The organism is Anaplasma platys (genome assembly GCF_012790675.1).
GTDB classification, from domain to species: Bacteria; Pseudomonadota; Alphaproteobacteria; order Rickettsiales; family Anaplasmataceae; genus Anaplasma; species Anaplasma platys.
The window spans coordinates 329579-387249 of the sequence record NZ_CP046391.1 but is presented as its reverse complement, the minus strand read 5'-3'; the positions used below and the strand labels follow the sequence as shown (position 1 = coordinate 387249).

The 57671-nt window shown below is 45.7% G+C and carries 42 protein-coding genes, 2 tRNA genes and 1 other RNA gene (1 of these 45 cut by a window edge); 8 read left to right on the top strand and 37 right to left on the bottom strand.

Translation table 11 applies throughout. The features are described 5' to 3' along the window. From ANPL_RS01650 to ANPL_RS01625, 6 genes are all read right to left on the bottom strand, one after another. On the bottom strand, positions 1 to 2995 hold the 5' portion of the coding sequence (locus tag ANPL_RS01650) for a type IV secretion system protein (RefSeq protein WP_169193067.1). 1448 nt of this gene lie to the left of the window's left edge; 2995 of the gene's 4443 nt are visible here — the first part of the coding sequence; it begins with the start codon at positions 2993 to 2995; its stop codon lies beyond the left edge, outside the window. A gap of 12 nt (positions 2996 to 3007) precedes the next feature. Continuing rightward, positions 3008 to 5821, bottom strand: coding sequence for a TrbL/VirB6 family protein (locus tag ANPL_RS01645; protein ID WP_236822871.1), 2814 nt, complete (start codon positions 5819 to 5821; stop codon positions 3008 to 3010). A 149-nt stretch (positions 5822 to 5970) separates the two neighbouring features. Next, the gene (locus tag ANPL_RS01640; protein ID WP_169193066.1) at positions 5971 to 8571 is read right to left on the bottom strand and encodes a TrbL/VirB6 family protein; all 2601 of its coding nucleotides are present in this window, start codon (positions 8569 to 8571) and stop codon (positions 5971 to 5973) included. Next, on the bottom strand, positions 8564 to 10969 hold the full coding sequence (locus ANPL_RS01635) for a VirB4 family type IV secretion/conjugal transfer ATPase (protein WP_169193065.1): 2406 nt from the start codon (positions 10967 to 10969) through the stop codon (positions 8564 to 8566). Before ANPL_RS01635 ends, ANPL_RS01640 begins: the two co-directional genes overlap by 8 nt. Continuing rightward, entirely contained in the window at positions 10970 to 11266 is a 297-nt protein-coding gene (locus ANPL_RS01630) for a type IV secretion system protein VirB3 (RefSeq protein ID WP_169193607.1), read from the bottom strand. A 91-nt stretch (positions 11267 to 11357) separates the two neighbouring features. Next, entirely contained in the window at positions 11358 to 11978 is a 621-nt protein-coding gene (locus tag ANPL_RS01625) for a superoxide dismutase (RefSeq protein ID WP_169193064.1), read from the bottom strand. Positions 11979 to 12345: 367 nt separating this feature from the next. On the opposite strand from ANPL_RS01625, the gene pstA reads away from it, so the two are divergent. After that, the gene (gene pstA, locus ANPL_RS01620; protein ID WP_169193063.1) at positions 12346 to 13593 is read left to right on the top strand and encodes a phosphate ABC transporter permease PstA; all 1248 of its coding nucleotides are present in this window, start codon (positions 12346 to 12348) and stop codon (positions 13591 to 13593) included. A 679-nt stretch (positions 13594 to 14272) separates the two neighbouring features. Here pstA and ANPL_RS04745 read toward each other — a convergent pair. From ANPL_RS04745 to ANPL_RS01595, 5 genes are all read right to left on the bottom strand, one after another. Then, positions 14273 to 14410: a hypothetical protein gene (locus ANPL_RS04745; RefSeq protein ID WP_236822870.1), complete on the bottom strand. Its 138-nt coding sequence runs from the start codon at positions 14408 to 14410 to the stop codon at positions 14273 to 14275. Between the two features lie 212 nt (positions 14411 to 14622). Then, positions 14623 to 14695 (bottom strand) — tRNA-Arg (locus tag ANPL_RS01610). Between the two features lie 10 nt (positions 14696 to 14705). After that, positions 14706 to 15614, bottom strand: coding sequence for a lipoyl synthase (gene lipA / locus ANPL_RS01605; RefSeq protein WP_169193061.1), 909 nt, complete (start codon positions 15612 to 15614; stop codon positions 14706 to 14708). Between the two features lie 348 nt (positions 15615 to 15962). After that, positions 15963 to 16163 carry a hypothetical protein gene (locus ANPL_RS01600; RefSeq protein ID WP_169193060.1) on the bottom strand — a complete coding sequence of 67 codons (201 nt, stop codon included), beginning with the start codon at positions 16161 to 16163 and terminating at the stop codon, positions 15963 to 15965. A 218-nt stretch (positions 16164 to 16381) separates the two neighbouring features. Next, positions 16382 to 17842, bottom strand: a complete 1461-nt coding sequence (locus tag ANPL_RS01595) for a hypothetical protein (protein ID WP_169193059.1) — start codon at positions 17840 to 17842, stop codon at positions 16382 to 16384. A gap of 279 nt (positions 17843 to 18121) precedes the next feature. Here ANPL_RS01595 and ANPL_RS04740 point away from each other — a divergent pair, with 279 nt between their 5' ends. Next, on the top strand, positions 18122 to 18520 hold the full coding sequence (locus ANPL_RS04740) for a hypothetical protein (RefSeq protein WP_236822869.1): 399 nt from the start codon (positions 18122 to 18124) through the stop codon (positions 18518 to 18520). Positions 18521 to 18646: 126 nt separating this feature from the next. Here the strand turns inward: ANPL_RS04740 and ANPL_RS01590 are convergent, their stop codons facing one another. Continuing rightward, positions 18647 to 20632, bottom strand: a complete 1986-nt coding sequence (locus tag ANPL_RS01590; protein WP_169193058.1) for an acetyl-CoA carboxylase biotin carboxylase subunit — start codon at positions 20630 to 20632, stop codon at positions 18647 to 18649. Between the two features lie 411 nt (positions 20633 to 21043). Between ANPL_RS01590 and ANPL_RS01585 the strand changes: the two genes are divergently transcribed. Beyond that, the gene (locus ANPL_RS01585; RefSeq protein WP_169193057.1) at positions 21044 to 22024 is read left to right on the top strand and encodes an RluA family pseudouridine synthase; all 981 of its coding nucleotides are present in this window, start codon (positions 21044 to 21046) and stop codon (positions 22022 to 22024) included. A gap of 29 nt (positions 22025 to 22053) precedes the next feature. Here ANPL_RS01585 and rpmB read toward each other — a convergent pair whose 3' ends face one another. The 21 genes from rpmB to ANPL_RS01480 form a co-directional block, all read right to left on the bottom strand. Continuing rightward, entirely contained in the window at positions 22054 to 22365 is a 312-nt protein-coding gene (rpmB, locus tag ANPL_RS01580) for a 50S ribosomal protein L28 (protein WP_169193606.1), read from the bottom strand. Positions 22366 to 22698: 333 nt separating this feature from the next. After that, positions 22699 to 24666, bottom strand: coding sequence for a replication restart helicase PriA (gene priA / locus ANPL_RS01575; RefSeq protein WP_169193056.1), 1968 nt, complete (start codon positions 24664 to 24666; stop codon positions 22699 to 22701). A 256-nt stretch (positions 24667 to 24922) separates the two neighbouring features. After that, positions 24923 to 25870 carry a gamma-glutamyl-gamma-aminobutyrate hydrolase family protein gene (locus tag ANPL_RS01570; protein WP_169193055.1) on the bottom strand — a complete coding sequence of 316 codons (948 nt, stop codon included), beginning with the start codon at positions 25868 to 25870 and terminating at the stop codon, positions 24923 to 24925. 141 nt (positions 25871 to 26011) lie between these two features. Continuing rightward, entirely contained in the window at positions 26012 to 26716 is a 705-nt protein-coding gene (locus ANPL_RS01565; RefSeq protein WP_169193054.1) for a uroporphyrinogen-III synthase, read from the bottom strand. Positions 26717 to 26863: 147 nt separating this feature from the next. Continuing rightward, positions 26864 to 28588 (bottom strand): aminopeptidase P family protein, encoded by a 1725-nt coding sequence (locus ANPL_RS01560; protein WP_236822868.1) that lies wholly within the window; start codon positions 28586 to 28588, stop codon positions 26864 to 26866. 269 nt (positions 28589 to 28857) lie between these two features. Beyond that, on the bottom strand, positions 28858 to 29355 hold the full coding sequence (locus ANPL_RS01555; protein WP_169193053.1) for a retropepsin-like aspartic protease family protein: 498 nt from the start codon (positions 29353 to 29355) through the stop codon (positions 28858 to 28860). Between the two features lie 839 nt (positions 29356 to 30194). Next, entirely contained in the window at positions 30195 to 31031 is an 837-nt protein-coding gene (locus tag ANPL_RS01550) for a 3'-5' exonuclease (RefSeq protein ID WP_169193052.1), read from the bottom strand. A gap of 75 nt (positions 31032 to 31106) precedes the next feature. Further along, the gene (era, locus tag ANPL_RS01545; protein ID WP_169193051.1) at positions 31107 to 31991 is read right to left on the bottom strand and encodes a GTPase Era; all 885 of its coding nucleotides are present in this window, start codon (positions 31989 to 31991) and stop codon (positions 31107 to 31109) included. Between the two features lie 111 nt (positions 31992 to 32102). Further along, a complete protein-coding gene (ffh, locus tag ANPL_RS01540; protein ID WP_169193050.1) occupies positions 32103 to 33452 on the bottom strand; it encodes a signal recognition particle protein in 1350 nt (449 codons plus the stop codon). Further along, the gene (locus ANPL_RS01535; RefSeq protein WP_169193049.1) at positions 33437 to 34975 is read right to left on the bottom strand and encodes a proton-conducting transporter transmembrane domain-containing protein; all 1539 of its coding nucleotides are present in this window, start codon (positions 34973 to 34975) and stop codon (positions 33437 to 33439) included. The genes ffh and ANPL_RS01535 overlap by 16 nt, the downstream gene beginning before the upstream one ends. A 794-nt stretch (positions 34976 to 35769) precedes the next feature. Next, complete coding sequence (locus tag ANPL_RS01530; RefSeq protein WP_169193048.1) at positions 35770 to 36228, bottom strand: type II toxin-antitoxin system RatA family toxin; 459 nt, start codon at positions 36226 to 36228, stop codon at positions 35770 to 35772. A 20-nt stretch (positions 36229 to 36248) separates the two neighbouring features. Beyond that, a non-coding RNA gene (ssrS, locus tag ANPL_RS01525) (6S RNA) lies at positions 36249 to 36407 on the bottom strand. A 37-nt stretch (positions 36408 to 36444) separates the two neighbouring features. Next, positions 36445 to 38373, bottom strand: coding sequence for a molecular chaperone DnaK (dnaK, locus tag ANPL_RS01520; RefSeq protein ID WP_169193047.1), 1929 nt, complete (start codon positions 38371 to 38373; stop codon positions 36445 to 36447). A gap of 169 nt (positions 38374 to 38542) precedes the next feature. Continuing rightward, positions 38543 to 40432: an Rne/Rng family ribonuclease gene (locus tag ANPL_RS01515; RefSeq protein WP_169193046.1), complete on the bottom strand. Its 1890-nt coding sequence runs from the start codon at positions 40430 to 40432 to the stop codon at positions 38543 to 38545. A gap of 106 nt (positions 40433 to 40538) precedes the next feature. Beyond that, positions 40539 to 40856, bottom strand: coding sequence for a cation:proton antiporter subunit C (locus ANPL_RS01510; protein ID WP_169193045.1), 318 nt, complete (start codon positions 40854 to 40856; stop codon positions 40539 to 40541). 67 nt (positions 40857 to 40923) lie between these two features. Then, positions 40924 to 41364, bottom strand: a complete 441-nt coding sequence (locus ANPL_RS01505) for a Na(+)/H(+) antiporter subunit B (RefSeq protein ID WP_169193044.1) — start codon at positions 41362 to 41364, stop codon at positions 40924 to 40926. Then, positions 41361 to 41921, bottom strand: coding sequence for a DUF4040 domain-containing protein (locus tag ANPL_RS01500; RefSeq protein ID WP_169193043.1), 561 nt, complete (start codon positions 41919 to 41921; stop codon positions 41361 to 41363). The genes ANPL_RS01505 and ANPL_RS01500 overlap by 4 nt, the downstream gene beginning before the upstream one ends. Then, complete coding sequence (locus ANPL_RS01495) at positions 41921 to 42217, bottom strand: monovalent cation/H(+) antiporter subunit G (protein ID WP_169193042.1); 297 nt, start codon at positions 42215 to 42217, stop codon at positions 41921 to 41923. Before ANPL_RS01495 ends, ANPL_RS01500 begins: the two co-directional genes overlap by 1 nt. 1 nt (position 42218) lies before the next feature. Further along, complete coding sequence (locus tag ANPL_RS01490) at positions 42219 to 42476, bottom strand: monovalent cation/H+ antiporter complex subunit F (protein WP_169193041.1); 258 nt, start codon at positions 42474 to 42476, stop codon at positions 42219 to 42221. 29 nt (positions 42477 to 42505) lie between these two features. After that, entirely contained in the window at positions 42506 to 44506 is a 2001-nt protein-coding gene (gene tkt / locus ANPL_RS01485; RefSeq protein ID WP_169193040.1) for a transketolase, read from the bottom strand. 8 nt (positions 44507 to 44514) lie between these two features. Then, the gene (locus ANPL_RS01480; protein ID WP_236822866.1) at positions 44515 to 46014 is read right to left on the bottom strand and encodes a gluzincin family metallopeptidase; all 1500 of its coding nucleotides are present in this window, start codon (positions 46012 to 46014) and stop codon (positions 44515 to 44517) included. Between the two features lie 300 nt (positions 46015 to 46314). On the opposite strand from ANPL_RS01480, the gene ANPL_RS01475 reads away from it, so the two are divergent. Beyond that, the gene (locus ANPL_RS01475; RefSeq protein ID WP_236822865.1) at positions 46315 to 46851 is read left to right on the top strand and encodes an OmpA family protein; all 537 of its coding nucleotides are present in this window, start codon (positions 46315 to 46317) and stop codon (positions 46849 to 46851) included. A 1383-nt stretch (positions 46852 to 48234) separates the two neighbouring features. Next, positions 48235 to 49542 carry an adenylosuccinate synthase gene (locus ANPL_RS01470; protein ID WP_169193038.1) on the top strand — a complete coding sequence of 436 codons (1308 nt, stop codon included), beginning with the start codon at positions 48235 to 48237 and terminating at the stop codon, positions 49540 to 49542. A gap of 1154 nt (positions 49543 to 50696) precedes the next feature. Here ANPL_RS01470 and ruvX read toward each other — a convergent pair. The 3 genes from ruvX to ANPL_RS01455 all read right to left on the bottom strand — a co-directional run bounded on the left by ruvX (position 50697) and on the right by ANPL_RS01455 (position 53301). After that, positions 50697 to 51113: a Holliday junction resolvase RuvX gene (gene ruvX, locus ANPL_RS01465; protein ID WP_169193603.1), complete on the bottom strand. Its 417-nt coding sequence runs from the start codon at positions 51111 to 51113 to the stop codon at positions 50697 to 50699. Between the two features lie 110 nt (positions 51114 to 51223). Continuing rightward, the gene (locus ANPL_RS01460; protein WP_169193037.1) at positions 51224 to 53014 is read right to left on the bottom strand and encodes a ribonucleoside-diphosphate reductase subunit alpha; all 1791 of its coding nucleotides are present in this window, start codon (positions 53012 to 53014) and stop codon (positions 51224 to 51226) included. 214 nt (positions 53015 to 53228) lie between these two features. Then, positions 53229 to 53301: transfer RNA gene (locus ANPL_RS01455), tRNA-Glu, on the bottom strand. A gap of 300 nt (positions 53302 to 53601) precedes the next feature. Here ANPL_RS01455 and ANPL_RS01450 point away from each other — a divergent pair. The 3 genes from ANPL_RS01450 (at position 53602) to ANPL_RS01440 (ending at position 57185) form a co-directional block, all read left to right on the top strand. Beyond that, a complete protein-coding gene (locus tag ANPL_RS01450) occupies positions 53602 to 54447 on the top strand; it encodes a polyprenyl synthetase family protein (protein WP_169193036.1) in 846 nt (281 codons plus the stop codon). Next, a complete protein-coding gene (locus tag ANPL_RS01445) occupies positions 54444 to 55385 on the top strand; it encodes a hypothetical protein (protein WP_169193035.1) in 942 nt (313 codons plus the stop codon). The genes ANPL_RS01450 and ANPL_RS01445 overlap by 4 nt, the downstream gene beginning before the upstream one ends. Before the next feature lie 1470 nt (positions 55386 to 56855). Further along, positions 56856 to 57185: a DUF721 domain-containing protein gene (locus tag ANPL_RS01440; RefSeq protein WP_169193034.1), complete on the top strand. Its 330-nt coding sequence runs from the start codon at positions 56856 to 56858 to the stop codon at positions 57183 to 57185. A gap of 177 nt (positions 57186 to 57362) precedes the next feature. Here the strand turns inward: ANPL_RS01440 and ANPL_RS01435 are convergent. Further along, on the bottom strand, positions 57363 to 57671 hold a 309-nt coding region (locus ANPL_RS01435), incomplete at its 5' end, for an rRNA adenine N-6-methyltransferase family protein (protein WP_272899047.1).

Below are 57671 nucleotides of genomic sequence, written 5' to 3'. Positions count from 1 at the left end.
AATGTGCCAATACCTCAGAAATGTGGCCAAATTCCTCCGTTGCCTTACAAGCCAAAACTAAGACAAAAACCATGGCAAGGCTAAATGGAAGCCCCATGAAACCCTTATCAGTCCCACGTGCCATGTCTTCCCTTATTCTGTCCTCAATAGTGAGATCATTTGAAAATCCTATAGGTAGCAGCGCTGGCACAACACATATGTCCTTCTTTTCTATAGACTTGTTCTCTTCTGTAACAATATCAAACCCGATGATACATGTTTCGCACGCCGTAAAATCTGTAACCGCATGGATGCTCGTGAGAATGAGCTGGTTCAAAAATGCTAGCGATGCAAATAAAATTATGGGTTGCAGAGAAAAGTTCACTATCATCTTTATCCAAGCATCGAACAAGCCCTTGGTAAGCTGGAACAGGACAAAGGTTATAAAGATCGGCGCTAGCGTTACCAAGAATGCTAACGCTACGATGACGAACAGGTACAAAATGATCGCACGCAACATCGCCTTGAAAAAGGCCCACAACGCCCAAATAATTGCAACAAACAACAACCAGCCAACTGGCCCTGCCGGAATCAGGGAGAGCATTCTTAACCAGAAATCTGACTCCAAGAAAAGGCCTAAAGTGGAATCCAAAAACTTAAACGATGTATCGCCCCCAACATACCCATTGAACGCAGATATTATGCTGGGAATACCCTCAATAAACAGGCTAAAGCAGTGCCTATAGAAGAAGTCCCAGCTTCCTGGAGAAACTAGGGTAAGGATCATGGTGATCTTCGCAATTCTTACCACTAGGTCATATTTTGTTACTTGCAAGACCCCAATAATGTAACCAAGCACTGAAAACACCAGGTATAGCGTCAACAGTGCTCTTACCGCCGACCATAAAGGCTTGGAAACTACCTGATTATTGTATATCTGCTGTACTGCCCCCATTTTTTGTTCTTGCCCGGCAGGTTTTCCCCTACTAAGAGCCTCGCCAACTTTCTTTGAAACATCAACAATCTCCGTCTCATGAGTCATTGCCGTGCCATATAGCACCTGCAATACTGTCCCCTGAAGATAAGAAAAGAACCTTGAAAATGTAGCAGGCCATTTGGGAACGAACATCCGAACCGTATAGTTGTTCTCTATGTCCCCCGCCTTTTTCAGCTGCTCTTCATACCCCGGATCTACCTTGATACCAAAATATATATAGCCCTTTTTCCCTATACTCTTATCACCTATGGTGTACTTGCCATTTTGCAGACCCTTACCTATGTTAACAAAATCTTCACCTTCGCCTGGAATTTTTTCTGGAGGAGTATCCCCGATGTACATGTACAGATTCTTCCCTTCAGATGCATAGCATGTCCTGTGCACTTCTATGTCATAAAATCCGAGAAGCTTAGTCTTGCTATCGCCATTACCGCGACCGCTAGATGCACCGCCGTTATTTTCCCCTAACAGCACGTTATAAAAGAGGAACAGCCGGCCAGTTTTCTCGACATCATATTTGTAATTCAACTTAAGACTACCTTTTGAAAAATGCACTGTTGAATCGCTGCTTAAACTTTTAATTTCATTTGGAATGTACTTGCAGGAAGAATTATTTCTTCTACAAACTTCTTCAGCTTTTTCACCTTTATTATTTTGCGGATCAAGATCAACAATTGCTGCAGAAGCACCTTGGGCCATCTCATATATGGATGGCTCAGCGTTTTGCACATGAATCTGAGATGCGAAGTTGGGCAGGACAGGTACCTTAAAATCTAGACCCAGAACTTCCTTCAGGTCACCATTTTGAAACTTCTCCAAATCTTTAGGATTCTTGCTAACTGAAATCGATTTGAGCTCCGCTGCGACCTTACTATTAGTATTACTTTGTTGTGCATTTTGCGGTTCTACTTTCATAGTAGGACACACTAATTTGTCATCAACAACTCGCACAATGGACATTACACACGTGTTCTCTTGACCCCCATTATCTGGGGCACATATAAAGCCACAATGGCAGTTGATATCGTATTCAGTGTACTCAGAGAGAACCCGTTCTATTTTCCTCTTCTCTTCTTCAGTAGGCTTTGCTTTCGACTCCTTAGTATCGCCGTTTCCGATTTCATACCTCCTCCTATAGTCACTCCCCCTTCCTCCTGCAGCAAGCTGCTTAACACTTACCAAGTTGGATAGCGTGGTTTTTAAGTACCCATCTCTGAAAAGCTTACAGGTGACGCTATCGAGCTGCGACTCAGGTAAATCCACCCCCACAGTTCTCGCGTCGTGAACACGCCCAGTTACCACAACATCTCTGGAGCTTACCGAAATTTCATTGGGAGGTTTTGTAGACAGCTTCCCAATATACCCCAGAGGAAACTGTAGTCTAGGCGTCTGGACAAGAGTCCCCCCCACCCTGGGAAAGCTGGCACCTTCCGGGAGCGGTGTACATTTTCCATTTTTGTCTTTCATATGAAGCTTGTACTGCTTGTCAGCATTGTCGTCCTCAATAGAAGCAGCCCCCGCAGAACATACGCTGGCCGTTGGCACAACTTTACTACAATTGTCATCGCTGTAAATTACACCATGCCCATAGTAAATAATTGACCCATTACTAGCCAAAAGCTCATCACAGGCAGGTATGGTGAGATTATATGAATGTGCAAAAAACTTTAGCTGGTCTCCTTCTACCACTTTTACGTGAGTGTCGGTAAACTCGTATCCCTCTCTCTCAGAAAATAAATCTTCAGGATACATCCTGACTTTCACAGGCTTTGCAGCGGTGTCTAAGGGACAAAAATTTATTGTGCCTTCAACTGTTATTTCTATCTTCTTTTTTTCATCATCAATTTTGTGACCTGAATTCACCCAATACATAGCAGGCCTGGTACTATCGGCACCCTTTGGCATTACCGGCACAACAATCTCTTGCTGGGAAAGAGTGCCAGTGCTAGGTCCAATACACTTGCCCCCGCTGCAGCTAGAAAGCAGCACTATAGATATTGCAAGCAATAACCTAAACATCTATCACTCCACTTAAAAACTCGCTGGCGGTTCGCCTGGAGGAATAATAACAGGACGACGCCCTCGACCATCACCACCAGACTCGCGGAAAGATCCTCGCATTGAACCCATGAGCGAGCCTTCGTCACGTCCGGCGCCTGGACCCCTACTAAAGAGCTCAGACTGTCTTCTATGATGCTCAAGCATCTGTCCCGTAGACTTATCCATACCAACAACACTCAACAATGATTGCGCCGCTGTGCTGCCCACTTCGGAGAGGTTAGTGAACGCTCCAAACATTATGCTACACATTTCCCCACTATTGAGAACAAAGTCCCTAGCCGCATGAACTAACGCGAGGAATATTAAGATATTCGCCATCGGTCCAGGCAGACCCAAAACCACATTCTCCCCGGTGTTATACAATTCTCTTATAGTGTCACTTATCGGTACAGTTGGTATTACCCCTATAGGTAACGGAAAGCTTAACAAGCATACAGTAGTGACCTTCAGATCCGCCTTAAAAACGCAAGCATCACAAACCTCAAAATTCAGCATTGCGTATATCACGTCATTAATCGCAGTTACTAGCAGCGCAATACATGTAAAAATCACCACGGGCTGCATTGCAGTCTGCAGTAAGATTTTAATCCACATGTCAAAGATGTTCTTGGTACGCCTGAACAAAATGCATACCAAGAAGTACGGCGCAATACACAATAACAACGCAATCGTCATAATTGATATGAGATAAATGACAATCGCTTGGAAGAGAAACTGCACCAAAACCACCAGACCCCAAAAAATAAGTACCACCGACAACCATCCTATAGGACCCGCAAATATGAGTGCCAACAACTGTATCCACGTTTGTGAAATGCTAAACCTGTAAAGGATGTTGTCCATAAATTCAAAGTTTGCCCCTTTTCCCCCGGTCATAGCGTCTATTAAGAACTTTGGAGCATTTATAAAGAGATTTAGCAGGTGGTCATTAAAGAATGTCCAACTATCAGGACGCAACACAAACATTACGACAATAACCTTAAAGACTATTATCACGAGTTGGTAGATAGAAGCCTTGGAAAAGCCCAGAATGAAGTACAGCGCGCTAACTATAACGTATAAAACCAGCAGGGCGTTGACCATCCTCATAAAGGCCCCGCTTTTGCTTATGCTCTGATAAAGTTTCTTCACCACGCTGTCGTCATTATTGCTTCCGTATAGCGCCTTTCGTACCTTGCCTTCCGTCCAATCTGTTATGTGACTAAACACCTTTGGTGGAATTTTTGAAATTCTGAATCGTATTTCATAAAACCCCACATTATTGTCATAGCCATCACCATTGTCTTTCACCCCTATGTACAAATGTCCCTTCTGATGCTTGTCGTCTATATCTGTTACACCTCTCTCCAAAAATTTTATCTCCTCAGCACCTTCAAAGCCCTCAACACCCCTCAGTGGAACTTCAGAAAACTTGTAGTACAAACTAGACCCAACATGGGCACTACAATCCTTTTTTATGCTAATGCTATAGCGCCCCACTATAGGGCGTCCTCCAGTCAAATGAAAAATCTTATCCTCTCCTTCAAGATTCAGAATGAGATTTATATCACTGACACTATCTGCCCCTACGTACTCGTAAGGAGTGTCCAGCCGCAGATATTTCGGCGGCCTATCAGAAGGGATGCTGATATCATACTCTCTCTTCTCATCCCGAATCTTTTGGTACTGCAAGCCCATCTTGGAGGAAATATCATTAGGCACTTCTGCTGTGTCAACCAAACTGGGACCATCTAATCTAACATGCGGCTTTTCCTTAAAATTCTCTTTTTGCAGGGTTACAAACGGGATTTCGTTGCTTTCTTCTTTTCTAGTAACCAGGTGCACCCCTTGACATTTTGCACCTTCATAGATTGTTGTCACCGCTTTTGTACCATCAGCAGGACATAACTTATCACAGAGAATGTTGAGTGACTGCTCATCCAGTATATTCTTTAAACCCTCTCTAAGTTTGCGAGTTTTGGAACGTAAACTGGCTAACGTCTCCTCTCTCTTTTTTTGCGCGTCATCAACTTGACTTTCATTAGACACTTGTGAGCCTGCTTTCTCTTGCAGCTCCTCCCGAGTCCAGCACAAACCTTCATCAAGGGCCCTGCCATCCTGCTGAATTAAATTACTATACAACCTTTCGGGAACTCTTATCTTACCATTTTCTCCCACATCATCTGCCCCTGTACGCAATAACACTGGCACAACGTCATCTACGATAAACGGAATACCACCTCCTTTTGTCTTAACATACCAACTGTTTGTAAAGCCGCCCTTGGCTGCAGCTAGCTTATGGCTATAGTAGACAGAGTGGGTCTGCCCTATATGGTTGGACAGACAATTATCCACATCCGTCACCCTTATATCTTCATGCTGATTTCTGCATATTGTTTCATCGATGACAAACTGCTTGATGGGATCTAAGGTAAATGTAAGTGTCTCTCCCTTGGATATCTTGTCTGGATAAGAAATCTTCACATCATACTTACTCTTGTATGTTCTGCCGTCACTTCCTGATTTAAGAGGGGCACTATCGGGCACATCAAGTATTTTTCCATTAACCTCAGATTTATCACAGAAATTTAGGCCATGGTGTTCTACACTAAGCTTGATCCCCTTTCCTTCTACAGGAAAATCAATCTTGGTCCACGCTTGAACACCGCCATCGGAGTCTTTTGATGGATTCGCATGTACTACACTTCGAACTTCATCGCTGTACATATCTGCTTGGGACATGCATCCGTGGTAGCCGCACCCCGCCAGGAACATTAAAAATACTATTGGAACTATCCTTGGCACCGCCCAAGCTCCCCCATCAAAAAGAATCTCGCCTCAAACAGGCTTACCCCGGTAGACAACACGAACTAGGCCAATCCCTGAAAAAATGGACCAAGCGTCTAGCCACCTAATCCACAACCCGCAATGGAGAGAGCCCAGCACTCATCCCCCTATTCGCCACCCGAACCTGGAGACCTCCTGCCGGAACTTCCGCCAGAAACCTTATCCCCCCCTTCGGAGCCACCACCCTTCATGGCATCTCCCATCCTGCCACCAAGATCAGAAACTTTAGCAGTAGCTTGCGACCTCAGAGAAGATGCCAATCCAGCAGCTCTATGCGCCATAGCCCGCGGATTCATACCTCCACTTCCTATACCTCCGGCCCTTGGATCACCCGCAAGCTCCCCAGCTATGTAAGAAATGGAACTCAGAAAGTGGTAGAACAAAAAGCCTACCAAAACAAACACCCCTAGCCTTGTCCATATCTGAGCAGTGGCTTGCATCTTAAACTCTGGCTCCCCAACAGAAATACCCAAAAATAGCGGACGACTGTGAAACTGTACTGAGTCAAACATACACGCCAGGTTGTCTCTCCTCTTGTCACAATCGCAATCCTCTTTGAGCTCAAACCATATCTTGGGTTTTACCATTTGATTAACAGCTGCAACACTGGCACCTTGCCGTACCACCTGGTCAGTTACTCGCACCGTTCCAGGCGTGCCTCTCTTGAATTTTAAATCCCCAAAATATATCTGATCGAAAACCGTAAACATTAACGAGAGAAACGCAAACAAGATCACCGGGTAGAGCGCATATGTCATCAGCTGCCTAGTCCACCCATCAAAAAACCCTTTTGTTGCCTGAAATAGACACATGGGAATCATCAGCGGCGATATGATAGTGAGCACGGTTAGAGCTATAAATGACAGCAGGAACACATACACCGTCCATATGACAGTCAACACCAACATCAAAACAGCGAAAAGCGCCACCAAACATATTATTACTTTCGCATTGATGAGCACCGCAGCTATCAACAGGCCGGCACTGAGCAGGACGTTGAGAACAACACCCGTGCCCGTACCTCCAGTTAGCTGGCTTCCCAGATAAAACATTACGCGACAATCCAGCCTATCCCAGGGCATCAGGTACAGAAACTCTTTTTCATAGTCGCCTGATTGAAAGTCGCAGATGCCGTTATCACCTCCTGCCTGCAGCACTATGTTTGAAAGACCAATCGATAGTTTGGTCAGATACTCATAAGCATTTGACATCGCGGAGCCTTGGGTGAAGTATACGACCAGAGCAAACTTTATAGCTGTCATGTACAGCTCTGAAGCATTCTGCACACCTCCCAAAACTGCCTTTATGGAGAACAAGATCAGTGCAAGAATCAAAGCAGCCATAACAGTGCTCTTAAGCTTGTTTTGCGCAACCTTCAGAAAACCAATGTTTGTGCCAGTGGTCCTTTGCTGACGACACGCCTCAGGAGGATCCAGTAAGTTCTTCAACGAATCTACTACACACCCAACTATCACGGAGGTTACTGGAAAAACTGACCGCGAGTGCAACCCCGCAACACCTTTACACACTTCAGAGACATAACAGCTGTAACAAGCGCTGTTGTCATACTTATCAATCTCACTAGGATTCAAGCCATGGCTCGTAGACTCCATTCTCCTCCCACCCTTCATGGGCTTAGAATCAGCACACATAGGTACCGGAGGCGAGTTTGGCCGCAACTGGCATCCTATTTCTGGCTGCAACAACAGCGGCACACCAGAAAGCTTAACTGCATCCACGCATAGTCTTGCCCCCCTTTCAACAGCTCTGTACGTTGCATCAAAGAGTGTTATCTCCTGGCCAGCAACCATTGCACCGCATTTTACGTATTTATCCGCCTTACTTGAATAGAAAGCGCCAGAAACCGACAGCTTCGTTCTGTGCATTTCAGGGCTGCCAAAGGTGGATTCACGGGGATATCCACTATAATCCTTTAACAGCTCAGTGTACGATCTCTGATAAAAAGACAGTGCGAATAAAGTGAAGGGGGCAACCGCCAGGTCACTTAACGGATAGCGATAGCAAACTTCTATAACTTCTGAGCTTGAAACCCTATTCTTCGGCCAAGCATACTTGCTCTCGCTTTTAAACTTTTGGTTTGAACAAAGCGGCTCAGAACGTCTAGCATCCTCTAAACTCAGTTTTCCTACAGCAGAAGAACCTTGCACCAAACAATTATAATAGTCCTCCATGTTAGCAAATTCCTTGTTACAATTCTCTGAGAGGTACTGTGTTTTCACTGCATCATTGCCTCCTCTGGGACTAACAGGATTTTCACACGTACTGTATTCCAAATCACTACTCCCTGAGCCCTGCTTCTCTTTCTTGCGCAAAACCGGGTGGCGAACAAAACTCCAGTTGCACAGATAATAGGGAGCCGCTGCTGTGATACCCGCAGACACCGCAGTCATGCCGCCAAAGATTAATGCCCGAGATACCCAGATCGTTACCGCATTGGGAAATTGCTGCATTATCATCCCTGCCAGCGTCATGCCCAATCCGGCACCTATGCTTCCGCCGCCAAAATCATTTGCCATTCCCACCGCTGCACAACGGGGATTGGTGGCTTCCGAATGTCTATAATGTACCAAATGCTCATCATCAGCACCCGTAGGACCGGTCTTCTGCGCAACCTCTGCTAGAGACGCTAGTGGAATTGATATTACGAACAGAATTAAGAGCGGAATTGCTTTGAGCACTCTATGCATTTTTTATCCTTTGATGGAAAATAGGCAACCACTTATTGGGGTCATGGCCTACCTCTTCAATAATTTCCCGAAGGATGACAACCGTCTCTGCCCTTCCAGAAAGAACATTAATGGTATCATCTAACCCTCTTAGGTCTATTCGCGCTACTACAGCGCTAATACCCTGCTTAACCAAAAAGAACCTGGTTCCGGGATCCGTATACTTGATAAGAGAATACTCACGCTCTGTAAGCATGAACACATCCCTGTACGCACTAGTAGCCTTTAAGTTTGGCAAGAAAATCTGCGTCGCCGTTTGCTGAACCAACGTATCACTAATCTGGCTCTTACTCGCATCCTCAACGCTTTGCGTCGCAAAAATAACGAAAGTGTTTAGCTTCCTCAAAACCTTCAGCCAATCCTTAATCCTGGGAGCAAAAACTGGATTATCTATCAACGCCCAGGCCTCGTCTAATACGATTATTGACGGCGTGCCGTCAAGAGAAATACTTATCTTGTGAAACAAATAGAGCAGTGTTGGGGCAAGAGCCACCGGATCTTTTAGCAAAGCCCCCATTTCAAACCCGAACACCCTGGATTTTGTGAAATCCAATACGTCCTCTTCATTGTCAAAGAGCGAAGCATGAGACCCCTCAGAGTGCCACATCATCATGCGGCTAGCCAGCGTATCCTCTCCACCTATGCCCAAAAAGGGCACCAGGTTCCGCAACATCCTATCTTCTCTCTTAAGCTTGAAATTTCCCTCTATCGCGTCGTCAATACGCAAAATGTCATCAGCAGTTAGCTTACTGGAAAGAGTAGTAGCCAAAACCTTGATCCACTCCATGAGAAACGTGCGATTGTCAGGAGTATCATCAAGGTGCAGCGGATTTAGCCCAGTAGCACCCCTAGGTTCTATCACCGAGTAGACCCCATTTAGCGCCCTGATAAATATCTCCGCACCGTTATCTTTGTCAAAAAAGAACATGCGAGGCGAGAACTTCATTGCCTGAACACACAAAAAGTTCATTAAAACAGTTTTTCCCGCACCCGTAGGTCCGATAATCGCAGTGTGCCCAACATCACGAATATGAAAACTAAAGAAGAACGGCGTCCCGGACGTGGTATCAAATACTGTTACCGCCTCTCCCCAATGATTGCCGAATTTTTTACCGCTAGGATAGTTATGCTGCGACGCAAATCCAGCCATATTAAGGGTGCTGATTACCGCTTTACGCACAACGTAGGAGAAATTTCCCGGCAACTGCGCCCAAAACGCTGGCTCTAAATTGACCTTTTCCCTAACTGGGTAGACTCCGCAGTTAGCCAATTCCGCTTCAACCAACGAAAGTGCATTCTCCAGATTCTTAGGAGTCTTTTCAATGCACACAACCGTTAAGTGATGCAAACCAAACGCTATCTTGCCACTGGTAGCATCATCCAACGCCTTAGATATCTCATAAATTTGTGATACAGCTTTATCGGAAGACTGTATCATTCTGTTTTGCTGGATCTGCATCTTGGTGATCGCAGCCTGCCTGTTGGTAAACTTAAACGACTGCGTTATTATAAACTCATATGGTAGCTGCAAAAACGCATCCAGCATCCCCGCTGAAGTGGTCTGCCCATACTCCTTAAGGCTTATCAACCCAGCATATTTCGATTCGTCATGCCCCACAACCTGCACAACCTTGTTCCCGAAGTAAAGCCGATGCATTGGAAGATGCTCTGATATGTCGCCAAGAGTAACGGCAACATTATGCACAGTGCCGCAGTTTACTATCTGCAACAGAAATTCCATTATCTCTGAAAAGTTCCCAGTAGGCGTTTGCCGAATCCCAAGCTCTCGAGGCGCATAATTACGCAAACTGGTTACGACCCTGTTCGTAACCTCTTCTAGATCCTCATAAGCAGCCCTCATATCATTCTTCCACCCTTCAGTGGCTGCTTTTTTATTTATCTTTTTCAGGATGTTCACGAACAGCTCAGTACTTTTCTTACTGCCCTCTCTGACTATAGTAATGTACAGCTCGTTGACAAACGACTGCTTGGTCATATGGCGCTCGCGCCATTGCATATTTACTGCGTTAGCAAAAGGATTTGAAAACTGCTTGCTAGCAAAGCCCTCGGTGAAGGCATTCCTTCTGCGTCTTATTATATGAAAATATAGACCAAAGCTCGACGAAGACATACTCCTAAGAGTCTGATTCCTTATAGAGTTCTGAATGGTCAAATCCTCATCATCAGCAGTCTCAAACGCAAAGCCTGAGAGTTTGATTACCTTGAGGAGGGCGCCGTCCTTAGTGATGAGGGTTGTGCTGTTCCAGTGTCCTTTATAGGGGAGGAAGTGCGACTCATGGCACTCCCGATCAACAATCTTACGCTTCTTTGTCGTGGCAGCGTCCCCTAGTTTCAGCATCTACATCACGTAATATGAATTAGCATTATGGTAAAAGCGATTTAGGCACCTATTGCATTTCTGCATTTTTATCACAAATAAATCCAGGAATAACGGGTCCTTGGACGAAGCTGCGAAACCTATCCCATGAATAGCGGGAGCAAGAATAAAGAGAACCCTGAAGTCATTGCTGTACATGAAAATCATGACCGAAACCATGAAATTCATTATGGCAAAAGTGTAGCTCACCCCAAAAAGCATCGTGGGACGCGTAAGACCTTTGAACAACTGATCTGCTTTTACGCTACCAGACATGATTACTGACTCAATACAGGCACATGCAATATGCGAGAGAATCTAACAACAAAAGGTTATCAAACTTTTAATTCGCTAAAAAATATAGACCTGACTACAAAACACCTTCATCTTCTAATCCTTGAAGAACAAAATCCCAGTTCAGCAGGTATTCAAGAAAGACATCTATATACCTCTTTCTTACATTAAGGTAATCCAAATAGTACGCGTGCTCCCAAACATCAACCACAGCCAACGCCCGCTGACCTGCCGTAAGCAATGGAGAATCGGCGTTCGCGGTGCTGACTACTTTTAATTTCTTATCCTCTAGATCGTAAACAAGCCAAGCCCATCCACTACCAAATTGACCAAGCCCCGTTGCAGAAAACGCGCTCTTAAACTCCTCTACTCCCCCAAAGCTACTTTCTATAATCCCAAGTAACTTCTTTGGCGGATTGCCCCCACCACCACACTTCATAGACTTCCAGTAAAAATCGTGGTTCCATATCTGGGCGGCATTGTTGAATATGGCTTTGCCAGCATTTCCTGTGCTGTGAGACTTGACCACTATATCCGGAAGACTATCATTGCTGAGACCCTCAAACTCCGTCCCTGCAACCAACTTATTTAGCACATCTACGTAAGTCTTATGATGCCCGTTGTAGTGACGGTCCAACAAACGAGCCGAAATATGTGGTTCCAATCCGTCATATGGAAGACGAGATAATTCAAACATGTCTACTCTCTCATAATGCAAACTCTAGTCTATACCAATTTAAATGTCCCAGTTCAATAACTAGGCCTAAAAAGTTAACCTATTTTTACTGGGGCATACTGATCACACAACCCCGCCACACTACACGCAGTAGTAACCTTACACCTATTGGTCAAAAAATATATTCACATGAACACCAATGCAATCGATGCTTGAAAAGCCGTATGCAATATTGGACCAACGACTTGATTTCTCTCCATTTTCTGTGCACAATTGCACAAATTTCTTCCTAACACCCTGCAAAAAATGTAGCATGTAGTTCGCGTTTCTGCCGCCGTCGGTATGGAAGGGTCTGCAATACTGTTCGTTGTGTTTTTTTCGTAACATTATGGGAAAGGACTTATCTAGGTTGCTTAAGCAGCACAGAAAGAGTGTACGTGTGTTCCTCAGAAGCAAAAAAGATCGTTTTTTATCCCTGGTCTCCCTATCAGCACTGGGTGTCTCAGTTGGTATGCTACTGTTGGTACTGTGTAGCATCGTGAACAATGGGTATAAAGCCCTCACCGTGGCAAAAGTACTCCTACACTTTGAAGACATTGGAAGCATAAGAGCAGACGTCGAACATATAAGAGAAGACTGCATCAGGAGCATAAATAACGCACTGCATAAGGTCTTGGAAAATCACATAGACTTGAGTAACCCAGCGACCAAGCGTCTGGTATACAGTGTAGTGAGCGAGACGGCACATTATGATTTGGCATCCTATGTGCAAAGAGGAAATAGGGCACCATCTGCGGAGCTATGGCTCAACATTTCAACGGACTTTTTGAACAGCACAAACAAAGATCTATTGTACGGAACTGTATTGGAAACTCTACGCAAACAAAACCGTTTGAAGAAGTCTTTCTTCAATAGCGCCCTGTTTTCTCACTCTCACTCCAAAGTGCCAGAAAATGCTGGAATACTTGGTTCACTTATAGGATCACTTTTGACTATAGCAGTATGTTTGGCTATAGCCATCCCCATTGGTGTAATGACCGGCATTTATATGCAAGAACTTCTGAAAAGCAGCAAAATAGCGTCAATAGTGGAGATTAGCATAAACAATCTATCCTCGGTTCCCTCGATAATATTTGGAGTCTTAGGACTGGTAGTATATCTCAACATCTTCGGAGTACCCCGGTCTTCTTCTCTTGCCGGAGGAATGACGCTGTCGATAATGATGCTGCCATACCTCATTATAACAACCCGTCAGGCACTGGCAGCCGTTCCTGCCTCGGTAAAACATGCTGCATTTTCGCTAGGTGCAACACAGATGCAGACTATTATGCACCACTCATTACCAATAGCTCTACCATCTTTGATCCAAGGCATCATGGTGAGCATTGCACGGATTATTGGTGAATCATCGCCCCTAATAATGGTGGGAATGGTCGCATTTGTTATCGATCTTCCGAAAACCTTTATGGATCCCGCCAGTGTTCTTCCTGTCCAGATTTACATATGGGCTAACAACTCAAGTGCAGAGTTTACTAAAATATCTGCAATAGCAATCCTAGCGTTACTTCTCATACTTTTTGTGCTCAACATAATAGCTCACCTTATTAAGAAGCGGCTCGACAACTTTTCCTTCTAGCTCCTACGCAAAGTCATCTCAATCTTCCCAGCAACTTCACAAATTTACGGAACACAACCATAGCACTCAGCTCATGCCTCTCACTGCTGAAGCCAGAACACAAAACAGAACAATGTTCCAGGAAAATAACACACCCTAGAACCGGAACAGTTTACGCTGTCATTCATGATTTTGCCCCAAACCAAAACACTTCACTACTTCATCGCACATAGATCCCAGGCTATAATGTATGGACTACAAGAAAAACGCAGAAAGAACCTACCCACATACAAGAAACTCGAAAGATGCACGTTAACACGTTGGCGCCGCAAAAAGGGCCCTTGTCTCTGGAACAACAACTTTCCTGGTAATGTGCCAAAAAATGGTTCAACGCGAAAAGGTGCGATGCATATGGGTAATCTTTCCCCATACTTCGACCATAGTTGCTGCACTGAATCCGACGAAATAAGTAAACATTATAGTGCTTTTGACACGGTTGAATAGGTTAAAGCCTTTCATAGGTAATTCACTAGTCATAAGCGTTGACACAAGACCAGGACCATGCAGTACAGCACAATCGCTCAGACAACTATAGTTCCGTGCTGTCCGCAAGCTATTATTAGATTAAATCCACATCCAATTGCTAAGAGCAACCTTCCCGGCATCTAGAGAAACAAGCATCAACAGAAAGCGCAACCACCTACCGGTAACTATCAGCCATACCACAATGACACTTGCAAGCTTTATTCCACGTGAATCCATCCTTCAGCGAAGACCCCAGCACGCACTGCTTAGCATCCGGATGACCTTGAGAAATTTTATAACCACCAACAGTCACATCCTTGCTCCGCTATGATTTATGATGCCTTGTGTGGCAAACCGGTAACATGCATCTGCTCTGTGACAACAAAACCTACATGTACGCCACAAACTCACGGAACTGCCTGCACATTACCAAATAGCGAAGAATGCATAGACCAATGCGTGTCGTCTCTATCTCCGCATCTTACGATATAAAAAACCTAAATGCCTAACGCCACCACAAGAGAACGCACTCAGCAGGATTCGAACCTGCGACCTCTACCTCCGGAGGGTAGCGCTCTATCCACTGAGCTATGAGTGCACAAACTTCTCTACACGCCGGCATTGACAGCCTGAGCATGACTTACATGCTGCGCTGCTCTCATAGCCTTGAGCTTCAAAAAGTCATCTTCAGCATGATAAGATGACCTAGCAAGCGGGCTTGCTGCCACCATGGTAAACCCCTTAGCATACGCCATACGCTTGTATTGCTCAAACTCCTCGGGAGTAACATAACGGTGCACGTCTATGTTATCCTTTGTGGGCTGCAGATATTGCCCAACAACTATAAAGTCCACACCCGCACACCTGAGGTCATCCATCACTTGATAGACCTCCTCCTTCTGCTCTCCCAGACCCACCATGAGACCCGACTTAGTGAATACACCCGGCGTCTTATCTTTAACTTGCCTGAGTAAATGGAGCGAGTTAAAGTACTTGGCCCTGGGCCTTACCTTAGCATACAACCTAGGCACCGTCTCCAGATTATGGTTATACACATCGGGACACGCCGAGGCTATAATGTCTACTGCCCCTGGCTTACCCTGAAAATCCGGGGTAAGTATCTCTATTGTAACTGCAGGATCACGCTTCCTTATCTCACGTACGCACTTCGCAAAGTGGCTCGCCCCTCCATCAGGAAGATCATCCCTATCCACCGAAGTGATCACCACGTGCTTCAAGCCCAATTTACCGACCGCAGCCCCCACCCTTTCAGGCTCACCAAGATCAAGCGCTTTAGGTACTCCAAGCTTAACATTGCAGAACGCACAGGCCCTGGTACACACGGCCCCCATAACCATTATCGTGGCATGCCGCTTGTTCCAGCACTCACCTATATTAGGACACGCGGCCTCCTCGCACACAGTATTGAGCTCGTGACGCTTGACTAGCCCTTTGACTTCATCAAACACCTGACCGCCTGGCATTCTCACCCTTAGCCAATCGGGCTTATTGTTCATAGCTACCAGTGATAAACTGAGAGAAGCGTAGTGAAAATTAAAATATCTGTCAACAACCTATAACTTCTCGTACCAGCGGGTATCCAGAAGCTTTCGCGCTACGATCCCCACGTATGCCCAAGGAAACGCACCACTCAACAAAACCCAGTCACAGCTCACACAAATGTGTTGCGCACGCCAAAGCACACAACAAGAAGTATTAAGTTTGCGTTTTGCGCTAGAAAATAGCTGCAAGATTGTTGACAATAAATAACCTAAGAAAGCGCATGAGACACTAAAAGTCAAATTACACCACCACTACGTCGCTATAAAGTTTGCCTTTGCCGCAGACTGTAACTATGTGAATTCCTACAAAGCAAGCTTGAGCCCCTTGTTTACCCCTAAGCCACAAGCATCAGGAGTCCACACAGTGCAAAGCTGGCACGTCCCAGCAGTCAGATTTAAATGCTGCGCCACACTACTTAAAATAAAAATGCCGCCCTTCTTACCAATGCACGGAGCTATGCTTTCCTTTTGTATCACCAGCTGCAGCACGTTACCATCACACAAAAAAACCACCTAAGCTGAATGCTGCTGGAGGACATTTCTTCGAATATAAATGTGCTTTTCACGGCCCCTCAGGCCTTCTACTACTAACTCAAGCTGCTGCCGATTCCGGATAGGAAAGGATTATACGCTGGCTCGCGACAACGATGAGGAAACGCCATGCTCTTTTCACCAACGTCTTTCGGCACACTAAAATCTCGCCACGATGTTGGCTTGGCAATCTACCTACCACTGCTAAGCTGCTCACTAACTACTTGGCTTTGTACCACGGTAGTCACTGATGCCCGTTCCATCGCAGTGTCAGGAGATTGCCGCTGCATTCTTATCGCTTGTTCTATACAGGTGCCGTTGTATGTATAAGTAAGTCGAGTCGCGTCGCAAGTCATAATACCGGCCCGCACTCCAAAAAATGTGTCTGCCTCTGTAGAGCGCTCTGACCTTTCTTCTCGTACCCTATTGTGCTCCAAACGGATATGTAACTGTTGGTGAAAGTCTTGCTGTACAGCATTGTGATGTTGCTGATGATCGGCTGCGACATCATGGGCAGGAGCACGCTCATGGGCATTTTTATGTGCATGTAAGTTGCGAGCAGCTAACCCCCGCCCCTGTTGTATATCAGCCCCCGCAACAAAGGATGCTGTATTCTTGTATACAGCATAAAAAACATTGGCTACCTCACTTACTATAGCCCTCACTATCCTGTTGAACACGCTTAAAAGGGCATTGGAAACATAATCATCCATCCTGTTTGGAGCAGAATGGAACGCCATATACTCCGGTAGCGCCACTCCTTGTAGCTTGGCTGCCCACAATGCAGAACTTACCGCTGTTTGCGCTGTTATTAGTGAAAGAGAAATCTGCGATGTTAGTTGATACATGGGAGCGGGCACTATATCGGCACTGATGCCACCCATCTCCTTTGCCATACCACCAAAATTGACATTGCCAATGTTAAACATACGCCCCATTGACACGGAAAAGTTGATGCTGCTCCCCAACGCCTCCCCTGGGGATGTATAAGAAACTGCGGCCAGTCTACTACCAAGTAATAACATAAAAAATTGCTCTAGCCCGCCAACAGACCTGGCATTCATCAGCTGAGTTCTTAGCTGCATTAGGAGGTTTATCCTATCTTGCAGCACTTTACGCATTTCGGGATCTTGCTCATTCTCCAAAGCCTTTCTCAGCTCCATTATTTGTCCGTCGATAAGATCCAGCAAGCTACGTGTTTTCGAACCCAAAAGCAGCTTCTTCAAAATATCGATCATAGCTTCTAGGAGCAACTTCTTCTTACGCAGCTCTCTAGAAGTGTAGCTTCTGTAGCTCCCCTCAGCTTTTCCTGGAGCAATGAGCTTTTCGTAGTATTCGACAAAAAATTGCAACATGCGTCTGAGAAACGATTTACGCAGCTCCGTGCCGTCTTTTGACACAAACAGCTCATCTTGCTGCACCAAATCTTTGACCCGTACTGCTTCTTTGCCCTCTGTTAGCTCATACGAGCCTTCATCGAGATTCGGCTGCGGGGCGTTTTGCGCATTAAACTCCGCAAATTCCCTAGCAAGCTCTTTTATGAACTCTTCGGCCTGAAGATCTTCCAACCTTACCTTGGCGTGCGCTCTGAAATCAGAGCTTTCGCTGTTGTTAGCGTTATTATCTGGAAGATCCATAGCCTCTTTAGGCATATTTAGTACCAAACCCCACAGTAATTAGACAGAACAAAGGTTACATTGTAAATGTGTCCGGTAAAAAAATTCTGTATTCGGCTCTGAACACCCAACCTAGCGTACTTCAGCATACTTGAACTAAAATAACACCTATCCTACCCAACAATAAATGCAACATAAAAAACTCGGAGCACTTGCCAACTACTATCGTCTCGCCAGTACACAATGCATTGAAACCCATACCATTTGGCTTTTTGTCATCAGAAGAATACATATGCTTCCACAAGGCAGCAGCATATGTCGTACAAAATCTCTTTACTTAGGCTTCACAATACAAAAATACTCATTGCGCTTCTTTTCTGCGTCCAATATACAACCAACCGCACCACATTAAGTTGTGCAGCTGTTGCGGCTTTTGAACGCTACTACCTAATCACTCCTTCAACACCTGTTGCCAACATCCATAACCAAATACTCTACGCGAACCGTATTCGTCAGTGGAGAAAGCATTTGTCGCGCCTAACAGAGAAGCACAAAACACGCGACAGCAATGCATCAGCGTTTACCGACTTCAACCCCCTTAAGGGATGCTCAAAACCCGCTGCAGATAGTAATCTCGTTAAAGGACTTACTAGGCTGGGCCACGCTGTCATATTACAACCTTTACCCTTGGCCGAACATGATACAGAGCTTTAGGCAAAATAGCAGAACTTTTTTTGGGCATCATAAGAAAACCCTCTACTATCCCCGCAAATTTGTTGACGAAAGTTTTATAGTCAAAAACCCGCTCCTGCATTACCACTATTGCAGCAAAATTAGCGATCAGTCCTCCGACGCAACAAACTTTAATATTACTTCTCCTTGCGCAACGCTTTTACCAGGCTCAAGGAAAACCTCCTCAACTTCCGCTTCTATTTCCGAACAAATCAGATTTTCCATTTTCATGGCTTCTATAACCAGTACAGGCTGCCCTACAGCAACTTTATCCCCCTTCTTCACATAGATATCCACTATCATGCCGGCAATGGGAGAAATTATTGAATCCAAAGACACAGACTCATCCTGCGGCTCGGGCATAAACTCCATGAACTTATCAACCCGCTCTTCGTATACCGTACACATCGCATCCACCGCCAAATATCTCAGACGGTACCTACTAGCACATCTGCCAACTTTAATGCAGTGATGTTCATCCCCTATACAAATATCTAACACCTTGTAATCACCGGTCCAGGAGCCCTGCAAAACAGCAAAACCGTCCTGCTCATCTAAGGACGCAAACACCCGCCCTTCCGAACACCTTGCGTTCATAACATACTTCATATCCCCAACGCGAGCACATATCCTCCCGCTAGGAGTATAATCCCCTCCATAATCCCTTGCTTCACTCTCAAGGTATATATACACAAGTGCCAAAGAGAGTATCTTTCCCGCTTCTGGGGTTAGGGGGTCACCCTTGAAACCCGACGCGTAAAACTCTGGGATAAAACCCGTATTAGTATCCCCAGCAACAAACACCGGGTGGCAGAACAAGGAAAGTAAGAAATCTATGTTATTGACCACCCCTTCAATATTGAAGCATGATAGCGACTTTTTCATCGCTTCTATAGCTTCTATCCTAGTTTCTGCATGGGTAGAAACTTTAGCGATCATTGGATCGTAAAACATGCTCACGAAAGAGCCTTCAGTAACTCCGCTATCTATTCTCAAATTCGTGTTGGCAGGGGGCTCGCTATAGTGAGATATACGACCACTAGATGGCAAAAAGCCCTTTCTTGGATCCTCAGCATAAACTCGAGCCTCAATAGCTGCACCCATGAAGCTCACATCTTCTTGTGACAAAGAGATCGCCTCACCATCGGCGATTTTAATCATCTGTTCTACCAGGTCTATCCCCGTCACAAGCTCAGTAACCGGATGCTCTACCTGCAATCTGGTGTTCATCTCAAGAAAGAAAAACTCTCTGTCTGCGTTAACAATAAACTCCACCGTTCCAGCAGAACAGTAGTTCACCCTCTTGGCCAAACTCACACACTGCGCGTACATCGCGCTTCTCGTTTTTCCATCTAAAAACGGACTTGGAGTTTCCTCCAGTACCTTTTGGTTATTTCTCTGTATCGAGCACTCCCTTTCCCCCAAACAGATCACGTTACCGTGTTTATCGGCCAGTATCTGAATTTCTATGTGCCGAGGAAATTCTATATACTTCTCGATGAATATCCTGCTATCACTAAAGCTCTTGGAAGCCTCGTTGGTCGCGGAAGAAAACGCTTGATCTAGGTCTTTCTCGTGCCTTACCACACGCATTCCCTTACCACCGCCACCCGCCGCTGCTTTAATCATCACCGGAAAGCCTAAAGACCTGCTTATCTCCTTGGCCTCATCCACAGAACCGATGACACCCATAAATCCGGGAACAACGGCAACTCCGGCGTCCTTGGCTATCTTCTTAGAGACAACTTTATCCGCCATCATACGCATGGAAGACGGTACAGGACCTATAAATCCTATGCCATGCTCTGCCAGCTTTTCGGGGAAATCAGCATTTTCCGAGAGAAACCCATAGCCCGGATGCACAGCGTCCACACCCGCGCTAACTGCAACGCTGCAAATTTTATCTATATTTAGATAACTTTGGCTTGCCTGACTGGGCCCAACATGCACTTTTTCGTCCATGCATTGGGTGTGTAAAGCCCCTATATCAGCATCCGAATAGATACCAACGCATTTTATTCCCATCTTGTGAGCGGTTCGCGCTATCCTGCACGCAATTTCCCCCCTATTCGCAATAAGTATCCTTTTTATCATGTGGCCAACAGATAAATCTAAACCTTAATGCTGCTCAACTTCCTAACCAGCAGCTCAACTAGACAACCCGATTCTACCTTTGCACCCTCACACTGCAAACAATATTTTTTGCAGCCTAGTTTAAGATACAATAAGCGCCTCTTTTGCTGGCTTATATACAACTTATACTCAACCAACATTTATGAGAGAATCACCTGTCATTGCACACTAACGTAGATATGCCATATGATATCTGCTTTATATCACCTTACATAATCCCGGCCCACACGGAGAAAAAACGGGGCAACTGGTACACAAGGACCATTTGACCCCTGGAAAAACATTTATTGAACGTGCTAACAACGCGCCAAAATCCTATACTATGGAATGGCATCAAGCTTCGCGAAACAGTTAGACGGATATTAGAAAAACATGTCAACCGTTCACAGGATACTCATAGAAGAAACAAGTGCAAGACAACGGCTGGATTCAGTAATATCGCGAACACTAGGCCTGTCACGCAACAGAGTGCAGCACCTGGTCGTCGCAGGCTTAGTAACGCGCGCGGGAACGCCTTTGACCAGTAATAGCCACATAACACAAACGGGCGAGACGTACGAAGTACGATTACCACCCGTGGCCACAGACAGCACAATGGAACCCAACTATGACTTAGCTCTGGCAATAGTGTTTGAAGACGATCACATAATGGTGCTGAATAAGGCTCCAGGCACCGTAGTTCACCCTGGAAATAACACCGGAAACAACACTATTTCCCATGCCCTAATAGCACACTGCGGTGACAATATACGGTCTGTAGGCAGCGATAAAAGGCCGGGCATTGTTCAGAGGTTGGACAAGGATACCAGTGGTCTCATGGTTGTGGCGAAAACCGCTGATGCTTATTACTTTTTGTCGCAAGCACTTGCAGAAAAAAAATTTGTAAAGGAATACACAGCCCTATTGTGGGGAGTGCCCCGAACTATGAATGGCGTGGTGAATGCCAACATCCGCAAAAATCCTATAGCAAGAGACATGATGGAAGTCTCGAAATTTGGCGGGAAACCTGCATGTACAGAATACATCGTAGAAAGAACCTTTGGAGACATTGCCAGTCAAGTCCGCTGCATACTACACACCGGACGGACACACCAGATCAGGGTTCACATGAGCTACATAGGACATTCGATAATCGGAGATCAAAAGTACGGTAAAAACGATCGGAAGAGCTCCCGCTGCGGAATACCGGAAGTACGCAACTTTAAAAGACAAGCACTACACGCCAGCACACTAAAATTTCAACACCCTAATACAAAGAAGCAGCTATCTTTCTCTTCTGCTCCCAGTGTGGACATAGCCCACATTATCGAGGTACTGCAAACCCACCAGGACGCGAACGCAACCAAACCCTGATGAACGGCATCCCCCGCGAACGCCGGAAACTATAGGGAACCACACTGCTTTGATTTTCCAGCCGCGATAGCAGCCTTGATTTTTCTCTTTATCTTCTGAGCTTCCTCTGTCAACTTTCTAGAAGCAGTGTTCAACAAATAGAGGTCCAATCCCCCTTTATAGTCGATAGTGCGAAGCGTGCGACTCGCCACTTTTACTCTAAACTTTCTCCCAAGGACTTCGCTAACCAAAGTAACGTTATGCAGATTTACAAGGTAACTTCTCTTAGTCTTCCTGTTGGAGTGGGAAACATTGTTACCAAATGACTTCGAAGTCCCCGTAATATCACAAACCCTACTCACCAAAACCCCCGTGAAAAGCGCGCCGATCACACATTCTATCAAGATGATCAGAGTAGTCAATAACCTCTTATCTCTAAAACGCTGGTGCGGAAGGCAATCTGCCCACAGCGGTTGAACTGCTTCTACTTCACCTCTCAGGACAGCACAACTCTGTGACATCTCAGCAACAACTCACTAAAAACTTCCACGCAATGATAAAGAACTCAAATGTGCTGGTATTAGTGACAACGCTGATTAATCTCCAGATTCGCCTCACCATGAGCATCATTCTCACTCATGCGTCACCAAGCAATGTGAACCCCCTTTACAAGCTTGCGGCAACGTCAAGGGGGGTCAAATAAAATTAATGGGATCAACATCAATAACCACACGAACTGTTGGCAGTTTCTTGTATTTTTCGCGACATATAGACAGCAGTCCCCTGACCGCAGACATCTTTGGTACCTTTAGGAGAATTCTATACCTGTACATGTTGTTGACCAGGCTTATGGGCGCTGGAGCTGGCCCCCAAACTGTGACACTGTTAGAAAGATACCTTGCTATTTCGTGCGCAACATTAACGACCTTGTTCTCTTCCTTACCGGAAATTACTATCGAGACCAACCTTACATAAGGTGGCATGTCAGCGATTTTTCTCGATTTTAACTCTTCAGCGTAAAAGTCCTCCCGGTTGCTTGAAATGAGTGATTTTATTACCGAGCTTTCAGGGTCGTAAGTTTGTAGCACCACCTGTCCCTTTTCTTTATACCTACCTGACCTACCAGCAACCTGGTGTAGCAGTTGATATGTTTTCTCAGCAGCCCGAAGGTCGCTATTTCCCAAACCTAAATCTGCATCTACCACGCCGACCAAGGTCAATTTGGGAAAGTTATGCCCCTTAGCAATTATCTGGGTCCCGATAATGATGTCCACTTCGCCAGCAAGAATCAGCTCGATTACACGATTAGCTTCTTTGGTTCCGATATCGCTGCTGAGAATGGCAGTTCTCACGCCAGGTATTAGTTCTTCTATACCTTCGGCTATTCTCTCAATACCTACTCCGTAAGGGTTCATAGTACTGTCTTCTAGACACTCTGGACACTGCCGTAAAATAGCGCGGCTATGTCCGCAGTAGTGGCATATTAAAGACCCCAATATCCGGTGCTCTGTCAACCAAGTGCTACAATGCGGGCAATTTACTTTATATCCACATTTTTTACATAGCACTAATCTCGCATATCCCCGACGATTGAGGAATAGCATAGCCTGATGCCCCTTGGCTATAGTGGAGGATATTTTCTCGTATAGCTCCGTAGAGAGCCAGGCGTTTTTCAGCTCGGTGTTACGCATGTCCGCCACGATTATATCTGGCATCACCGCTTCACCAAACCTGCGCTGTAATACCACATGGTGGTACTTTCCTTGTTCTACGTTGTACATAGTCTCCAGTGCCGGGGTTGCTGTACACAACACCACCGGAATCTTCACTGCTTTAGCCAGAACAATAGCCATGTCCCTGGCGTTATAAACCATACCAGAATCTTGCTTATAGGATGATTCGTGCTCTTCATCCACTATGATCATCTTTAAATCTCTATACGGCAGAAACAGCGCGGATCGCGCTCCTACAATGATAGAAGCCGCTCCATAAGCGACTGCAAGCCAATTCTCACGTCGCTTCTTGGGCGTTAACCCGGAATGCCACTCTACGGGATTGTGCCCAGAAAAATGCTCGAAAACCCGCTTCATCAGCTGGGTAGCTAACACAATTTCCGGCAGAAGAATCAAAATTTGTGCTCCGGGACTTTTCAGAAGCAGCTTTCTTATCGCAGCACAGTAAACCTCTGTTTTACCGGATCCAGTTTTACCATCCAGTACCGTGATGTTAAACCCAGTAGATAACTCCAGGATTTTGGCACATGCCGTACTTTGCTCTTCAGAAAGCTGATGGTTTGAAGGCCTTTCCTCAGTGCTGCCACCACCCTGCAACCTTTCACGGGTCTTTGAAAGCAGCTTCGCCGATGGCATGCCACCTAGCACCATTTTGAGAACTGTTCCCATCGGGATTATGTTATAGCTGCTCATCCACTGGATAAAACCTATAAACTCTGCCCCGATAGGCGGAAGATCCAACCTATTTTGAATGTACTTCAGTTCAATCTCGAGCTCGACACTCTCTTGAAGCTGCATAACCAGGCCCACCGCCATTCTACTGCCGAACGGTACGCTTACATAATCCCCGACGGAAACGTTTGTATCGTCTCTTACTAGATAGTAGAACGCCCGATCCAAGGGGACCGGTAACACAACCTCAGCTATCATGGATACGCCATCCTTCCCTGATACAGAACCGTGCCTTAAAATTGGAAACACCACTCAATAAAAAGGGCAATACTTTTAAATGTACCCCGTCCTACCGCAACCAAAAAACCACGAAGTTATCTAGTGACAGTGCCACGAAATGACAGGAAACATCCACCTGGCAAAACGAGTCAAAAGTCACCTACGAAGGGCTTGATACAAATTCCCCGCAGTACTATACCAGAACCCCTACCTGTGCACACAGTAACTTTCCTCCTTATTCTCCGCTGGAGTCTGAAAGGAAGTAACCAATAATATCATTTGCTATCTTTATTGATATGTCAACTTCAGGGTTCTTACCTATTTTTTTACTGGCATTCACCAGCAAAAACTCTGGATGCATCTGAAGGAGCATATTGCCCCGAGCATCCTCCAACCCTTCGATGATCCCATCATCTGCCATTGCAGATACTCTATATCCAAGAGCTCGCAATCGCTCCATGTTTTCAACGCTGGTGTCCACTCCTTCCCTGTGCATATCAGGAACATAGAATCTAAGGGTGGCGTCTTCAGGATCGCGCACCCTTTCAACTATTTTTGCTAGAGCGCTGCCAGGAACAGCCTCCACCCTTAATAACGATGCACCAGGCTCCCTGGGATGATTAACAGAAGACAGGTGCGACTCCGCCATTTCCGAAGAGTTGAGGATGCTCTGCACCCTCTTGATACTGACACCTTGTGCATGCAAAACCCCCTGTAGCCCACCACAGATTGCAAGAAGTTTTAAATTAGGGCGATCTTTCATCACTCTCACTACTGCATCAGTAACCATCTGCCTATGCGGCCCGGGAGGCAATGGAGCACTGTTTATGTTGTAGTAGTTTCCGGGAATAAATATCCTGTCGATCTTATTCTTCAACAAAAACTCATTCAAATGTTTGTACAGGCTTGTGGAATCTATGTTGTTTCCGCCCAAAGACTTGGTAATAGCGTTGTAATCTATAATAACAACCTTCTTGGCCCCCAGCTTGAGAAGCACATTCCTAACGTCGACGGCAGTACGATATTCCCCTACGTAGGTGGACGACTTGGTGGACAATAACCCCACTATAGCTCCCTTCTTTGCAGCATGAACATCCGGCAGCACAAAGATAAAGACTGCAACTGATAAGAAAACCCCTCCCCTTAGGGCAATATTAAATCTAGACAACCACAAGCTTAACATATCTCTTCTCTTGCCCGTAACACCCGTTAAGTATCCTCTTCCGTGGCACAGGTCCACTATTTTTCGTCCAATAAAAACACCCTAGGTGAAAAATAAACCCCTTAGCCGCTGACGCAGCACAATACGGTCAATGTTTAAGTATTATCTTGCTTTGTGTAGCAACAATTCAAACAGCGACACTTCTGTGGGATGTTCCGAAACCAAAATTTCTTTCCAACCATAATCCCTAAGCACTTGTTTTGCCCTTGGGCTTATTGTATACGCCTTAATATGGCATAAATGTCCTTGCTGTTGATTGCTTGCAGCCAGCTCCATAAAAATTTCTGCGGTCCTTGTAGAGTAAAAAAGAATTCCAGATATACCCCCTGAGGATAGCAAGTGGGAGCACTTTGCACTGAGTCCGCTACTCTCATCAGTGCCATATAACACCACTTCTTCTAAACTCACATCAAGTTGCACGGCACTGCTGCACAGGGCATATGATGTGTGAGTCCCTCGCACGTAAAGAACCCTTGACCCACATGCCTCATGCTTCAAATATTGCAGTAGGTCAGATACTGTGCCACTTACTGTATCAACAGCCACAAACCCCAAATCTATGGCATGTTCTCTGCTGCTATCACCAACGGTAACCATCGGTATATCCCTTGCCTCAGTAACTCTTGCAAGACCTGTTATGCCGTGACGGCTTGTTGCTATCACTAGATCATACTCATGGATTTTAGGTATTGTAGTAGGATGGTATACAACTTCAAACATGGGCTCTATGAAAACCTCAAAACCCAAGGCAACGAGAACATTCTTAGACTTGATGGAATCAGCAACAGGTCGCGTCAATAGTAACATTACTGCTCTAATACTATCATAGATTAAAAAAGTCCCTATAGTTGGTCACAGAACGCCTGTTTCCGCACAGAAAACTACGCGAGCACCCCGCAGCATCCGCGACGCAACGCCTTGGAACCCATAGCACGAATCTTGACCCACTGGTGATCACAGACGCTTACACGCGTCATCGAGCCAACTTTTCACCTGCCCGTCCAGGCGAGAAGCAATAGACTCGTAAACAAAGCTGTGATAGCGATCTATAAATTCTCTCTCCTCATCGCTAAGCATATTACGCATGATCATCTTTTTGTCTATTGGAACGCAAGTAAGCTGCTGAAATTTACAAAAACCATCGCTTCCTCTTTCAACGTACATCAGGTTTTCAACCCTAATACCGTATGCACCTTGCTTGTAGTACCCAGGCTCATTGGATAGCACCATGCCCGGCAGCAGCCCCACCGTATTCCTGAGCGCAATAGCCTGCGGCCCCTCATGAACTGATAGGAAACTGCCCACTCCATGTCCTGTTGAGTGCCCGTAATCTAACCCTTCACGCCAGAGATGTTGGCGTGCCAAAACGTCTAAGGATCCCCCAGCGGTACCTTCAGGAAACACTGCTCTCGCCAACGATATAAAACCTTTTAATACCAGAGTGAAATTTGTCATTTCTTCTATCGTGGGAGATCCCACAGCAACTGTTCTGGTTATATCAGTCGTCCCATCACAATATTGCCCACCTGAATCCACCAAATACAGACCATCGGGTTCTATGACCTTGTTACTGCTCTCACTGGCCCGATAGTGAACAATGGCCCCATTCCCCCTGTAGCCAGAAATTGTTTCAAAACTCTCGCCCAAAAACATCTCTTGCTGACCACGAAACTCGCTCACCTTGTGCGAAGCATCAAGCTCAGTAACTGTTTCCCCACATGCAATCTTATTTTCCAACCAGTAGAGAAAGTTCACGATGGCCACGCCGTCTCTGATGTGCGCCTTTTTCATGCCGGCAATTTCTGTGGCGTTTTTCGTAGCCTTTGCTACAGAACACGGGCTTTCTCTCCCTATTGAGGACACTCTGTCTTTGATTTCACAAAATATCGACATCGGAATTGTCGCCTCATCCACTGCAAGGTTATTCAGACCCTTTAACACATTCAAAAGCTCATCCATCGGGCGCACATTAACTCCAGGATTCTCAATCTTCACCCCCGCAACATCAGCAACAAAAAGGTCGGCACTCCCATCACAGTACAAAATGGCTCTGGATAACACCGTGGGGTTATATTTGAACGCAAGGTTGCGTATATTGAGAAGCCAGGAAATTGCGTCAGTATCCGTAATTAGTACCGCCTCACAGTCACCCATGTTAGAAGCCAGCGTGGCTCTTTTGTCACAACTGGCAAGACCCGTAAACTCTATGGAATGCTCTACAATTTGCTGCGGTACCGCCTTACAACGGTGCCACATCTGGTCTATTGCTATGAACGGCAGCATTTTCAAACAAAACTTTTCGTACTTTTTTATCTGTCTCAGAGAAAACAACTCGCCATCATAGCCTACTACCTTACCATCCGGCAAGTTTTCACTAAGCCAATCAGCCGGACTAGTTTTACTTAGGTCATAGACATCAAAATAATCTTTATCTACTTCTATGTCTGCCTGCAGCGCATATCTGCCATCGGTATAAAATTTGTTTTTTCCTCTCCTGCACACTATAAGCATGGCATTTGAGCCACTAAAGCCGCTTAGCCACCGCACGCGCTGTAAATTATCTGGCACTTGTTCAGATTGATATTCGTCGGTATTCTGCAGCAAGAAGGCCTCAAGGCCATGAGCCTCCATGATCACCCTGAAATCCCGCAATCTCAAATACATGCCATCATTTCCCATTAAAAAGACCTACACACAGCAGAAAAACTTTTCTTCAAAGCATACTATAAAACTTTGTTTAAATAGCCGTTTACTGAGAAAAGTTCCGCCCTTCAGGCCTTCTTTTATGCTATGTCACCCGAGGGTAGCACAACAAGGGCGTAATAGTTTTGGACAATTTGAGAAAAATGATCGAGCAGGTAGCGTGTTGCTACTTAGCGAAAGCAAGAAATACTGCCCAATAGCAAGTAATGTCAAACGTTGAACTGTATGACTAATTACAAAGTGGGCTAATTTTGGTATAAAACCAGCTCATTCTTTTTCATTATAAACTGAAAGTTTTGTAGGAAGCTCATTCCCAATAACGAAGTCTCCATCTGGGAAGAACTGATACTCGCACCTACGTTCCTTGCGACCAAATTCCCTATTCTAACTTCAGGGATAACAAAGTAAGAAGCCTCTATAGCCCCGTTCGCCGTGTGGTAAGTTTTAGATCTTTGAGGAGCGCGCATGTGGGCTCCTATCTTATGGGCATCACTTGCAGAAAGAACGACGTCTGTAGCCCCTGTATCTACTAAAAATCTGATATTCTCTCCGTTTATTGATGCATGTATGTAAAAGTGTCCATCGCTGGACTTGCGAAAAGACGCCCCCACACCATAAACAGGCGATAAGACGCTGGCAGCAGTTGCCCCCACTTTTTGGTGTATTTTCTGTTTGACATCATACAGCAAGGCTACGCTCACGGTGAGCCCAAGCCAAAAGACGATATACTTAGCTGACTTCATTGAAAATACCTCCTGGGCCTACTTACAATACCACCCAACGATCAGGCAGTGCAAACCTAAATGGAAAATCTACGGGAGAAACTAATACACTCCATTGAGCGCGTATTGCGCTTACAAAAACACGCTCTTTTATTCTACTGGAATCTTACAACGAAGTCAGAGTTTATCGGACATTGAACGCCCAGAAAGCCTCCCGTACAAGAAGCAGTGTACCCTCAAAACTGCAAACAAAGCCTGGGGCACCTTTTGCCTACCATCTCGCGCAAAGCACCGCGGTACGCGAGTCACGATTGTACCCTACTGATTATTAACTCCAGATTATCAAGCATACACATGCGCTAGTGAAGCAGCCTTTCAAAGGGCATATTCTGCTACATAGATGACAGGTGCAACACGTAACTCCCAGTATCTCCACTAGACAAATGGTTACTATATCTAATATCCCCCGTTTAAGACAACAGAGCAAGTTAAGTTCAATACTTTTAAAAGTTACTAAGAGTCGATACCATCTGGAGCGCAATTTCATGCACAGTAACTCAACGCTTATTCTTACCACACTTCTAGGCAAATCTCAGCTCTTGCAGCAACGTTACCGGTAAAACCGTGAGTCCTAGCTGCTACAATGCACATGCCTAAGGCAACATAAACAAGGGATTTTACCGCATAAGTTCATAACATAATTATTCTAGAATAAGGCTACACGCTAAGATTTGTCCAATGGAACAGCACCAGAGAAAACCCCGCAACATGCCGCCTACCTTATAGTTAGTGTTGTCAAACATACCAGCTCCCTGCACGATTATCAGAGTACAAATGTGGCCTGGAAGCCTTGATCTAGACTAGGGTACCAGGTAAAACTGCCCCTTGTTCGCCACTCCCCAGTCTGTCACAAAATCTGCAAAGTGTTCTTTGCCACTTGCTTTCAAGTACTCTAAAACCCCTTCTATACAGGAGTTATAGTTATTAGTAGTAAGTCTGCCCTGATGCTGCATTAGTCTCAAATAAATCAAATAGGTATTTATCACATCGGTTTCGCAGTAATCCCTTATGCTATCTAATTCGCCCTTATCGTATAATCCCATTACATCTGATCCGTCTGTACCAGTCTTACCAGGAAACCCTAAGACAGAGCACACCTCGTGCATTTTTACCCTCGCAGATGTTCCAAAATCTGAGAGGTAGTCAAGCAGGTCACAATGCCAATCCACACTGTACCTCTGAAAATAGTTACTCCACTTGTCCCCAGACCTATATAAGTACTCAGCTTGCACCCCATGAACCATCGCCCTGTACTTCAGCACCGGAAAGTCAAAAGTTCGCCCATTAAAGGTAACAATACGAGGCTTCACAGCGGCAACGTAACCAAAAAAACCCTTGATTAGCTCCTTTTCCGAAGTTAAACCACTGCTTCCAGAACGGACTTCACGCAAAATAAAACTCTCATGGCTCCCTTCTCTCTTTATATCTGCCCGCAAAAAGCTAATTGCCACCACCCGGTGGAAAGGTTGTCTTAAAAAAGGATTCTGCCCATTGGTAATTTCTAGGTGGTAGTTGACCATTGCTTCCCGCTTGGCTGCAACATCGTCATCGGCCCCAATTTCCTTACCCAACAAATTATTACAGCTATCGGTATCCGGTATTGTCTCTATGTCGAATACCAACAAGGAATCCAGCATTATCTACACCTCATTTCTGCAGATCTTACTAAAGTTATGCGCAAAAGAAAGAGTTATCCGACAAAGCTATATGCTTTACGCACATCCCACACATTCTTCCAGGTGGTCTTGCCACAACTTTCTCACCTTTACAAATAAATACAGATGCACCTTTTTATCAAGAATCTGCTTCAGCTCTTCCCTTGCCTCTGTACAAACACTCTTAACAAGAGCCGCGTCTTTCCCAACAACAATGGCCTTTTGGCTTTCTTTTATCACGTAGATAACTTGCTTTATGATCATACTCTTGCCCTTGTCAACAACTTGCTCAGTAACTACGGACAGCGAATACGGTAGCTCTTGACGCAGCGCCATAAACAGCTTCTCACGAGTGATCTCGGCAGCAAAAAATTCCAGCGAAGCATCAGTTCTACATTCTTCTGGATAAAGCCAGGGGCTATCGCACGCAGTCTCCACTAAGTGATCAACTAGATCCTGCACTCCTTGGCCATATAGGGACGATACATGAAAAATTTTATCAAACCCATGTAAAGACCTAAGCTCACCTTCCATGGCGCTCACATCATCATCTTTTAAAAGGTCAGTTTTGTTAATAATAGCCACAGAAGGCAGCTTAGAGTGTTTTATCCTACTAACAATCTTATAAATATGACTGCACAAACCATGACTAGAGTCCACAACCAACGCCACAACGTCCGCACCTTTTATCGACATCCAAGCATTTTTTACGATGAACTTCTCAAGCCTGGTCTTAGGAGAAAAAATCCCCGGGGTGTCAGTAAAAATCAACTGCACACTGTCGCTATTTAGCACTGCGTTCATCCGTACCCTGGTAGTATGCACTTTATTGGTAACTATAGAAGCCTTAAACCCAACCAACCTATTAATCAAAGTGGACTTGCCAGCATTAGTCATTCCAACAACCGCCACCAGAGAGCACTTAGTCCCCTCAGCTTCCATACAAAATTACCTGCAAAAATCTAGAAAAACTACGACCACGACCCAGCTGGCAAAGCAACAATTCCGCGGCCCGCCTATAAAAATTTACAACACAACCGAAACCCAAAGATCCTACTTGTGTTTCAGCAATTTCATTATGTCAGACTCCGCCATCTTATCCATCTTCATCTGACTAAACTTGCCTATCATGGCCTTCATTTGATTGTACTGCTTAAGCAACGCATTCACAACATCTACCTTTACCCCCGCACCCTTGGCGATCCTGGTTTTTCGCGCACCATTGAGGATGTCAGGGTTTGCTCTCTCTCTTTTGGTCATGGAATTTATTATGGCTATGTACATGTCCACCTTGCTATCATCAGCAATGCCCGCAACCTTGCGCTTTACGTCATGCCCAAAAGCGGGAATAAACTTCATGATATTGGCAATGCCGCCCATTTTGTTAAGCGCTTTCAGCTGAATAACTAGGTCATCCAGATCGAATTTCCCCTTTTTAGCCTTGGATTGCAGATCATCTATCGTTTCCTGGCCAACTGCCTCAACTGCCTTCTCCACTAATGACGCAACATCTCCCATGTTGAGAATCCTACGGGCTACTCTGTCAGGATAAAAATCATCAAGATCCTCAGGCTTTTCCCCGGTAGACATAAACTTTATCGGGCATCCAGCGACCATTTTCATAGACAATATGGCGCCACCCCTAGAATCACCGTCTGCACGCGTAAATATAGTTCCAGTTAGCTCTAGCTCCTCGTTAAACTTGCGTACAACAACAACGGCATCTTGTCCCATCAAAGAGTCAACAACCAAGATAGTCTCTGCAGGTGACATCTCCTCTTTTATAACCTTGAGCTCATCGATCATCTCTTGGTCTATATGCAGTCTACCGGCAGTATCTAACAGTAAAACATCATGATTACCCTTCTTAGCCTCCGCAAGTGCCCGTTTTGCAATATCAAGTGGTTTTTCTCCGGTAACTATAGGTAGGTTGCTAATCGCAACTTTATCAGCCAAAACCTGTAACTGCTCCTGCGCAGCAGGCCTATATATGTCTAATGATGCAACCAACGGCGATTTACCGCTCTTCTTAAGCTTGAGAGCTACTTTTACCGTGTTAGTGGTCTTTCCCACACCTTGAAGACCAACCATCATTATTATGGCTGGCACCTTACCCGTAAGGTTAAGCGCACTTTTTTCATTGCCCAAAACCTCAATAAGGCACTCTTCTATGCGCTTTATTATCATCTGGCCAGAGGAAACTCCCTTGACGACGCCTCCCCCAACTATCTTTCCCCTAACGTTGTCCATGAATTCATCTACAACATTTAGGTTAACGTCAGCGTCCAACAGCGCTTGCGTTATGTCCTCCATAACAAGATCAAAGTCCTTACTGGATATTTCACGCTTGCCGCTTAATTTTTGCAACGCAGAAGATAGCCCTTTAGTTAAAGAGTCAAACATAAGCCCATACCAACACAAATACACAACATCACAAAAAGTAACACCGAACTAATCAGGCCTGTAGGCTCTCTTGAACTCAAAACCGCGTCTTGTTCCCCAAGCTCAACGCCAAACATATCTCCGTTAAGATTGTATCCGTCTACTGTTTCACGCGCGAATGACGCAAAATTCTTAGCCTTGTTCACCAGCTTGAAGAACCCGATGTATAACCATCCCTCCCCCGCGGCAGACTGGTATCTACCCTGGAATAAACGCCTAAACAAAACAAAGCACGCTATTGAAGCAGCAATAACCGCTACCCTTGTCACCACATTATTTAGCGTATATGTCAATTTATGATCGGGCAAAACCATTCCCTGACCGTAAAATATTCCTAATAGCACCACAATAATTGACAGAAGCACTATTGCTGTTTTGGAGCACAAATTCCCGGCACCCAAAGCCCCAGTAGATTCCTTTCTTGCGCTGGCGATACTCAAAAATTTCAATCCCACACACATAAACAGCCCAAGCACCAGCACCGGATGGGTATACTGGTAAACGGCGTAGCTAAAATCCTCTATGCTGGAATGGTAACCCGCGAGTTGACTAGACGCAAAACTCACCGTTCCCGGGAAGCTAGCCATATTTAACAATGCTACCACGAGCCCCAACATCTCAACAGACGCCAAACGAATACGGGAGGGCGTTTTGCCAGATTGCTCACTGCGCGGCATATTATGCTCCGTAACCAGGATAAACAACAGTTGGCACAATACCGCAAATGACAGCTGAGCTACCAGCACTGACTTCGGTACTACCCCACATCCTACAGACATTAAGAGTAGACCCATTTGCCCTACTATACCATAGGACACCAGATTCCTACTATTCTCCTCAATAACAGCAAATACCACCGCATAAACTGCTGTTAGCATTCCCAAATACAAAATGACAGTCTCACCGTGAAACATACTCAATAGGATAAACAAGGCCGCTTTGGTGGTGAATAATGGCAAAACCATAAACCCAAACGCTGACACTTGGGAATATGCCCTGAGCACCCATGCAGCCAATGGAAATGACGACGCGCTGATCAACAATCCCCCCATAAATAGCAGCCTTGGCACTCCTTCCAGGCTCCCCAGATATGAATACTGTATTGCACCCACCAGCAACATAACACCCGATAAAAAGTGCACACATGCATAATGCAACACAGCATGGGAATTCTCCCCCTCACGGCCACCAAACGCTATGAGCAATAGTGCAGCTATTGCCATAACCTCGAAAAACTCAACAACCTGCATAAGACTGGAAGCACATAACGCGGCAACACCGCTAACAGCATATAGTAGAGCAGCAAATACCTCTCTTAAACTCCCCCTAGCCGCCAAGACTATGCCCAACAGCGCCAGGAAACACGCACACACCAATGCCGACACATGATCTAAGTCGAATAGAAATGCCCCATCGCGATGTGAGAACAGCCCACGAACCGTGGACAACCCCTCAAACACCACGTTGTATAACTCCAAACCCATGCGGAAAAATACCTTTCCAACGCCTAGTACTGTACCTTTATACCTGCATGAGTCCACATGGACAAGTCAATATATGTGCAGTGATGATGCCTAGACAATTGGACCCAACCTGGAGAGAAGGGGGGGGGATGGCCAGGCCATAGTAACCGTAGATAATCCTACGTACCTACCGCACTTCGCCTGAAATCTTAACATGTGGAACTGCACCCCAGCAACAGATCTAAATTACAGGCTGATATCACGGTGAAAAGGAGTGTTGCTCATAAATTTGACGCACTAGCACAACGCCAACTTAGATACAACACTGTCTGAGAACGACGAAAATGATTTGCGACGAATATATATGGCGCATAGGGAATTATAAATTGCCTTACCAACCACGTTATATCTATCTTTAAAAGGAAAAAAGCCCGCTGGAATAGGCGAAGAAAAATGTGAAGCGCCACTACCAATATTAGAATAGGAATGATATCTTGTGCCTGGAGCCTAGATATGGCGAATTTCACACCTGCAAGATGACTCTCAGAAAAAGCTATGAGCTTTAGAACGTTGATCCATCGGAAAACCATGTTGTTTCATATGCAAAACGCCTCAGGCATTCCTGAGAAACCTGCGGCAGAATGCATAGCTGTCCGTGAATAGACAACAGCACCGCAGCTTCATCTCATCACTTATACTAAGAATAGCGCAACCACGATTGATTTTGCGCAGCTTACTGGGAACTTACTTCATCCACCAAGTACGGCCAAACCCTGCACACTGTTTTTCCAGCATGCGGCTTTACACAAAGCACATCAACCTAACAACTGGTAAGCACGCTTCCTGAATGCACTTGTAATATGCGATTTCACGGCAGTAGAAGCCATATCAAAGGCAAATTGTAACACACTGCTCTTGAAGGAAAAACCGACATCAAATTTCACTACGGTAGCCCCATTACCACTAGGAGTAAAGAGCCACTCACAGTTTAAGGACCTGAACACGCCATCTTCAGACCTCGCGCGAATATAGCCGGGCTTTGTTTCAGAGGGAGCAGAATAGCTGACTCTGGAAGTGTACTTCCCTTCCAGAGACATAAACCCCGCTACTAGCTCCACAAGCATGAATTCCTGCTTGCGGCTCAGGACAACTACGCTTTTGCACCAAGGAAGAAACTCCGGGTAACGCTCAACATCCAGAACAACAGAAAACAGGGCCTCTGCGGGAAAATTAAGCACTTCTTCTTCGCTAAACCCATTTCTCGACCCAGACATACACCCACAAACCAGGAGCCTAGGGATCCGCCTTTGCCGTAACACTTTGCTTAGTGTCCTGAGACTAAAGCCAAGGTGGGTGCCATGTAGCAACCCCAACTGGATTACCAGGGACGGCCCCCTATAAGAACAAATCGGGCTCGAGGCACTTTCAACCTACACGCACAACGCAGACCCCTACTGGATGGTACCAAACAGCCCAGCGTTTATCAACCCCTAAGTATCTTTCTTCCCTTCATCCTTGTTGATCTCTTGATACTCGGAGTCCACAACACGCTCTTCCGGATTGCCTGAGTCAGCAGCTCCGCTACCCTCAGTAGAAGCTCCCCCTTCACTAGCTTTATTAGCATATGCGGCTTCACCCAGCTTCATGGATAGACTCATCAGAGCATCATATTTTTGCTGCATACCTTCGACGCCGCTATCACCGCTTGCTAGACACTCTCTAAGATCCTTGACTGCTCCTTCTATGCTAGACTTGTCAGATTCCGACACCTTATCACCGTAATCTTTAAGAGACTTTTCCACAGAGTGAATCAAGCTCTCAGAACTGTTTTTGAGCTCCACATGCTTCTTACGTTTCTCATCCTCTTCCGCTCTGTCCTGGGCATCCTTGACCATCTTCTGTATTTCTTCGTCACTCAACCCACCAGAAGACTGGATCTTGATAGTTTGCTCCTTACCGGAGGCTTTATCCTTCGCAGAAACGTGCACTATACCGTTCGCATCAATATCAAAGGTGACTTCGATTTGTGGTATACCCCGAGGCGCCGACGGAATTCCTTCCAGGCTGAATTGCCCAAGCAACTTGTTATCAACAGCCATCTTGCGCTCCCCCTGGAAGACCTTAATGGTAACAGCGGTTTGCCCATCCTCCGCAGTTGAAAACACCTGAGACTTCTTGGTAGGAATTGTGGTATTGCGCTCAATAAGTGGCGTAAATACACCTCCCAAAGTTTCGATACCAAGAGATAGTGGCGCAACGTCCAACAGCAGCACGTCGCGCACATCGCCCGTAAGGATACCACCCTGGATCGCGGCACCCACCGCCACAACCTCATCCGGATTTACTCCCTTGCAGGGCTCTTTACCAAAAAAATCCTTAACCCTCTGCACAACCTTGGGCATACGAGTCATGCCACCAACGAGTACAACTTCGTCTACCTTGCTACCATCCTTTATTCCAGCATCACTCAATGCCTTCTTGCACGGCTCTATTGTGCGTTCGATAAGCTCATCAACTAAACTTTCAAACTTAGCCCTAGTCAGCTTCAAGCTCAGGTGTTTAGCACCAGTACTATCACTAGATATAAAAGGCAAAGTTATGTCCGTTTCCAGTCTTGTAGAAAGCTCTATCTTAGCTTTTTCCGCAGCTTCTTTGATGCGCTGCACCGCCATTGGATCATTCTGCAAGCTTATACCAGTTTCCTTTTTGAAGGTCTCCATCATGTGTTCCATAATGGCATTATCAAAGTCCTCACCACCAAGCCTGGTATCACCGTTAGTTGCCTTAACTTCGAACACCCCATCAGCTATCTCAAGGACCGACACATCGAACGTACCACCACCGAGGTCATATACGACTATGGTTTTCTGTCCACTACCTTTATCCAAACCATAGGCCAACGCCGCTGCAGTAGGCTCATTTATAATCCTAACCACATCTAAGCCGGCAATAGTGCCTGCATCCTTTGTAGCTTGTCTCTGAGCATCGTTGAAATATGCCGGAACGGTAATAACCGCCTTCTTAACTGGAGCGCCAAAATAACGTTCAGCAGTTTCTTTGATCTTTTCCAGGACAAACGCTCCTATTTGAACCGGGGAATACCCCTCACCCTTAGCTCTGATCCAAGCGTCCCCATTCTTTGCAGGAAAGATCTCATAGGAACACTTCACGTCCCTCATGTCATCATATCTGCGACCTATAATTCTCTTACTAGCATATATGGTATTCTGAGCATTGATATTAGCCTGGCGCTTTGCTAGCTCCCCCACCAGCCTCTCACTATCAGTAAAAGCCACAACCGAGGGGGTAGTTCTGGCACCTTCGCTATTTTCAATTACCTTCGCAGTACCTGCCTCCATAACAGCAACACAGGAATTTGTAGTTCCTAGATCTATGCCTATAATACGCTCAGCCGCCATGATTACCCCCACACGAAACTATAAAAACTCGGACACGGTAGATATAACCACCAAAGTTTCAAATTACAACCCCTCGACCCCAAAATTAGAGAAATATATTCACAAATTCCCCTCAACTTTTAGGAGCTTGCGGAAAATAAACTGCCTAGAACCACCACCTCCGGCAATATCAGGACACCGCTTCAAGAGCTCGAGTTAACCACTTCCTGACCCAAGAAGAATCTGTAATATTTTGCTCCACATTCAACTGCGGCTGTTCTTCCGTAGAATCAGCCCCCTCTCCTACTTTCTCCTCAATAGTAGTAACAGGCGATCCTGGACCACAAGCTGGAACAACAAATTCTTCGGTAACAGCGTTGGTATAGCCGCTTTCGGTTCTGATGTTAAAGTCCGCAAGAGCAGCACTTTCATCAAAGTCTAACCTGATAAGCACCTTTAGCTCCACTTCTATGTCACTAATGTGCTTGCGCTTGTTGTTGAAGATATAAGCTAAAACCCTGGGGTTAAGAGACACAGCTATGACCCGCTCTGCATTCTTACTCGCAAGATACCTTATGTCCCTAAGTATGCTGGCTGAGATTGATTCCAGAGTTCTAACCCGGCCAACACCTTTACAATGTGAGCACTGCATAGTGCTTGTCTCGAGTATGCTCTGTTTAACCCGCTGCCTAGAGATTTCCATAAGGCCAAAAGCACTTATGTACCCGAACTGGACCTTGGCACGATCTCCTTTGAACGCCTCGCGTATTTCCGCTTCCACTGCGCGACAATAGCGATATTTGATCATATCTATAAAGTCTATGACTATAAGGCCCGAAAGACCACGGAGGTTAACTTGCCTAGCAATCTCCTTCACCGCCTCCATATTCGTTCTATAAGCGGTCTCCTCTATGCTATCTTCACCAGTCATCCTTCCTGAGTTTACATCTATAGAAACCAGCGCCTCCGTTGGAGTGATCACTAAATAACCACCCGAGGGGAGATAAATCTTGTCGCTATACAACTCCAGAATCTGCGCACTAACACGATAGTGTGTGAACACCGGAACGCTACCCTTGTACATTCTGACCCGCAGCTTATTGCCAAACATCGACTTAGCATATTCCTTTACGACGCTGTACGCCTGACTTCCCGCCACCACCACATCATGAACACTCTCATTACAAAAATCCCTAAGTGTCCTCTTTATTATGTCGGCTTCAACATATAACAAAGTAGGACTTTCCACTGAAGCGCAAGCATCGCATATTTCTTTCCACGTATGCTGTAAGTACTTCAAATCTTGTTCTATTTCTCGCTGCGATTTATTATCGCCGGCAGTGCGTATTATTACCCCGGCTTCTTTGGGAAGCTTCATGGCGCTGATAAATTTTTTCAGATTCTTCCTGTTATCACAATCCTCTATGCGCCGCGATACCCCACTGTTTCTACTGCCTGAATTGGGCATAAAAATGCAATACCTGCCCGCCAGGACTATGTAAGTCGAGAAAGTAGCACACTTACTACCGCGTTCTTCTTTGATGATCTGCACCATCAGTTTTTGATCCACTTTAATCACGTTCTGCACCTTGTACATCTTGTGCAAAACAGGCTTGGACTTGCCATTCCTAGCCGCTGTAGAACCCCTCTTCCCATCACGATCATCTTCGGTAGCTAGCTGAGCCTTCTCGTCAACAGAACACCCCACACCCGCAACCGCTGCCTCATCAGGCACGACAACGTCCTCGTCCACAATTTCTTCAAGATCTGTATCATCACCGTACACACTCTGGGTAAGCTCCTCCTTTTCCCCTGGAGGAAGCTGAAAATGCTCAACAGATATTTCGGAAAACGGCAGGAACCCGTGTTTTCCAACGCCATACTCAATAAACACCGCCTGAAGTGACGGCTCTATACGCCTAACTACGGCATAATATACATTCCCACCACGAACTTGCTTCCTATCCTTTAGTTCCTGATCAAATTCGACTACCTTACCTTCATCAAGAACGGCGACCCTCACCTCATCTGCATATACTGCATCAACCAATATTCTCTTTCCACTAGCACCACTAGACACAAAACACAACCAAAACTAACTAAACAAAAAACCATCTCACCGTCACAGCATTAACCCAGGCAACAAAGCTATAGCAAAAAACTACGCGCCCGGAGTAACTGCATCTTTAACGTGCCCCCTCTATCCTTAACACCATAGAAAGCCCCACAGCCATTGTGGCAACCCCCACAACGATTGCAGTAAGCATCAGTACACTTGGTAGCGGATTACTATACACTTGCGTTGCTCCATCACTACCGAGTATCGGGGCCACCGAATCACCCACGTACCCTAAGGAAACATAAAAGACGAGAACTGCGGTCTGGAACAGACCAAGACCCTGCAATTGCTTCACACGGCTACTACTAGTAACAACCACAAACAGCCCTAAAGAGAACAGCAGCGCACTCACCACGTAATTTAAATGTGAAAGCAAAAAATCCATCCTACCTCACACCCACACGCAATAAGCAATCACCAAGCACTCCCAAGGAACTCAACGCCTTCCATAGCTAGTTTATATCATTTTTCCACGATGCAAAGTCAAAATACATACTGGCAACTGAGGAACAAACAGTCAGCCCCACACCTAACTCTACTAGAAATACCCCAAGCTTTTGCTCAGTCACCGTATCATAAACCCTAAACACATACGACAGAAAGCTCTCCCCCAAAAACGTAGAAGTCAGGCCCGTGGAAATGTATATCAGCAAACCAATAGCCCCTACCGTAAGTAAACAGGGCAAGACTCCCCGGGTAACAGAGTCACCAAAAGTCATGGCATAAAGCACGACAGCAGATGCTACTATAACTCCACCTTGAAATCCACCTCCAGGGCTATAATCCCCATGAATATGCACGTAGAGCCCATATATGACCATGACAGAGAACATAAAGGAGACAACGTAACGCAACCCGAAGTCAGCAAGGTGTACACTACTCCTACTTTTCATGCGTTCTTGCCCCCACCAACTAATAAAGAAACCCCAGTAGCAGCTGTAAAAACTACAACGGTTTCACAGAGAGTATCATATCCCCTGAAACTTGCCAAAACCCCGGTAACTAGATTCGGTATCCCGGTATACTCATAGGCACTTTTGAGATAAGTCCCGGCAGCAGCAACATTGGCAGCAGACTCCCCATCACCAAAGCTCGGCAGCTCTGCAACCATAAACACCAACATCACAAACAGTGCAACCGTCATCGTAGCAGCAGATATAAGCTTAACTTTCTCATACTGATAAAAAACGCTACGCACCTTGATTTTTTTACGATACCCAAGCTTCGAAAGAACCATTAACAAAAGCACAGTGCTGAATCCTGCCCCAACTGAAGCTTCAGTAATTGCCACATCCGGTGCGTTCATCACCAAGTACAAAGCAGCCAGCGTCAAACTGAACCCACACAACACAATGGTGTTGACCAGCAGATCCTCAAACACCGCAATGGAGCAGGCCAACACTGCCAACAAGGATAGCAGAACACCGTCTATTATTGCTATACTCCACATCAGCAACTCGCCTCGTCATCACCCCTTGTTGAGCACGCCGCACCTGTCAGAATATTGCATGTTGTCGTGTTAGTCACCAACAACAAGGCTAGCAGCAAAAGTATCTTAAGTGAGAGAATAGAAAAACCGTACTGGAAGGCCAACCCGATACATGAAAGCGTTATTCCGGCCCCATCAACAATTCCCGCAGCGTGCACCCTATATAGAAAGTCTGAAAACCTCATCACCCCTATAACGGCAATAACAACAGCGATGATGCCCATGTAAAATATGCCTGCACCAAATGCCCCGAACATTCTACTCCCCCCAACCGCCGTAGAGAAAGTATTTAGCAAATCCAACGGAAGCTACCAGCCCAACACATGCATACACCAGAGCGACATCTATGAAAAAGTCAGCGGAATCCATAACAACACCGAGCGTCACTATAGCCAGAACCATGCACGTATTGAAAACGTTAACAGCCAACATCCTATCATAAATGCTGCTAACACTCACAATTCCCAACACCATGGCCGCACAACACGCCAGCAACACGAATACGGAATAAATCATTAATCCCTTTTACCCACTTTATGACTCTTTTAGACCAAAGAGTTCAATCTCGCAAGTGCCTTGGAAACTAAGTTCTCTGCTGTTACGCCGAAGTGTTTGTAAAGATCGCTACACTTCCCTGAGGCACCGAACTCATCCAGCCCTACAAATATCCCATCTCTCCCTATATACTTATGCCATCCCACAGAACTTGCCGCTTCTACTGCAATTTTTAGGCTGCTGTTATCCAGCAAACTTGCAACATAACTAGATTCTTGCTGATCAAATAGCCTCCAGCAAGGCATGGAAACCACCCTTGTTCCTACACCATGATCTTTATGCATAATCTCCCGAGCTTTGAGCGCAACCTCTACCTCCGAACCGGTAGCAAATATTGTAACGCGCAGATCGCCTTCACACTCACCAAGTACGTACGCCCCTTTTGCAGATAAATTGCCGCCTCCATCATCTCCTCCACGCAACTGCGCAACGTTCTGCCTAGCCAAAACAAACAGAGCCGGAGATTTTGTAAGGCGCAGCGCTATCTCGCAACATTCCAACACCTCAATAGCATCTGCCGGCCTGAAGACATATAAGTTCGGTATGGCTCTCAAAGACGCAAGGTGCTCAACAGGTTGATGCGTGGGACCATCTTCACCGACCCCTATGGAATCGTGCGTCATAACATACATAACCTGCAGCGCCATCAGTGCGGACAATCTAATAGCCGGCCGACAATAATCAGAAAACACCAAGAAGGTGCCCCCATAAGGGATAAAACCTCCATGAAGAGCAATTCCATTCATGCAGGCCGCCATTGCGTGCTCTCTTATTCCATAATAGATGTATGAGCCACTAAAGTCACAACGTTCTATAGACCTCATGCAGCTTGCCTTGGTGTTATTGGAAGAAGTCAAATCAGCTGACCCCCCAATTAGTTTTGCAACTTTTCCAGTCAACAACTCGAGCACTCGCCCAAAAGATTTGCGCGTTGCTTCAGGAGAACTCACTCCCTTGCAACTAGACCTAAGCTCTGAAAACACATAATCCGGTATCCCAGGTGAAATAGCATCGTTCAAGTGACGCGCTCTATCGCCGCAGTTATTTGCCCTATCAACCCATGCATTATAGGCGCTATCACCCCTATCACGCACTTTCGCCCATAAGCTCTCCGCACGAGCATCTACTTCGAATATACCACCTTGATGCCCCAAGACGTTACGCAACCCCTGAGCATCATCAGCAGTAAAAGGCCAGCTGTGCGCAGAAGAAGTGTTTTCCTTCGCAGCCATGAACTTTCCTATCACAGTCTTGCAAGCGATTATAGAGGGCTTGGAACTCTTCCTGGCCCGCTCAATGGCGCGACCAATCTGCTCATAATCATGTCCATCTGCTTCCAATACATCCCATCCATAGGAAAGGAAACGCGCAGCAACATCGTCAGAAGTTGCCAGGCTAGTTTTGCCGTCTATTGATATACCATTGTCATCAAACAGCACGACAAGCTTTTCTAAGCACAAATGACCAGCAAGTGACGCGGCCTCATGGCTTATCCCCTCCATCAGACATCCATCCCCAGCCATCACGTATGTGTAGTGGTCTACCAAATCACTACCAAATCTCTGTGCAAGAATTTTCTCCGCTATCGCCATACCTACAGCGCATCCGAGCCCTTGCCCCAACGGCCCAGTAGTAGCTTCAACGCCCGGAGTGCAACCATATTCCGGATGGCCTGGCGTTATCGAGTGCAATTGCCTAAACTGCTTTATGTCGTCCATACCTAAGCACCCAAGAAGGTGCATTATCGAATAAAGCAGCATGGAACCATGTCCATTTGAAAGAACAAGCCTGTCCCTATCAATCCACGCGGGATCACGGGCGCTAAAATTTAAAAACCTTGAAAATAAAACCACCGCCACATCTGCCATACCCAGAGGCATACCCGGATGCCCAGACTCCGCCTTTTGAATGGCGTCTACAGAAATAAGCCTAATGGCCCGCGCCATAACATGTAGTTCATCATCGGTATAGCTGCGACTATCGCAATTCATATACTCTCTCACATACTCAAATACCTGGACACGAGGTGGTTTTTATAGGCATCCATGTCTATTCTACGACCCGTGATCTTTTTCAACATCATTGTGCTGCTATAACGCGCCCCATTTGAGTATACATACCGGCACAACCAGCCTACCAAGGCCGAAAAATCTCCCTTCTCGACCCGACTTAACACATCAACTTTGTGATTTGCCATAGACGAATAAATCTGTGTAGCCGCAACAGCGCCCAACACTTTGCCCGGCAAGTAGCCAAAAACTCCGCTAACCCAGTACTCGTCCTGCAAAAATCCCTCTCTGTCATCACTCGGAACACTATCAAAATAGTACCTCATACCCTGAGCCCATGCATCTGGCAATTCGCTGACTTCCAGATCACCATTAATCATCTCCTTTTCCAAAGCATACCTGAGCATAACGTGTGCCAAAGACGTCACCTCATCTGAGCGTTCCAACAACAAATCCGTCTTGACTTCCGAAAGGTACATCTGCAGATTCTCAACATCGGCCGCCCGCCCTCTCAAAGAAAACAGCTTCTTCACTGTGGGAAAAACAAACTCCAAGAACCTATTGTCCCTCAGCAAGTGGCATGACATCAATGCCCCCTGCGCCTCGTACATCACGTTTCCGGCGAAACCACCTATTGGTTGGCTCTTCCACTTCTGAGGCAAATTCGCCTTATACAAAGCGTGCCCTACACTTTCCATTGCGCCCCTAAGGCCTATTCTGTAGTCCTCCTCGTGACAAGAAACCCCTCCAGCCCATTCAAACCAATCTACGGAACACCCGGTGTATCCACCAGTCATATCTGCAACAGCGATACCCTCGCACATTGCAGAAACCAGACATTCATGCAACATTCTCTGTTTGTCGCATGTTATTGCCTTGGAAATAGACTTAGAAGCACGAACCTTGCCACTGTTTTGTTTCTCCAAAACCTCGCCGTAAAACTGCCTAAAAAACGCACCAGCGTCAGTAAACGCTTCATCGATTCGCTTTGTGTCAAAGTCTCCATCATAAATCTTCAGCAGCGCATCGTACCTACTGGCAAAGCCTAGATCCTCCGACTTTATCGCGGCAACTTCTCTGGAAAGCTGCACTACATCCCCCAATAGCTGCATAACTCCATTAGAGGGCTCATCTCCTTCGCGGAACACCATCCAACTGTTTCTACATTTCATTCTCGCTTCGGTGAGCGAAGTAATTAAACTTGCAGGAATGCCTTTTTGATTCTTGTGCATTCTATTCATGCAATGAAGGTTGGCAACCTCCCAATCTGAGAGCTGCCCCTTACTTGAGAGGGATGTGTTTATCGCTGATGCAACAACATCACTATCTATTATCTCCTGCCTGATTTCCTGCAATGTGCGTATTCTATCCGTAACATCTTGGTCAACAGCCCCACCATAACAAAGACCGTCTATAACGTCGCTTATATTACGCACCTTGGCAAAAATCTGCTCCAAAAACTTGTAATGCTTCATATTTTGAACAACCAAAACTCTCTCACATTAAAAACATCGCAAATAAAATCGCGCACCACAGCCCAACGTAGGCTAAAAACAAGGATGCTTCCTGTCTAAACTACTCAATCTCTAGTGAGCACACAACGGAAGCTGACACACATAGAAAGCGCACTCTAAGTTTTTAGCATACATAGCAGTTAAAGCCACAACAAATCGGAAAAACATGCAAAATTATTTTGCTTGACTTGGTGTGGTTTTAAGCAATGATCTGTCCTTAGCGTGTGCTATTTGCCACTGGTTGGAACCATTTTAAACAACAAAAGGAGTTTTCCTATGCTGCCGCGCGGGTTTTTTTCGCTCCTGTGGGTGTTTCTGGCTTTGACGAGTAGCAGTTGCTTTTTTACCAAGATAGGAAGCCCATCATATAGCGGGAAAACGCTCTATACTGGCGAAAATGCGGGCGCACACTTTGCCAATAAGGTGGAAAAGGTGTACTTCGACGCAGGAGAGTGCAAGTTGCGGGAGTCGAGCAAAAGAGTTTTGCTCGGGCTTATAGAGAAGGTAAAAAAGCGGAAAGGAGTGCGCTTGACGATAATAGGACATGCGGATTCTAGTGGTGAAGAAGAGTGCAACATTGCGTTGGGCAAGAAGCGAGCTGATGCAGTGAAGCAATTCATCGTGGAACATGACAAGTCCTTGGCCTCACGTATTACGACTCACACAAAAGGCAGGTCAGAACCAGAGGTCTTGGTCTACTCAAAAGATGAGAGAGAAATAGAGAAGGCCTACACGCAGAATAGAAGGGTTGTGATAATCGTAGAATTTGCAAATAGTCCCGAAAAATCACCAAGGCTGCGCAAGGCCAGCTAATTCACCGTAACGTCAAAACGATACTGCCCTCTAGAAGCAAAGCTAGTCCCCTGTGTTCTTATCCGTAGATAGTGTTCGAGCCGTTTGTTTACTAAAACACTGCGCGGCATGGCGCTGTACAAGGCACCGCTTAAACTCCGGAAACACAGCACCTGAAAGTTCATCACAATCTCCTACAGTCGCACCAAGGCATTTTAAAGTATTCGTAACGAACTTGAGGACAAAATTGTCACGGAACAACAGAAGAGAGAATGTTTGCGACATGGAAAATCCACACATACCATGTATACCAAGTACACTCTTATGAGACATCGGTAAATAGTAGTCACCGTGCCTCCATAGAGTACAAAATATACCTTCGGACAAGCTGCCATTAACGCGACAAAACGCAACAGCATCGCACGCCGCCAGCGATGCTTGCGCACCCCTCAGGCTTTAAGGTCCATCAAAAACCTTGGTCACCTTAAATGATATTAAAACTGCGTAGTCCATCTACACCACATTTTATCTAGTTCTTGCGCAACCCAGCTTGAACATTGTAATGCATTGCTCGTGGTACCCTAGATAGAAAACCGCCACATGCGTCCACAAGTATTTACTGTCTCATAAAGCGCCCATCTGCGCCGTGAAGTGAGGTGAAAATTGCACAGATTTGCATAATGCAGGCGCCATCTTCCATGCGCGCTACCACTATAGCTGCATCTATAGGAAACTGTTGAGCTGCTTATTTTCTCTCATGTTCAACTGAAGAAGGTACACGACTACCACCGGGTGACGCGGTATTGATCACCGGGCACTTTCCACATCAAATTGATATTGCACCCCGGCAACTTAGCAAAAAAAAACTACGCCAAAGTCAAACAAATGTTCCCGCACAGCACAGAAAGTTCTTCCTTTCACAAACACAAGTTTTTCACACTCTAATCGCAAGTGCACTGGAGAGCGTTGACCGTGCTTGTAAAATCGTACTGCACTTGAAGAGTGTAACTCGCAATTTTTTGAAAAACAAGCGCAGCGTATGCGTGATGAATTTTGCTAAATCACACGTTGTGGATTCATAATTTTTAAACATCTATTTGGTACCAGTTACCCCTAGAGCAGAATGAAGAAGCACAAAATACTAGTGTGGATGCATTTTTGCATGTTTTGTGGCGGTAATCTGCATTACAAATGACTTTTGCAACAAATTACAAGACCATATTGCGGTGGTGCATCGCCCAGTCTGGGGCATCGTTGGGTACCTAAAGTTCGTAACAAATTTACTTTCTGTGAGTGCATTATCCCGCAATATATGCAACTTAGGCATAACATGATTATCCCCAACAGTGTTGACACTATTTCTTTATTTTGCTAGCTTGACCTGGTGTTTTTCGTGGACGTTCTATGCCAAGTATAGTAGTTGTCGGACTACAGTGGGGAGATGAAGGCAAGGGAAAAATAGTAGACTGGCTATCCGAGCACGCTGATACCGTGGTGAGATTTCAGGGCGGTAGCAATGCAGGACACACCATAGTGGCGGAAGGACAAGTCTTCAAGCTGAGTTTGCTTCCTTCGTCAGTACTCAGGAAAGGGAAACAGTCTATAATAGGGAACGGCGTAGTGTTGGACCCTTATGCATTGGTCCGTGAAATTGAAGTCCTTGCAGCGAGTAATATAGAGGTTACAACGGAAAATTTGGCACTATCGGAAACCTGTCCTTTGGTCCTAAGCGTTCATAGAGAGGCCGAAAAAATACTAGAGAACATACGTGGCTCAGATGCCATAGGCACAACTTGTATGGGCATAGGACCGTGTTATGAGGACAAAGTTGGTCGCAGAGCAATCCGACTGTGTGACCTGCAGGACGAAAAATCACTGAAGGGGAAAGTTGAGTGCCTAATTTCCTATCATAACCTGCTGAGAAAGGCATCAGGTCTGGATGTATTTCGCACCGAAGAAATAATGGATGAACTCATGCGCATCGTGCCTAGGGTGCTACCATTTATGAAGCATGCAGCTGGAATGATATACGAGCAGCTTGCCGCTGGAAAAACAATTCTCTTTGAGGGCGCTCAAGGCGCACTTCTTGATGTCGATCATGGAACATATCCGTACGTCACTTCCAGCAATACCATGGCTGCATATGCCACTATTGGCTGCGGGGTAGGCTCTCTTGGTAATGCACGGGTTATCGGCCTAGCTAAGGCTTACACTACCAGGGTGGGAAATGGACCATTCATCACAGAACTTACTGATAGTCTTGGAGACCTTATAGTCGAGCGGGGAAGGGAATACGGAACTGTTAGCAAACGCCGGCGGAGGTGCGGGTGGTTTGATGCTGTGTTGGTCAAACATACAGCTCTTCTCTCAGGCGCTACAGAGATTGCCATAACGAAACTTGACGTTCTGGATACACTGAGCGAGATTAAAGTATGTGTGGGATACCGCCACAACGGTAAATACTATGATTATTTGCCAGCAGCTTCCCATGTGCAGCAGGAGCTGGAACCCGTGTATGAAGTGCTCCCAGGATGGCTGGACAATACTCTTGGGGCAGTATCGCAAGAAGACTTACCCGATAAGGCGTTGTCGTACATAAAAAAGATCGAGAGTCTGTTACAAATTCCGGTGAACATAGTGTCTACTAGTCCGGACAGAGACCACGTCATGTCTTTGAACGGCGCAACAAAAACGGCAGCTATACGTATGTAGACTCGCTGGTCACACAGTGCAATAAGTTTTCGGACGGTGTGGCGTTGCTCCAAGCTGTGTAACTGTTGCTGCCTAAAATATGTTGAGCAACCGGCACTGTTGCCCAAAAACACGCCAGACTATGGTGCCATGTACCAGTACATCCCTTGGCACTTACCATATAATTTTCGTCCGGTAAAACTGGGCTCTCAACCCATATCGTATGCTCAAGCGTGCACGCTAGCTTACGTGCTTAGAGTAAAATTACCATGCTGCAAAAGGTAATCCGCCGGCACATCCCAATAAGCGCGATAAAACCTGGCCTCGGGAGCAATAAAGAAACACCAGCATAAGCACATTTAGAGACTAAGAAACAACTATGGGACCCCAGGGCGGCTATCAATCACCAGAGCAAAATCCTTCCTCCCGCTACTTGCGGGAAAAACACATTGCATGGCACAGTTCCTCCTCAATTGAGACATATTGTCTAGGGCTCCTGCTGTGTTGCTGTGCAATAACGTACAACTAAATATTGTCACAATGCGCGGCAAAAAAGTTACACCTTACCCAACCAAGAGATAATCACATCTGCAAACTGCCAAGTTACCACTATTTCCACCCAGGGTAAAATGCCAGCCACGCGTGAAAACACACTTTCCTCTGACAGCGTGCAGTAACCTTCAGCTACCTCTTATCGCGCAAATTCTTTTTACATACTTATTCCGCAATCCTAGCCAGACCTTGTTTGAAAGCAGATGGCATATGGTTTTGGCACGTTCATCCACACCAACGCAACGGCATGGAAGTCCCTTATACCCTGTATACTTCATGCAAGAGCTAATGTGCGTTTTGTACCATAAAATACGGCCCCTCCCCGAACACGGGGATTTCTACCTCACGTTAATAGTACAAACCGTTTTCCACTTCACATAGGCCCTTATCACCCCGTCACAATTGATCACAAGTCTGCATAAACTCCTTGCCAGGGACAATTCCTGAGCATCTCTCAAATCGCAGCACGATTATAATTTTTGCTAAAAGAATGTGCCTATAAACGACTACTGTTTTGTTACAGAAATGGAAAATTTTCCATCAAACCTCTAGCGTCAAATTCGTTACGCGTAACCAGTGCTGCCAGATGCACAAAAACACTAATACCATTGAATCCGCGTGACTCAAGTAATGCCCAAGCGTTTTGCCATATCTAGGACTTGCTGCAAAATCAGCGCTGCGGATATTTTGTCGTCAACTTCCTGAGATGCCTTTCTTCGCAAACCCGCTTCCTCGGCTGCCCTACTTGCCATTGCCGTAGTATATCTCTCATCCTGAAAGTAAAGGCCAATCCCCGACTTTTTGATCAGCTTATCAGTGAATCTACGAACCTCACCGCATAACTGCCCTTCGCTACCATCAGCTTGTAACGGTAGCCCCACCACTAAGGCTCCAACCCCCTCCTTTTTGAAGAGGGCACTCAGCTCACCGAGGTCTTGGCGCATATTGCGCCGCATGTATAAACCATATGGAGTTGCTATAAGATAAGTGGGATCACTCAGCGCAAGCCCCATCTTTCTCTCGCCGAAGTCAACGCCCATAACACGCTCATTAGCCCTCAAAGAGGAGAACAGGGCCTGCACACTTTCATATTCCACCAAGCATCCCCGCAACAATACCACATTACCACTGGCCCAATGGCAAAACCAACTTACTGGCAAGCCAAGCACTCGTCGTAGTCAAAGTTGGTAATCTGACGACTAGGGGTAACAACGGACGCAACGTTCACATCGTGCGACACCTTATCAGCCTGCTGCACAGACTTAGACCTGGTATAATACAGGCTCTTAACTCCCTTCTTCCACGCCAAGAAGTGTACCTTATGCAGATAACGCTTGTGAACACCAGCCGGCATAAAGATGTTCACAGACTGCGACTGGCATATATACGGCGTCCTATCTGCACTGTGCTCAATCACCCAACGCTGATCCAGTTCATACGCAGTACGGAAAACCAGCTTTTCGTGATCGCCAAGAAAATCCAAATGCTGTACAGAACCTTCATTGGTCGAAATCGAGGACCAAACCTGAACATTGTCCTTTCCTTTGGATTTCAACAGCTCTTGCAGGAACTTGTTGCGCACAGTGAAAGACCCCGTCAAAGTCTTGTGCGTGAACACGTTCGCGGCGTATGGCTCAATTCCGGGAGACGTATTACCCGCTATGATGGATATGGAAGCCGTAGGCGCTATGGAAAGCTTATGAACAAACCTCTCCATCTTATTCGCATCTATTGCGTCCGGACATGCACCCTTCTCCAAAGCTAGCTTGTAAGAAGCCGCATCAGCTTGGCTTTTTATATGGGAAAAAATCTTCTTATTCCACATGGTTGCCGCAAAAGACTCAAATGGCACCATCTTGCTCTGCAGGAACGAGTGGAATCCCATAACTCCAACACCGATACTACGCTCCCTCATAGCGGAGTACTTCGCCCTATTTATTTCTGGAGGAGCCTTGTTGATGAAATCCGTCAAGACGTTGTCTAAAAATCTCATCACATCCTCGACAAACAGCGTATTAGAACACCACATGTCATAAAATTCCAGATTTAATGAGGCCAAACAGCAAATTGCTGTGCGAGACTGCTTGAGATGATCTTCCCCTGTCGCCAATGTGATCTCAGTGCACAAATTCGACATCTTAATGTCAAGACCTAAGGTCTTGTATATCTCAGGCTTATGACGATTTACAGTATCCACAAATATCAGATATGGCTCACCTGTTTCCACCCTGGTGGTCAATATCTTGATCCATAGGTCCCTAGCCTTAATTGTGGAAATAACCGCACCGTCCTTTGGACTTATCAGGTCCCACGTTTTATCCTCATCCACTGCCATCATAAATTCATCTGACAGCAAGACCCCATGATGAATATTTAGAGCTTTCCTATTGGGATCGCCCCCAGTTGGTCTCCTGATATCTAGAAATTCCTCAATCTCTGGGTGCCATACTGGAAGATACACAGCTGAACTACCGCGCCGCAGCGAACCCTGGCTTATTGCTAGAGTGAGAGCATTCTGCACCACGATAAACGGGATGATACCAGAAGTCTTGCCACTGCCTCTGACGCGCTCCCCAATAGAGCGTAGATTGCCCCAGTAGCTTCCTATTCCACCACCTCGCGAAGCCAACCACACATTCTCATTCCACAGATTCAGGATGCCAACAAGACTATCCTCCGTCTCGTTCAAGAAACACGACACCGGTAGCCCGCGGCTTGTGCCCCCATTGCTCAAAATAGGAGTAGCTGGCATGAACCAGAGCTTGCTCATGTAGTCATAAAGCCGCTGCGCATGCTGACCATTGTCCGAGTAGTACTGCGCAACACGCACAAAAAGCTGCTGATAATTCTCGTTCTCCAACAGGTAACGATCTGACAAAACGGCCTTTCCAAAGTTCGTTAGGTTACCATCCCGAGTGTAATCTATGACAATCTGCGACACCTTACAACACCCCCTTACAACAACACCAGAACCTTACACCAAAATCCTAAATTTCCTAATAATAACACATACAGTACCTGTACCAGCGATTTAACACGATATACAGCATGTTCAGGAAATATAGGCAAAAAACACCCCTCCGGGTAACAAAACTTTAAAGAAACATAAACGGAACAAAACTCTGTGAACTCCGCAGCTGTCTCAGCAGCAGGAGTGACTCCCACGGGAGTCGAACCCGCGTTACCACCGTGAAAGGGTGGTGTCCTAGACCACTAGACGAAGGAGTCATAGCCGCTTCAATATAAATCACCAATAACACCCCAGTCAAACAAATTCCTGTAACTTTCTCGCAACAGTAAAGAGCTCCTTACCGGGCAGCAAAGCACAGCAGCACACGTATACCTACACATAAAACAAAATTTATACAACCTACGACAGCAAATTATTGCGCAAATTAATGTGAAATTAGAAGCAATCTCCCTATAGAAGAGGAAATATTTTTGTTTTTGCAAGTAGTTAAGCAAACACTTTGTAATACCAGTAGACTCCTGTATATTGTTCGTCTTGTTAGTGGAAGTTGCGTAATTATGCATTGCCGAGTGCATGGATTGGTCGAAGATTTTGCTACAGTTCTCGGGCATGAGATTGACAGACTTATTGCAAGCAAAACTCCTGCTATGGCACCAAGAATGGCAGCATCTTTTGATTATTGCTTTCGGGCACCGGGCAAGTGTTTACGATCGTTCCTAGCTAGCACTGCTGCTAAAACATTGGGCGGCACTGCCGAAAAAACACTGCCACTGTGTGTGGCTATAGAAGCAGTTCATACATATTCTCTAGTGCATGACGATTTGCCATCTATGGACAATGCCGCAACAAGAAGAAGGCGTCCCAGCTGCCATAAAGAGTTCGACGAGGCTCTAGCGTTACTCACCGGAGATGCGTTGCTTACTCTAGCATTCGAGGTTTTGTCGCAAATGCAGACCGATGCCACAGTAAGGTGCGAGATTATAGGGCTAATAGCAGCAGCATGCGGTTGTTGCGGAATGATATCGGGACAGGTGCTTGATATGGAGGGGGAGAAGTTCCATACGCGTGATTCCGTGCTCAGAATTCATGGGATGAAGACGGCGCGCCTATTTTCGGCTTCGTGCGAGGCAGGAGCCATCCTTGCGTACGCCTCCTCAGAGGAAAGAAAAATACTTGCGTCTTATGGGGAAGCCTTGGGTTATGCATTTCAGGCTAAGGATGATCTAAGTGATGTTGATGATGACAACACCAGCCCTAATCTGGCCAAAGTACTAGGCAGGGAAGAAACTATTAAGCATATAGACCGAATGTTATACATGTCAGGAGCTGAACTTAGTAGTTTGCAACATGATGTCACGCTCCTGCATGAATTTATCTCGTTTGTTGGGGACTTGCGCTTATGAAGAGAACAGTCTACTGGCTTGTGGGAACAGTTGTGGTGATGAGCATCTTGGCTCTACTGCTGCACGGGCTATCGCAGACAATTGTGGAATCAAGCACCGATAAAACTGAGAAACCGTACAGACTGTCAATAACGGAGAATGCTAGTGTTGGTTATAGGATAGGAGCGACAATTCTGCGTCCACTACTTGAAGCACGCATTGACAGTTACATAAAAGAGCAAGGCCTGGAGGAGTACTTTGAGAACCTGAAGGCCAATATGCCACAAAAGAGCAACTTCTCAGTCAATGAAATGGAAAGGGGAACTGGGCCGGGTGCCGTTTGCGGGCAGTTAGTTTCAGCAATTGTGATTAATATGCCCAAATTACCAGAAAATTCCTGGAAGAATACTAGTGAGATCTCCAAATTGCTGGCACAAAGCACTACCACAGAGCTGTTTCGCATAGGAACACATTCAATAAGAGAGCTGAACTCCGCTATGCTTGGTCTGAGACGTGGCGGTGGACGGGTAATTTTGATCCATAGTGGAGAAAATGCAGGCAGTGTTTTTGTCAACCTTTCGTCCATAGAATCTCCAGTACCCTCGGAAAATGTTATGGAGCGATTTATGGTTTTTGATCGCACCATCCCCAGCAGCAAAAACACCGCCACAGTGGTGCGTTGTGGAGAGCAAGTATCCGTTATGTATAACATAAGAGACCATCGCGGTGTTATATTGGCTAAAGAGCAAACCGCAAGCTTCACCATCGGGGAGAGAACTGTGCCAATAGCTCTAGATCTTGCTGCGGTAGATCTGCAATCTAATGTCATAAGGTCGGTTATAGTCCCACCAGAGCTGCTGGATGGGTTTGAAAACCTGGAAGACAAGAGCAACATAAAAATACTGGACATGTGGATGGTTTCCAACGCTGATAATTCAAGTACGAAGTCAGATACTTAAGCATTACGGGTCTGAGTTATGCAGTACCGTGCTAGATACACAGCTCAGAAGCTGCCTTTGCTTGACGGAAGCTGGCAAATCCGCCGCATGACGCCTCCCAACAGTACAATACAATTCTTCACCAAGGAGAGGTTACAACGCACTACTAAAACAAGTCCCATACTCTATGCACATCTTAATGAGGCCTCATTGACCCTTATATAATCGGTAATTATCAGACTGCAAGCCTTTGCCCTGTCAAAGGCGCCCTTAATACTACAGATTGCGACACAGTACTATATGGCCAAAGCTCCTTGCATAGCAGAGCCTCTACCTATCCCTCAAACTTGCAGTACTGTAAGCACATAGCGTCAAGTTGTGGCATATAAACAATACCGTCATAGAAAAACTGTATTAGGCAGGACAGCCAGTAAGCCCGGGAATGACACAACATGATCGCGGCTGTTATGGTCCGCACCAATGAAAACCTCTATGCCTTCCATCGCGATCCAACACCTGCGGTCGGGATTGTACATTTTGCATTTATCCAATGTAGCCACAAAATCAAAATCCCTGATCAAAAAAAGCGCAAACTGGTTGCATGCAGTACTAAGTAGGAAGTCACAGACACAATCCAGAACTTGAGCTCCCCTACATGATATTTGTAAGAGGAGAAGGAGCGCCACTCGGCCACAACATTGCAAATCAAGAAATAGCTATAGCTGATCAATATTTATAAATGAGATAAAAAATTTGAAAAGTAGATTCTCCATTGCTCAAGCGGGAGCATGAACTTTCTTCTGCTATTTCAGCGTGGGAAAGACAGCATCCCGCACTAAGCCACAACTGCAACAGGTACAACCAAATTGAAAGTCCAAACCTTCATGAAAATGAGAATGCCAACAAGGCTTTAGCATGCCTCATAATATATCTAAGTCGATGACGCCAAGATAAACAAAACATGCGGGATGTAGCCAAGTTACAGCATAATCTACGTTTACCGCTACCTGCCCTTTCCATAAAACAATTCACATTAAAATGTCAGAAGCAAGCACGTGCTGATAGAAAATGCCGGCACTGAACCATGGTCACTAATTAAATCCCACAAGATAGCAAAAGCTTTTCGTGCGCACGATAACTGATTTGGCAAACTAAACACACAATGTCGGCAGCAACCACATCGCAAACTTGGTGTTGGAACAAACTTGAACTAACTTTAACTCCCTGCTACAGAGAAAACATATGCTCTCAGCACCGAAGTGGCTATCTTGCATCTGGGTGTGGATAATGGCCCAGACGTATTTCAAGAAATTCCTGCCTCAACACAACCTGTGACACACCCAACACATCATTCGTTCATTCCCACGCGGGAAATGAAAAGGGGATTCTAGTCTCGGCAGCGCTATTCAGCGAAACTATCGGCTATCAAAACTGTTAATTGTACACAGCACATTGTAGAACTCTAGCATTCGCAGAGGTCAGGAGGTCCGCATGAATGTCTATACGTCGAGGCGTCGTGGCTACAAAAACGCCCGACTTATCATTGAGGATTTTGTCCTCAGGCGTTGTGGCCTGTGGAGTGTAAACAAAATAGAAGTAAAAATATTCCTCAATTGGAGAGCTATCGTAGGGGATTCCGTTGCTGATATTGCATTTCCCAAAAGGGTTATTTTCACAGGCAATAGCTCTGGAACGTTATACCTCCGGGTGAACAGTGGAGGACACGCGACGTTCTTGCAGTATGCAGTTCCTTGCATTATCGAGAAGCTATCTGTGTATTTTGGGTTTAAAGTTATAAACTCAATAAAAATAATACAGTAGCAGGAATTTGCAATGTTCCTATTGGGTTGTAGAGGCACGATGCAATAGCGCGGTGCAGAACTAAGGAACAGATGGACATCCGGAACTTTATTCATTTTCTAGAAAATACTTTGAGCGCAATAGTGAACCTTATAGGATCAGTGTATGAGTTCACTACATAAAGTGAGATGCTTGCCATTATTCCGCTAATGCTATTTTTTGTGCTTGAAGAGAATTTGCAAGGACACAGAGCTTCTCTATAGAAAGAGCTTCCGCTCTAGTATTGCGATCGATATTGCATTTTTCAAGAACTTCTTCCGCATTATCCACCCGCAACTTTAGAGCATTAAGTATAGTCTTGCGTTTGCAGTGGAAAAGCATCTTCAATACGCTACATAAATACGAGTAGTCTACCATTGCCCTGGGAGTCTTTAGTGGGGTAATGTTGACCACTGAAGAATGTACTTTTGGCGCAGGAGAGAAAACTTCGGGGGGAAAATCTGCAAC

Excerpts from the sequence above, each read along its gene's own strand:
- ANPL_RS01640 (WP_169193066.1), bottom strand. The coding sequence starts at position 8,571 with ATGCATAGAGTGCTCAAAGCAATTCCGCTCTTAATTCTGTTCGTAATA.
- ANPL_RS01635 (WP_169193065.1), bottom strand. The coding sequence starts at position 10,969 with ATGCTGAAACTAGGGGACGCTGCCACGACAAAGAAGCGTAAGATTGTT.
- ANPL_RS01625 (WP_169193064.1), bottom strand. The coding sequence starts at position 11,978 with ATGTTTGAATTATCTCGTCTTCCATATGACGGATTGGAACCACATATT.
- pstA (WP_169193063.1), top strand. The coding sequence starts at position 12,346 with ATGGGAAAGGACTTATCTAGGTTGCTTAAGCAGCACAGAAAGAGTGTA.
- lipA (WP_169193061.1), bottom strand. The coding sequence starts at position 15,614 with ATGAACAATAAGCCCGATTGGCTAAGGGTGAGAATGCCAGGCGGTCAG.
- ANPL_RS01595 (WP_169193059.1), bottom strand. The coding sequence starts at position 17,842 with ATGCCTAAAGAGGCTATGGATCTTCCAGATAATAACGCTAACAACAGC.
- ANPL_RS04740 (WP_236822869.1), top strand. The coding sequence starts at position 18,122 with ATGTCGTACAAAATCTCTTTACTTAGGCTTCACAATACAAAAATACTC.
- ANPL_RS01590 (WP_169193058.1), bottom strand. The coding sequence starts at position 20,632 with ATGATAAAAAGGATACTTATTGCGAATAGGGGGGAAATTGCGTGCAGG.
- ANPL_RS01585 (WP_169193057.1), top strand. The coding sequence starts at position 21,044 with ATGTCAACCGTTCACAGGATACTCATAGAAGAAACAAGTGCAAGACAA.
- priA (WP_169193056.1), bottom strand. The coding sequence starts at position 24,666 with ATGATAGCTGAGGTTGTGTTACCGGTCCCCTTGGATCGGGCGTTCTAC.
- ANPL_RS01570 (WP_169193055.1), bottom strand. The coding sequence starts at position 25,870 with ATGTTAAGCTTGTGGTTGTCTAGATTTAATATTGCCCTAAGGGGAGGG.
- ANPL_RS01565 (WP_169193054.1), bottom strand. The coding sequence starts at position 26,716 with ATGTTACTATTGACGCGACCTGTTGCTGATTCCATCAAGTCTAAGAAT.
- ANPL_RS01560 (WP_236822868.1), bottom strand. The coding sequence starts at position 28,588 with ATGGGAAATGATGGCATGTATTTGAGATTGCGGGATTTCAGGGTGATC.
- ANPL_RS01555 (WP_169193053.1), bottom strand. The coding sequence starts at position 29,355 with ATGAAGTCAGCTAAGTATATCGTCTTTTGGCTTGGGCTCACCGTGAGC.
- ANPL_RS01550 (WP_169193052.1), bottom strand. The coding sequence starts at position 31,031 with ATGCTGGATTCCTTGTTGGTATTCGACATAGAGACAATACCGGATACC.
- era (WP_169193051.1), bottom strand. The coding sequence starts at position 31,991 with ATGGAAGCTGAGGGGACTAAGTGCTCTCTGGTGGCGGTTGTTGGAATG.
- ffh (WP_169193050.1), bottom strand. The coding sequence starts at position 33,452 with ATGTTTGACTCTTTAACTAAAGGGCTATCTTCTGCGTTGCAAAAATTA.
- ANPL_RS01535 (WP_169193049.1), bottom strand. The coding sequence starts at position 34,975 with ATGGGTTTGGAGTTATACAACGTGGTGTTTGAGGGGTTGTCCACGGTT.
- ANPL_RS01530 (WP_169193048.1), bottom strand. The coding sequence starts at position 36,228 with ATGTCTGGGTCGAGAAATGGGTTTAGCGAAGAAGAAGTGCTTAATTTT.
- dnaK (WP_169193047.1), bottom strand. The coding sequence starts at position 38,373 with ATGGCGGCTGAGCGTATTATAGGCATAGATCTAGGAACTACAAATTCC.
- ANPL_RS01510 (WP_169193045.1), bottom strand. The coding sequence starts at position 40,856 with ATGGATTTTTTGCTTTCACATTTAAATTACGTGGTGAGTGCGCTGCTG.
- ANPL_RS01505 (WP_169193044.1), bottom strand. The coding sequence starts at position 41,364 with ATGAAAAGTAGGAGTAGTGTACACCTTGCTGACTTCGGGTTGCGTTAC.
- ANPL_RS01500 (WP_169193043.1), bottom strand. The coding sequence starts at position 41,921 with ATGTGGAGTATAGCAATAATAGACGGTGTTCTGCTATCCTTGTTGGCA.
- ANPL_RS01495 (WP_169193042.1), bottom strand. The coding sequence starts at position 42,217 with ATGTTCGGGGCATTTGGTGCAGGCATATTTTACATGGGCATCATCGCT.
- ANPL_RS01490 (WP_169193041.1), bottom strand. The coding sequence starts at position 42,476 with ATGATTTATTCCGTATTCGTGTTGCTGGCGTGTTGTGCGGCCATGGTG.
- tkt (WP_169193040.1), bottom strand. The coding sequence starts at position 44,506 with ATGAATTGCGATAGTCGCAGCTATACCGATGATGAACTACATGTTATG.
- ANPL_RS01475 (WP_236822865.1), top strand. The coding sequence starts at position 46,315 with ATGCTGCCGCGCGGGTTTTTTTCGCTCCTGTGGGTGTTTCTGGCTTTG.
- ANPL_RS01470 (WP_169193038.1), top strand. The coding sequence starts at position 48,235 with ATGCCAAGTATAGTAGTTGTCGGACTACAGTGGGGAGATGAAGGCAAG.
- ruvX (WP_169193603.1), bottom strand. The coding sequence starts at position 51,113 with ATGGGCGTTGACTTCGGCGAGAGAAAGATGGGGCTTGCGCTGAGTGAT.
- ANPL_RS01450 (WP_169193036.1), top strand. The coding sequence starts at position 53,602 with ATGCATTGCCGAGTGCATGGATTGGTCGAAGATTTTGCTACAGTTCTC.
- ANPL_RS01445 (WP_169193035.1), top strand. The coding sequence starts at position 54,444 with ATGAAGAGAACAGTCTACTGGCTTGTGGGAACAGTTGTGGTGATGAGC.
- ANPL_RS01440 (WP_169193034.1), top strand. The coding sequence starts at position 56,856 with ATGAATGTCTATACGTCGAGGCGTCGTGGCTACAAAAACGCCCGACTT.